The sequence below is a fragment of the Planococcus sp. MB-3u-03 genome (genome assembly GCF_002833405.1).
Classification (GTDB): Bacteria; Bacillota; Bacilli; order Bacillales_A; family Planococcaceae; genus Planococcus.
This window is the reverse complement of record NZ_CP025135.1, coordinates 624,193-681,863: the sequence shown is the minus strand read 5'-3', so window position 1 is coordinate 681,863 and position 57,671 is coordinate 624,193. Positions and strand designations below refer to the sequence as shown.

At 43.1% G+C, this 57,671-nt stretch carries 50 protein-coding genes and 1 pseudogene (2 of these 51 only partly in view); 8 read left to right on the top strand and 43 right to left on the bottom strand.

Going from position 1 to position 57,671, the window contains the following annotated elements; all coding sequences use genetic code 11:
* From CW734_RS04705 to CW734_RS04660, 10 genes and pseudogenes are all read right to left on the bottom strand, one after another.
* Positions 1 to 850 carry the 5' portion of a LacI family DNA-binding transcriptional regulator gene (locus tag CW734_RS04705; protein ID WP_101189642.1) on the bottom strand. 155 nt of this gene lie to the left of the window's left edge, so 850 of the gene's 1,005 nt are visible here — the first part of the coding sequence; the start codon lies at positions 848 to 850; the stop codon falls past the left edge of the window.
* A gap of 28 nt (positions 851 to 878) precedes the next feature.
* Positions 879 to 1,960, bottom strand: a pseudogene (gene uxuA / locus CW734_RS04700) (mannonate dehydratase).
* A 16-nt stretch (positions 1,961 to 1,976) separates the two neighbouring features.
* Entirely contained in the window at positions 1,977 to 2,594 is a 618-nt protein-coding gene (locus CW734_RS04695; protein WP_101189641.1) for a bifunctional 2-keto-4-hydroxyglutarate aldolase/2-keto-3-deoxy-6-phosphogluconate aldolase, read from the bottom strand.
* A gap of 15 nt (positions 2,595 to 2,609) precedes the next feature.
* On the bottom strand, positions 2,610 to 3,566 hold the full coding sequence (locus tag CW734_RS04690) for a sugar kinase (protein WP_101189640.1): 957 nt from the start codon (positions 3,564 to 3,566) through the stop codon (positions 2,610 to 2,612).
* 217 nt (positions 3,567 to 3,783) lie between these two features.
* Positions 3,784 to 5,010 (bottom strand): DUF1572 domain-containing protein, encoded by a 1,227-nt coding sequence (locus CW734_RS04685; protein ID WP_101189639.1) that lies wholly within the window; start codon positions 5,008 to 5,010, stop codon positions 3,784 to 3,786.
* A 141-nt stretch (positions 5,011 to 5,151) separates the two neighbouring features.
* Entirely contained in the window at positions 5,152 to 6,492 is a 1,341-nt protein-coding gene (locus CW734_RS04680) for a uracil-xanthine permease family protein (protein WP_101189638.1), read from the bottom strand.
* 414 nt (positions 6,493 to 6,906) lie between these two features.
* Positions 6,907 to 8,208, bottom strand: a complete 1,302-nt coding sequence (locus tag CW734_RS04675; protein ID WP_101189637.1) for a glycosyltransferase — start codon at positions 8,206 to 8,208, stop codon at positions 6,907 to 6,909.
* Positions 8,198 to 9,925 carry a glycosyltransferase family 4 protein gene (locus tag CW734_RS04670; protein WP_157824119.1) on the bottom strand — a complete coding sequence of 576 codons (1,728 nt, stop codon included), beginning with the start codon at positions 9,923 to 9,925 and terminating at the stop codon, positions 8,198 to 8,200. Before CW734_RS04670 ends, CW734_RS04675 begins: the two co-directional genes overlap by 11 nt.
* Entirely contained in the window at positions 9,906 to 10,235 is a 330-nt protein-coding gene (locus CW734_RS04665; RefSeq protein WP_101189635.1) for a hypothetical protein, read from the bottom strand. The genes CW734_RS04670 and CW734_RS04665 overlap by 20 nt, the downstream gene beginning before the upstream one ends.
* Before the next feature lie 360 nt (positions 10,236 to 10,595).
* Complete coding sequence (locus CW734_RS04660) at positions 10,596 to 11,054, bottom strand: hypothetical protein (protein ID WP_101192137.1); 459 nt, start codon at positions 11,052 to 11,054, stop codon at positions 10,596 to 10,598.
* Positions 11,055 to 11,379: 325 nt separating this feature from the next.
* Between CW734_RS04660 and CW734_RS04655 the strand changes: the two genes are divergently transcribed.
* The 3 genes from CW734_RS04655 (at position 11,380) to CW734_RS04645 (ending at position 15,259) form a co-directional block, all read left to right on the top strand.
* The gene (locus CW734_RS04655; protein WP_101189634.1) at positions 11,380 to 12,336 is read left to right on the top strand and encodes a calcium/sodium antiporter; all 957 of its coding nucleotides are present in this window, start codon (positions 11,380 to 11,382) and stop codon (positions 12,334 to 12,336) included.
* Between the two features lie 258 nt (positions 12,337 to 12,594).
* On the top strand, positions 12,595 to 13,479 hold the full coding sequence (locus tag CW734_RS04650) for an oxidoreductase (RefSeq protein WP_101192136.1): 885 nt from the start codon (positions 12,595 to 12,597) through the stop codon (positions 13,477 to 13,479).
* Positions 13,480 to 13,729: 250 nt separating this feature from the next.
* Positions 13,730 to 15,259, top strand: a complete 1,530-nt coding sequence (locus CW734_RS04645) for an FAD-dependent monooxygenase (RefSeq protein WP_101189633.1) — start codon at positions 13,730 to 13,732, stop codon at positions 15,257 to 15,259.
* An 83-nt stretch (positions 15,260 to 15,342) separates the two neighbouring features.
* On the opposite strand, the gene CW734_RS04640 is transcribed toward CW734_RS04645, so the two are convergent.
* The 4 genes from CW734_RS04640 to CW734_RS04625 all read right to left on the bottom strand — a co-directional run bounded on the left by CW734_RS04640 (position 15,343) and on the right by CW734_RS04625 (position 18,862).
* A complete protein-coding gene (locus tag CW734_RS04640; RefSeq protein WP_101189632.1) occupies positions 15,343 to 15,642 on the bottom strand; it encodes an AtuA-related protein in 300 nt (99 codons plus the stop codon).
* Positions 15,643 to 16,986 carry an acyclic terpene utilization AtuA family protein gene (locus CW734_RS04635; protein WP_101189631.1) on the bottom strand — a complete coding sequence of 448 codons (1,344 nt, stop codon included), beginning with the start codon at positions 16,984 to 16,986 and terminating at the stop codon, positions 15,643 to 15,645.
* Between the two features lie 28 nt (positions 16,987 to 17,014).
* Positions 17,015 to 18,304, bottom strand: coding sequence for a CitMHS family transporter (locus CW734_RS04630; protein WP_101189630.1), 1,290 nt, complete (start codon positions 18,302 to 18,304; stop codon positions 17,015 to 17,017).
* 231 nt (positions 18,305 to 18,535) lie between these two features.
* On the bottom strand, positions 18,536 to 18,862 hold the full coding sequence (locus CW734_RS04625) for a hypothetical protein (protein ID WP_101189629.1): 327 nt from the start codon (positions 18,860 to 18,862) through the stop codon (positions 18,536 to 18,538).
* Between the two features lie 222 nt (positions 18,863 to 19,084).
* On the opposite strand from CW734_RS04625, the gene yfkAB reads away from it, so the two are divergent.
* Positions 19,085 to 20,215, top strand: a complete 1,131-nt coding sequence (gene yfkAB / locus CW734_RS04620) for a radical SAM/CxCxxxxC motif protein YfkAB (protein ID WP_101189628.1) — start codon at positions 19,085 to 19,087, stop codon at positions 20,213 to 20,215.
* 135 nt (positions 20,216 to 20,350) lie between these two features.
* On the opposite strand, the gene CW734_RS04615 is transcribed toward yfkAB, so the two are convergent.
* The 11 genes from CW734_RS04615 to CW734_RS19565 form a co-directional block, all read right to left on the bottom strand.
* The gene (locus tag CW734_RS04615) at positions 20,351 to 21,049 is read right to left on the bottom strand and encodes a DUF4085 family protein (RefSeq protein WP_101189627.1); all 699 of its coding nucleotides are present in this window, start codon (positions 21,047 to 21,049) and stop codon (positions 20,351 to 20,353) included.
* An 83-nt stretch (positions 21,050 to 21,132) separates the two neighbouring features.
* Entirely contained in the window at positions 21,133 to 21,549 is a 417-nt protein-coding gene (locus CW734_RS04610; RefSeq protein ID WP_157824118.1) for a hypothetical protein, read from the bottom strand.
* A 152-nt stretch (positions 21,550 to 21,701) separates the two neighbouring features.
* Complete coding sequence (locus CW734_RS04605; RefSeq protein WP_101189625.1) at positions 21,702 to 22,034, bottom strand: AlbA family DNA-binding domain-containing protein; 333 nt, start codon at positions 22,032 to 22,034, stop codon at positions 21,702 to 21,704.
* Between the two features lie 1,103 nt (positions 22,035 to 23,137).
* Positions 23,138 to 24,913, bottom strand: coding sequence for a GmrSD restriction endonuclease domain-containing protein (locus tag CW734_RS04595; protein WP_101189623.1), 1,776 nt, complete (start codon positions 24,911 to 24,913; stop codon positions 23,138 to 23,140).
* Positions 24,914 to 24,981: 68 nt separating this feature from the next.
* Positions 24,982 to 26,208 carry a DUF1572 domain-containing protein gene (locus CW734_RS04590; RefSeq protein WP_101189622.1) on the bottom strand — a complete coding sequence of 409 codons (1,227 nt, stop codon included), beginning with the start codon at positions 26,206 to 26,208 and terminating at the stop codon, positions 24,982 to 24,984.
* Positions 26,209 to 26,316: 108 nt separating this feature from the next.
* Positions 26,317 to 29,640 carry an AAA domain-containing protein gene (locus CW734_RS04585; protein WP_232787154.1) on the bottom strand — a complete coding sequence of 1,108 codons (3,324 nt, stop codon included), beginning with the start codon at positions 29,638 to 29,640 and terminating at the stop codon, positions 26,317 to 26,319.
* Between the two features lie 144 nt (positions 29,641 to 29,784).
* Positions 29,785 to 30,060 (bottom strand): hypothetical protein, encoded by a 276-nt coding sequence (locus CW734_RS18625; RefSeq protein WP_232787153.1) that lies wholly within the window; start codon positions 30,058 to 30,060, stop codon positions 29,785 to 29,787.
* Between the two features lie 459 nt (positions 30,061 to 30,519).
* A complete protein-coding gene (locus CW734_RS04580) occupies positions 30,520 to 31,104 on the bottom strand; it encodes a hypothetical protein (RefSeq protein ID WP_101189621.1) in 585 nt (194 codons plus the stop codon).
* Positions 31,105 to 31,128: 24 nt separating this feature from the next.
* On the bottom strand, positions 31,129 to 31,806 hold the full coding sequence (locus CW734_RS04575; RefSeq protein ID WP_101189620.1) for a DUF6998 domain-containing protein: 678 nt from the start codon (positions 31,804 to 31,806) through the stop codon (positions 31,129 to 31,131).
* A complete protein-coding gene (locus CW734_RS04570) occupies positions 31,797 to 33,689 on the bottom strand; it encodes a PDDEXK-like family protein (protein WP_101189619.1) in 1,893 nt (630 codons plus the stop codon). Before CW734_RS04570 ends, CW734_RS04575 begins: the two co-directional genes overlap by 10 nt.
* A 136-nt stretch (positions 33,690 to 33,825) precedes the next feature.
* The gene (locus tag CW734_RS19565; RefSeq protein WP_332871015.1) at positions 33,826 to 34,065 is read right to left on the bottom strand and encodes a hypothetical protein; all 240 of its coding nucleotides are present in this window, start codon (positions 34,063 to 34,065) and stop codon (positions 33,826 to 33,828) included.
* A 69-nt stretch (positions 34,066 to 34,134) separates the two neighbouring features.
* On the opposite strand from CW734_RS19565, the gene CW734_RS18205 reads away from it, so the two are divergent.
* Entirely contained in the window at positions 34,135 to 34,371 is a 237-nt protein-coding gene (locus CW734_RS18205; protein WP_157824117.1) for a hypothetical protein, read from the top strand.
* A 1,744-nt stretch (positions 34,372 to 36,115) separates the two neighbouring features.
* On the opposite strand, the gene CW734_RS04555 is transcribed toward CW734_RS18205, so the two are convergent.
* The 14 genes from CW734_RS04555 to CW734_RS18200 form a co-directional block, all read right to left on the bottom strand.
* Positions 36,116 to 36,448 (bottom strand): hypothetical protein, encoded by a 333-nt coding sequence (locus CW734_RS04555; RefSeq protein WP_157824116.1) that lies wholly within the window; start codon positions 36,446 to 36,448, stop codon positions 36,116 to 36,118.
* A 1,230-nt stretch (positions 36,449 to 37,678) separates the two neighbouring features.
* On the bottom strand, positions 37,679 to 37,924 hold the full coding sequence (locus CW734_RS04550) for a hypothetical protein (RefSeq protein ID WP_157824115.1): 246 nt from the start codon (positions 37,922 to 37,924) through the stop codon (positions 37,679 to 37,681).
* A gap of 243 nt (positions 37,925 to 38,167) precedes the next feature.
* Entirely contained in the window at positions 38,168 to 38,245 is a 78-nt protein-coding gene (locus tag CW734_RS19870) for a TOPRIM nucleotidyl transferase/hydrolase domain-containing protein (RefSeq protein WP_442956963.1), read from the bottom strand.
* Positions 38,246 to 39,879: 1,634 nt separating this feature from the next.
* Positions 39,880 to 40,191 (bottom strand): hypothetical protein, encoded by a 312-nt coding sequence (locus tag CW734_RS04540; protein ID WP_101189613.1) that lies wholly within the window; start codon positions 40,189 to 40,191, stop codon positions 39,880 to 39,882.
* Between the two features lie 81 nt (positions 40,192 to 40,272).
* Entirely contained in the window at positions 40,273 to 40,776 is a 504-nt protein-coding gene (locus CW734_RS04535) for a hypothetical protein (RefSeq protein WP_101189612.1), read from the bottom strand.
* A 32-nt stretch (positions 40,777 to 40,808) separates the two neighbouring features.
* The gene (locus tag CW734_RS04530; RefSeq protein ID WP_101189611.1) at positions 40,809 to 42,335 is read right to left on the bottom strand and encodes a hypothetical protein; all 1,527 of its coding nucleotides are present in this window, start codon (positions 42,333 to 42,335) and stop codon (positions 40,809 to 40,811) included.
* A 188-nt stretch (positions 42,336 to 42,523) separates the two neighbouring features.
* Positions 42,524 to 45,739 (bottom strand): type I restriction endonuclease subunit R, encoded by a 3,216-nt coding sequence (locus CW734_RS04525; RefSeq protein ID WP_101189610.1) that lies wholly within the window; start codon positions 45,737 to 45,739, stop codon positions 42,524 to 42,526.
* A gap of 16 nt (positions 45,740 to 45,755) precedes the next feature.
* Positions 45,756 to 47,033, bottom strand: coding sequence for a restriction endonuclease subunit S (locus CW734_RS04520; protein WP_101189609.1), 1,278 nt, complete (start codon positions 47,031 to 47,033; stop codon positions 45,756 to 45,758).
* A complete protein-coding gene (locus CW734_RS04515) occupies positions 47,023 to 48,546 on the bottom strand; it encodes a class I SAM-dependent DNA methyltransferase (protein ID WP_101189608.1) in 1,524 nt (507 codons plus the stop codon). The genes CW734_RS04520 and CW734_RS04515 overlap by 11 nt, the downstream gene beginning before the upstream one ends.
* A gap of 11 nt (positions 48,547 to 48,557) precedes the next feature.
* Positions 48,558 to 49,148, bottom strand: a complete 591-nt coding sequence (locus CW734_RS04510; protein WP_101189607.1) for a helix-turn-helix domain-containing protein — start codon at positions 49,146 to 49,148, stop codon at positions 48,558 to 48,560.
* A gap of 100 nt (positions 49,149 to 49,248) precedes the next feature.
* Positions 49,249 to 49,920 (bottom strand): DUF4352 domain-containing protein, encoded by a 672-nt coding sequence (locus CW734_RS04505; protein ID WP_101189606.1) that lies wholly within the window; start codon positions 49,918 to 49,920, stop codon positions 49,249 to 49,251.
* Between the two features lie 155 nt (positions 49,921 to 50,075).
* Positions 50,076 to 50,732 (bottom strand): hypothetical protein, encoded by a 657-nt coding sequence (locus CW734_RS04500; protein WP_101189605.1) that lies wholly within the window; start codon positions 50,730 to 50,732, stop codon positions 50,076 to 50,078.
* A gap of 33 nt (positions 50,733 to 50,765) precedes the next feature.
* Complete coding sequence (locus CW734_RS04495; RefSeq protein ID WP_101189604.1) at positions 50,766 to 51,434, bottom strand: hypothetical protein; 669 nt, start codon at positions 51,432 to 51,434, stop codon at positions 50,766 to 50,768.
* Positions 51,435 to 51,730: 296 nt separating this feature from the next.
* Entirely contained in the window at positions 51,731 to 51,886 is a 156-nt protein-coding gene (locus CW734_RS18200; RefSeq protein ID WP_157073443.1) for a hypothetical protein, read from the bottom strand.
* A gap of 215 nt (positions 51,887 to 52,101) precedes the next feature.
* On the opposite strand from CW734_RS18200, the gene CW734_RS04490 reads away from it, so the two are divergent.
* Complete coding sequence (locus CW734_RS04490; RefSeq protein WP_101189603.1) at positions 52,102 to 52,368, top strand: hypothetical protein; 267 nt, start codon at positions 52,102 to 52,104, stop codon at positions 52,366 to 52,368.
* 27 nt (positions 52,369 to 52,395) lie between these two features.
* On the opposite strand, the gene CW734_RS04485 is transcribed toward CW734_RS04490, so the two are convergent.
* From CW734_RS04485 to CW734_RS04470, 3 genes are all read right to left on the bottom strand, one after another.
* On the bottom strand, positions 52,396 to 53,688 hold the full coding sequence (locus CW734_RS04485; protein ID WP_308304251.1) for a M48 family metallopeptidase: 1,293 nt from the start codon (positions 53,686 to 53,688) through the stop codon (positions 52,396 to 52,398).
* A 426-nt stretch (positions 53,689 to 54,114) separates the two neighbouring features.
* On the bottom strand, positions 54,115 to 54,321 hold the full coding sequence (locus CW734_RS04475) for a hypothetical protein (RefSeq protein ID WP_101189600.1): 207 nt from the start codon (positions 54,319 to 54,321) through the stop codon (positions 54,115 to 54,117).
* Between the two features lies 1 nt (position 54,322).
* The gene (locus CW734_RS04470) at positions 54,323 to 54,538 is read right to left on the bottom strand and encodes a hypothetical protein (RefSeq protein WP_101189599.1); all 216 of its coding nucleotides are present in this window, start codon (positions 54,536 to 54,538) and stop codon (positions 54,323 to 54,325) included.
* Positions 54,539 to 54,717: 179 nt separating this feature from the next.
* On the opposite strand from CW734_RS04470, the gene CW734_RS04465 reads away from it, so the two are divergent.
* Both CW734_RS04465 and CW734_RS04460 read left to right on the top strand, forming a co-directional pair.
* The gene (locus CW734_RS04465; protein WP_101189598.1) at positions 54,718 to 55,008 is read left to right on the top strand and encodes a hypothetical protein; all 291 of its coding nucleotides are present in this window, start codon (positions 54,718 to 54,720) and stop codon (positions 55,006 to 55,008) included.
* Positions 55,009 to 55,081: 73 nt separating this feature from the next.
* Positions 55,082 to 55,378, top strand: a complete 297-nt coding sequence (locus CW734_RS04460; RefSeq protein WP_101189597.1) for a TIGR04104 family putative zinc finger protein — start codon at positions 55,082 to 55,084, stop codon at positions 55,376 to 55,378.
* A 59-nt stretch (positions 55,379 to 55,437) separates the two neighbouring features.
* Here the strand turns inward: CW734_RS04460 and CW734_RS04455 are convergent, their stop codons facing one another.
* Positions 55,438 to 57,671 carry the 3' portion of an ABC transporter permease gene (locus CW734_RS04455; protein WP_101189596.1) on the bottom strand. It continues 352 nt past the right edge of the window, so 2,234 of the gene's 2,586 nt are visible here — the last part of the coding sequence; the start codon falls outside the window, past its right edge; it ends in the stop codon at positions 55,438 to 55,440.

Below are 57,671 nucleotides of genomic sequence, written 5' to 3'. Positions count from 1 at the left end.
AGAAGCTCGCAAAGGCGACTTCATCGACGCCGATAACTGCCACATCCCCCGGAATCGAGAGTTGATGGTGTTTGATATACTTCAGCACTTCGGTCAGTACAATGTCGTTGCCAGCCACAATGGCTCCTGGCCTTGGCTCGAGCTGAAACAAGCCATGCAGCGTCTCTTGAAGCAACTCAGCATCCGCAGTTTTGACGTATTCCGGTCGCACTGGAATGCCGTGCTTTTCCAATGCGCTCTTGTAGCCATCGATGCGCTCAACGCGCGGGCTGATGTTGCGGATGACTGAGGTAGTGATCATCGCAATTTTTGTGTAATCGAGCGATACGAGCTTATCGACAGCAAGTTCCGCTGCCCGCCGATTATCAAGCATCACCGTGTCGATGGCATACCCTTCCACTTGGCGGTCCATAAAGACAATCGGAAAATTCCTTTTTGTCATTTGTTCATACAAATCCAGGTTTTCACCGGTCGGAAAAACGATCAGGCCGTCGACTTGTTTGGCCAGCAGCATTTCAATGTAATTGCGTTCTTTTTCCGGGTCGTCGTCTGCGTTGCAAATAATGGTGTGAAAACCTTGCTTGTTGAACTCGGTTTCCAGCGTCCTGATAATGTGCGTGGAAAAAGAATGGAGAATATTGGCGACGATTACCCCAACCGTATAAGTGTTCTTTTGCGACAGACTTCTCGCCACAATGTTCGGATGATAGTTCAGTTCTTGGATCGCCTGTTCAATGCGCTCTCTCGTTTTTTCGCTCATGTATTCATAACGTTTGTTCAAATACTGTGAAACCGTGCTTTTCGACGTGTTTGCATGCTTCGCTACGTCGGCCATTGTTACATTTTTCATCGTCACTCAAACTCCCGGATAAAACAGATTAGCGTTGTTCAGCAAGGGCGCTGCGTTTTGTCTCGTACGCATCCCATAAGCCGTGCAAATACATAATTCCCAGTGCTCGGTCATATAAACCATAGCCCGGTCGGCATACTTCACCAAAAATATGGCGGCCATGATCTGGACGCACGTAGCCCGTAAAGTTCTGCTCATGCAATTCCTTCACAACCCCTTTAATATCGATCGAGCCATCTTGCGTGTAATGAGAGGTTTCGGTAAAGTCGCCATTATCGTAAATCTTTACGTTGCGGATATGCGCAAACGGCGAACGATTGGCATATTTCTTCGCAATCGCTACCATATCATTCGATTTGCTGGCGCCCATGGAACCGGTGCACATCGTAAATGCATTTGATGGCGAATCGGAAATTTCGATGAGTTTTTCATAGCTGGCTTCACCTGTAATGATGCGCGGTAAGCCGAAAATGGAGAACGGGGGATCGTCCGGATGGATAGCCATTTTGATGCCTGCTTGTTCTGCAACCGGTAAGATCTCTTTCAGGAAAATCTCCAGTTCGCCCATAGCTTCGCCTCGTCAATTTCTTTATACGCTTCGAACAATTCGGTGATGCGATCCAATTTCTCGGGTTCCCAGCCTGGCAAAGTCAAATCCGATGCTTCGCTGACAGTGCGGATCAATTCTTTCGGATCGGCATCTTTTACTTTGGCATTCTCAAAGAACAACGCCGTCGAGCCGTCTTCCAGCGGATGGAACATTTCCGTACGCGTCCAGTCGAAAATCGGCATGAAGTTGTAGCAAATCACTTTGACGCCCGCTTCTGCTAAATTGCGGATCGACTCTTTGTAGTTTTCGATATACTGCGCACTTTCGCTATTGCCCAGCTTAATGGATTCATGGACGTTGACGCTTTCCACAACATCCGCATGAAAACCGTGCGATTCGATATACGCAACTTCTTTCGCAATGTCTTCTTTTGACCAGACTTCTCCAGCCGGTTTATCGTGAAGTGCCCAAACGATGCCTTTGACGCCTGGAATTTGTTTAATGTGTTCGAGTGTGACCGTATCATTGCCTTGACCATACCAGCGAAATGTCATATTCATGAGTTATGCTCCTTTATTATTCGATTTTTTCTGCGTATTTCCGGCTCAATTCCACGGCCGCTTCGTAACCACCAGCGGCATATGCTTTGTTCAAGTCACTGCCAATTCCCGCTGCGACGGCTCCTGCAGCTAACCAGTCCTGAATATTATCCAAGTTAATGCCGCCTGTCGGCATGATGCGCACGTGAGGCAGCGGCCCGTTAACGGATTTAATAAATGACGGCGTAAAGTTATTCGCCGGGAATAGTTTGATGACCTCACATCCTGCTTCCAATGCTTTGACCATCTCGCGGATCGTCATGCACCCTGGCAAATAAGGAATCCCATAACGGTTGCAGACTGGCGCTATGGTTTCGTCGAAATGAGGACTAACGATAAATTTCGCTCCAGACAGAATGGCATGGCGAGCAGTCTCGGCATCCAACACGGATCCAGCTCCAAGTAAGACGTCTGTTCCGTGTAAGGCGTCAAATGCTTTTTGCACTTGCGGCGTTGTGTAAGTTAATTCGATGGCACGGATGCCGCCTTCCACCGCTGCTTTTGACAGTTCCACAGCTTCTTCGGCGCTGCTGCCGCGAATGACCGCAACCACTTTCGTATCGGTAATACTTGCTAGAATTTCATGCTTCAACATTTTGTATTTCCCCCTTTAACGTTCGACCAATTTTTCTTTGCGCACCAACGCCAGCACTTCCTGCAAATACGGCAGCCCCTCGTTGTCTCCGGACACTGTCGTCACTAAAGCACCGACGCCATTGGCAAACTCGAGCGCATCTTCCGGGCCATACCCGTGAAGCACTGCGTAAATATAACCCGCATCAAAGCCGTCCCCAGCCCCTACTGTATCCACTACGGTCACATTGAACGCCTCTTTCGTATGCCACGTACCTTTTTGATAGACTCTAGAGCCGTTGCCGCCGTCTTTGATGACCAGTTGGCAAATATCGTATTGTTGTGCGAAACCTTCTAATGCTTGTTCTGTTGCAATGCCATTCAGCATTTCAATCTCATCCAAGCCTGTCAATAAAATATCGACTGAAGGGAGGATTTCCCGATATGCTGCTTGCGCTTCTTCCAAGGTCCATAACTTTAAGCGGATGTTCGGATCGAACGACACACGGATATTTTGCTCGCCGGCAATTTTCAATACTTGCTTAACGATTGCCAAGTTTTTTGGATCGATTGCCAAGAACACGCCCGTCAAATGCACAAGATTCACACCTTCGAACATCTCATTCGTGATATCTTCCGCTTCCATCGTCAGTATTGGCGATTGATAACGGTAGTAGAAGGTTTTTCCTGAACCGTCTTCACGGATTTCTTTAAAGTTCAGCGAGGTCGGATAATTTTCAACAAACTGCACGTCCGACATATCGATGCCCTCTCCTCGTGCAAAGTTGTAAATGACACGTCCAAACTCATCTCCACCGAGACGGCTAACCCACTTTGTCTCCATACCCAGACGCGCACTGCCGATCGCAAAGTTCAACTCCGCACCGCCGACTTTCCGCGTAAAAGCTGGAACATAGCGAAGCGGTCCTGTTTCTGATGGGTTAAATGTAATCAATGCATCTCCCAATGTTAAAATTTTATAAGTGTCTGCCATAATCAGTACCTCTCCCAACCTACTTTTCATCATTTAATAAACCGGTTTAGTAAAAGTATAGTTGATAGCGTTTTCAAAATCAACTTCGCTTGCGCATTATTCTGAAAATGAAATGATGGCTTGTCTGATATAAAACAAGAGCTGCTCATCTTTTTAGATGGACAGCTCTTGTTGGACATTTCAATAGGAACTCAATTCTCGAACAAACTTCTCCTCTTTAACGCGGCACATACGCATAAGCCTGATCGTCTTCTGTCACTTCCACCAACACTTCAGACGGAACCTCTTGCTCCATAGCTTGTTGCTCATTAATCTTCACAGGCGCCAGTTCTTTCAAGCTCTCCAAATTGCGGTACTTCAAGGCTTTCAGGCCGAAGTTGATCTTCACTTTATAATTTTCCTCGATGCTTTTCACTTTCTCTTCGATGCTTTGAATCAACGCATGATTCTCCACAACGATCTCGGCCAAAGTCTGCGATTTCACATCGGCTTCTTCGTAATTTCGGATGGTCCGGAGATACGGCTCGTAGCATTCCTGGATGAATTGCACATTCAATAGCAATAATTCCTGTTTGGCGTTGAAGCGCCCGATGAGTTGCTCGTACTCTTTTTTCACCGGGGCCTCTCCCCATTTGCGCAGCGTTTCGTGCTCTTTCAAACTTTCGACACTCGCGACGATTGCTTTCAAGTCTTTCGTCAGAACTTTCAAGTCCTGCAGCGTCGCCGTGTAAAAGCCTTCGATTTCCGCGTCTTCCACGCCGCCAAGTGTGATGCCGTTTCTGCGGAAGCGTTCGATGACTTCCTTGAAATAGCCGAAACGCGCATCGATCCTCCCGGCGAAATCGTGTTCACGGTGTTGGATCAGCGTGTTCAATTTCTGTTCCATGCTCTTCAAGGAACTTTGGATTTCCATGAGTTGCTGCTGGCCGACCACCGTCGTCAACAAGCTCATGCTCGCATGGGCCACGAGCCCAGGGTTCACCCGTTTCACCAACACCGCCTGCTCGTATATCCCTTTCACGCCGTCTTTTTTCACCGCCGGCATATAGCCCTTGCCATTCACCCGCTCGATCAAGCTCATGCTCTTATCCTTCAATCCCTTGACCACTTCCGGGCTGAACTCGACGCGGAACGTCCGGCTTTGCTGGAAAATCACCGCTCCGTCTTTCAAGGTCTCGGCAATGACCGGAATCATATTCGCCGGGATCTCGATCCGCTTGTAGCCGCTCTTGACGAGTTCCGCATCCTCCACTTCCGTCACGACCGGGTTCAAATAGCTATCGTCCTCTTCCGGCTCAGGCTCCTCAATTTCAACCGCTTCTTCCACGCTTTCGCTAGGCGTTTCTTCTATTTGAACAGCTGCGTCTTGATTCTTTCTGAAATAAATAAAGGCACCAACTAATACAACTAAAACTGCCGCAATCAAGAGATAAATATATTCCATTAGCTACGCCTCATTTCTTTGGTAGTTCATAGTTTACTAAAGAAATATTGATTAATAAAATACTTAAGCCGCATCCGGTAAGCTTTGAGCTTGCCGAATACGGCTTTTTCTTCGTGTTATTGTTGCCGAGCGGGATTTCGCCTATGCGTTTTCTTTTTCCACTCGCTCTTCCGGAATGATCTGGTTCAAAGCAATCGCCATAAAGCAGGCGATGGTGATGCCAGATCCGCCGAACAATAGCTTGATAACTTCCGGAAACGCATTCATCGCATCGGGCACTTGGCTTAATCCGAGACCGAATACTAAAGACAAGCCAATGATGATCTTGGCTCTTTCATTCAAAGGTTCTGATGTCAGGATGTCTATGCCGGTTAACGTAATCTGAGAAAAGATGATGACGGTCGCGCCGCCAATAACTGCTGGGGGCATTGTGGAGATTAAAGCCCCAATCTTAGGGATAAGGCCTGCTAATATTAAAAACCCAGCGCCAACAGCAACGACATATCTGCTCATGACTTTGGTAAATGCGATCATCCCTACATTTTGGCTAAACGATGTATTCGGCAAGGAATTAAAGATCGCACCTAAAGAAGAGGTGAACCCATTAGCTATGACTGAGCCCGAAAGCTCTTTTTCCGTGGGTTCCCTGCCCGCTCCCCCGGTCGTCATGGCCGTCACATCGCCAACGGTCTCAACCGATGTCACGATAAACATGATCATCATTGGGAGGATAGCTCCCCAGTAAAATTCCATCGGGAAGTAAAATGGCTGCGGAACGGAAAACCATGAAGCTTCTCTGATGGGGCCAAATTCGACCATCCCGAGCGGCAGCGCCACCATATAACCAATGACAATGCCGATTAAAATGGAGGACGTTTTAGCCATTCCTTTTGCATATCGATTTAAAAACAGCACGATTGCAAGTACGAGTAAAGCTACCAACCAGTTTTTAGCCGATCCGAAGTTTGCAGATCCACTGCCTCCAGCCATCGAGACAATCCCTGTAGGCAACAGTGACAAACCGATCGTCAGCACGACTGTACCGGTGACGATTTTTGGAAAGAATCTTCTTATTTTCCTTATGAAAAACCCTAAGGCGCCGCCGAACAAACCGCCGATAAGGCTGGCACCCAATAATCCGCCGATGCCATAGGAGCCGGCGATAACGAGATTAGTCGGCAAAAATCCGAAGCTCGTTCCCATCACGACCGGGAGCCGCGCCCCGACCAGCCATATTGGGTAACATTGGATGATCGTTGCAATTCCAGCCATGACCATGGCGCTTTGAATCAAAATCGTCAAATCCGCTCCGGTGATGCCGACCGCACCTGCAATGATGATCGGGACAGCAACATTCCCTAAAAACATCGCGAAAATATGCTGCAATCCTAATGGTATGGCTTCTCTTAATGGAGGTACGCCATCCACATCGTATTTGTTTGTATTCCTAGCCTTTGTATCAGCTCCAACTACTTCCTTCATACAACACCTCTTTTCAATTTTATTCAGTTATTATTCGATCCACCGTGTCATCTTCGATATATAGGACTCTGCGCTCCATGCGGACGCTTTCCGCGGACGAAGCGCTGAGCCTCCTCGGCGCGAGCGTCTGTGGGGTCTCATCACTCCGTTCTTCCGCAGGAGTCGCCGCATTGCGCTCCGAGTCCTTGAGATATTGTTTACGAAAAGTGTAGTAGTTCGTGACTCTCCTTGATTTGATCCACCCACTAACTTACTAACAGATATGGAGCAAAACAGCTGCGACTCCTGCGGTAAAGCGAGACGACCGAGACCCCGCAGGGAGCGCAGAGACCGAGGAGGCTTGGGCGCGAGCCCGCGGAAAGCGCAGCTGTTTTGCGGAATATCGACTTATTAGTCAACCTCTATACTTGGATGTCATTCAATCTCCAATATTTTCTTCACTGCATAATCCGCGCCTCGTTCTCTTGAGACGTTGCGCCAATACAGCAACTTGTCTTTAGAACTCTCTTCTAGCTCGGTAAATGCCTGTGCCAATTGTTCTGTGCTGAAATTATTCGGGTCCAGCACTCTTCCCAAATTATTCTTCTCAATATCATAGGCAATATTGAACTGATCGCTGGAGAACGGTAAGATGACCATCTTTTTCCCATGGTACATCGCTTCAGTCAAGGTGTTGCAGCCGCCGTGAAAGACCACGGTGTCGACATACTGCATAAGCGCGACTTGAGGAATAAAACCTTCGATGATCGTATTGGGCGAGCTGTACTTCTTGAGTTCCTCCGCATGGCTGCCTGCCGAGACGATTAACAGCGCATCAGGATGACTTTCCCTTGCCGACAGGATGAGTTTTTCCAGCACGTCTTTTCTATTCGATAAAAAAGTCCCTAAGCTGATCATGATTTTCTGTTCTTTCGTCTCTAACTTTTCCATCCAGTCTTCATCTAACGCAACCGCTTCGAATGAATTCCCTATGAATAATTCTTTCGGGCTTTCTTCGTTTTTTTCGATATTGTTGAAATCAAAATAATTGTAGATCACCGCGATTTCAGAGACTAAGCTGAACGCATTGTTGATTTTTTTAATCGACTTATTTTCACTGATAATATTGTTGAAGACTTCCGTAAACTCCTGTTGCGTTTGGGTGGAAACTTGCTTTAACTTCTTCAGATCTTCTTCCTCGACCGTTATCGCCTCTGGCCAGCTTTTCGGCACATTGAAATACCGTCCATCTCTTGGAATCGTGTTCGGATGAGGCGGGCAAAACGTCACGAAAGGCAGCCCTAAGAAATACAAGCTCAGCGTAATCGAGTACGATAAGATGTCCACCACATAAAGATCAACATCCATGGAATCGTCTATCGTCTTGATCTTATCAATCAGCTCTTGCGGATTATAAAGCATATCCGCCTTCCGGTGGCGGGACTGGGTGATCAGTGTTTCCACTGCGCCTTTTTTTGTCGACTCGAAGAATTCTTCTAACCTCATTCTCTCCGTATCCGGCTGCACGGTGTCTTCACTGGTCCCTGTATTTTTATTGGAACTGATGTCGATTTCATAAAAAGCCAAATTCTCTTTCAGGATTTGTTCCTTGAATTCGATGCTGCAGCCAACTGTCACTTGTGCACCCTGTTCCTGAAAGCTTTTGGCTAACACGAGCAAGGGGTTAAAATGCGAATAGAATGGCGGACTGACGACAAAGATCTTTTTATACTTCATTTTCGTTTTCTCCTTCTAAAGACAAATAAAATGACACGAACTCGTGTGAGATCTTTTGAATGGAAAAGTTTTCATCTACTGTTTTCTGTCCTGCAGCTTGAATTTGTTGCACGGCGTCTTTATCCATTTTAGGATCATACAGATGGCTTTCCGTTTCTTTGGCAATCGTTTCGCCGTTGCTGGTGTCGATCAAAAATCCATTTTCTCCGTTCTTCATATAACTCTTAACTCCGCCTTTGATCGGGCCGAGAGTCAGGAAGCCGATCGACATTGCTTCTAAAATAGCGATGCCAAACTCTTCTTTTACACTGGAGCACAGGTAGATATGGGGAAAGTCAAAGTCTCTTTTGATGATGTCCCTTTCCAGCAATCTGATATCCACATTCGACATGGCCCCTTTATGGATGAACCTGTCTTTGAACTCAGGATGCTGTTGTAGGAAATCCTCGAAAAACTCCATCACCATTTCTTCTTCTTTACTCGGTTTCTCCAAGTCTCCGCCGATGATGAGCAGATTATGGGTTTCCGAAAGCTTGGAGTTTGACCACGCTTTTAACAGTTCCATCTGCCCTTTTAACACAGCCAATCTCCCGACGTTTAAGATGACAGGCTTCTCAAAAAAGCCTTTATTGGTTTCATTCCATTCGATGTGGCGGTTGGAATAGGAAGCGATCGCTTCTTCATCAATGGTTTGGCCTGTTTGTATCCCTTCACCGATCATTTTAATTTTTCCATTTACATCTTCATCTTTGAATTGAGGGAAGTAAACCGCAAGTTCTGTTTTCACATCTCCATTCCCAATCCCAACGATTCCATTACTTGTACGAATTAATTCATCACCTATTTTGATCTTGTTCAGTTTTTCAATAAGATCATTAAATTCGAGTTCTTTTAACTGCCCCGATCCTTCAAACATGTTCCGGTGCGGGTCTGGCGTTAGCGTAAAGACCAGTTTGCCATTCAATTCCTCACTTAAATGAGCCACCGCTTTAGACGCGTTGTCTAAAAACCGGATATGAAAGACATCAGGCTTTATTGCTGACTGTTTTAAATAACTGGCTATCTGCCGTTTGATAAACAACTCTCTTTTGATGAACTTGTCTGATCTAGACTGGTCCAAATAGATCGGCAATCTGATAAAGACGTGTTTATCTCCATGAGAGCTGATAAAGGGCTTGTTCAATTCTTGGGTGATCGTAATCGTAAACACATGGGCTATGCGGCTGTCTTTCGAGATCTCTTCACCCAAGCCTTTTAATAATACGGCTAAGCCGCCATTGTTCCCTTTTCCGCTATCTTCAAAATCCCCGTAGAACATCGACTGCAAAATGGAAACGCCTGGCTTTTCAAATGTAAAATCTGTCTTGAGAAAGTCCATATAGCTATCGAAAAACATCTTGTTTTTCTTGTTTCTTACATGCTTCTCCATAAAGGATGGATCGATAGTTTCCGTTGGATACAAATTCATTAATGCATTGATTCCCTGAATTTTAATGCCATCTGGGTAATCCATGGCTAATAATTTGTAGATCGCGTCTTTAAATTCCTGTCTGTTAAAGCGATCGATATAGTCCAGCAAGATGGAAACGATCTCTACATCCAGTTCGTATTTCTGGAGCATAGATAAGATATCGTTATCACTTAAAATATCCATATCACATTCAATACAAAGGTCTAAAACATGATAGAGCTTTTGGCTATCGTACTGTTGGTTCACGAATAAGTCTTTTATTTTTTTCTATTATTTGCTTGTTGGCATCATGGAATAAATGTAAAATCGCATCTACGATAAAACGGTCTGTCGTTGGATGCTCTCCCAAAAACGACAGCAATTCGTCTACTTCTTGTTCACCTAGCTGCTCGTTCAGCTCTAATTGCTTGATTGTTCGAATTTGCTTGACCACTCTTTGTTCATCGGAGTTTATCGCCTTGCTGTTATTTATGTACTCATCTAAAAATTGAAGAGGATAACTATAGTTACTTTCCTTGTCATAAACACGATTTCTGAACTCAATAAATCCGTTCATTTTTCATCCCCCGATGCTTTCAGCAGATTAGTTTCTTCCTATTCTATACCACAGGAGGTGCTACTATATACGCATACATCTGTTCATTCTTTTTAATAAAACGAACGATGCCAATTAATCCCAAAAATATTGAAGCAATTAGGTGCAAATATACTTTATTCCTTATACATCATTTCTTCGTACTGCATAGTTAACTAAACCATTAGATATAAAGGATACAATATACTTTCCTCACTCCTTCAGGCCACTTACTGAGTGCGGGACAATAAAAAAACACTTGCCAAGTTGATTCAGCAAGTGTGGAAATCTATTATGTGTTTGAAGAAAAGCTTTTCTAGCTCGGCCATATGACTAGCTTGCTCATCCCTTATGAACAGCCGTGATCTCTTCCATCAAGCCGACCCAGTCGTCTCTCGTAAAATCATACAGCTCCAGCTCGGTTTTTCTCAGAACCATATGGACACTGTCGAATTTTTCGTCCGACCGGAACCGCCACCAACTTTTCGCGGTCGAGGTCTTGGTTCCTGGCTCGAAGTAAGTCAAGGTGATTTCAGGGTCAACGATGTCCTCCACCCGGTCGATATCCAACAAATCATGCGGGAAATCAATATAGAGACCGAGCGCCGCTTTATGAGGCGTGATGGACCCGATTTTATATTCTGAGTGCGCGTCACGCTTCTCAATCGTGTCACTCCAAGGAACCGGGCTATCACTCAAGATCAAAATCTTGCCGTCCTCACTCGTTTCAACCCGGCAATTCGGCAGGCTGTTGAACACGTCTGTCATCTCGTTCATTTTCTGTTCGACCATTTTGTTCATTTTGCTATCCATCCTTTCAACTCATCTATCATTTATGGTTGCTGCACTTCCAATTAGACAAGGCAACGCCGTTTGTTTTCTGTTTCACTCTCTGTTATTCTATCACGCTGTTCTGCTTGCTCCTTGTTTAAATTTTATTTCTCCGGAACGGCTCAATCCTCCCATCCATTTAAACTAATAAAAGACAGCGGATTGGATCCTTTATTTTCAACATCATCCCGCTAAACCCTGTCGGTTTTTATTGGTTTTGAACTGGTTTAAAGGGTATGGTCATAGAAAGGAGCAAGTCATATAAACAGAAAAACCGGAAGGAAGTGATCGCCTGATGACTTACGTTTTATTGTTAGTCGGATTCGCGCTGTTAATCAAAGGCGCCGACTTTTTTGTAGAAGGGGCTTCAAAAATAGCGCAAAGTTTGAGAGTATCGCCTTTATTGATCGGCTTGACCGTCGTCGCGTTCGGCACCAGCGCGCCGGAAGCGTCCGTCAGTTTTATTGCCGCCTTGGAAGGAAGCAGTGAAGTCGCGATCGGGAACGTCGTCGGCAGTAATATCTTCAACATCACGTTCATCTTAGGAGCCACTGCTCTGGTTTTCCCGTTGCTCGTCCAGAGCGACACAATCCGTAAAGAAATACCGTTCGCCTTGCTCAGTGCCGTGGCATTGCTCGTGTTGATCAGCGATCAGCAGCTCCAATCTTTGGACAGCAACCTCATCACGAGAACGGAAGGCATTGTACTGCTATTGTTCTTCGCCATCTTTCTCTATTATATCTTCGAAGTGGCACGGAAAGACCGCCGGAGTAATGAAGACACGCACGCTGACACCGCGAACAAATCCAGGCTAAAAAATTCGCTGTTAACCATCGGTGGGCTGGCCGGCATCATCTTCGGCGGCAGCCTCGTCGTCGATAACAGCGTTCAGATTGCCCTTTCACTCGGAATGAGCGAAACCTTGGTCGGCTTGACGATCGTCGCGGTCGGCACGTCCCTTCCCGAGCTGGTCACTTCGATAACGGCCGCTTTGAAAAAACAAGTCGATATCGCTTTAGGGAATATCATTGGCAGTAATATCTTCAACATCTTCTTTGTATTGGGCACTTCAGCCGTGATTCACCCGTTAACCGTCGACTCGAAAATCTTTACGGACATCTTTTTGATGATCGCCGTGACCATTTTGCTGATGGTTCTCTCCAGAACCAAGTACACCGTTTCGAGGATTGAAGGCGGACTATTGGCCGCCATCTACATTGTTTATTTAGTCTTTATCATTGTGCGGAATTAAACGGGTCACACAAAAAGGAGCAGCGCCTAAAAAAAACTAGGTGCTGCTCTTTCTTCTGTGACTTCACCAATCAGGAATACAAAAAGCTCCATCTTGAATGCTTCATGCATAAAGGATAAATTGTAGCGTATTGTCAGAATCGTTTAGAATTGTGTCGTGCACAGGGAGATTTTCTCACCCCGATTATCAAAAGCCACATGAGGGTACATGTTAGTAGAATCTATCTGACTAGGAGCTGAGCTTGTGGAATTCCATACAATGACAGGAAAAACGGCCATTATTACAGGGGCCAATAGCGGACTCGGACTGGAAACGGCTAAAACGTTCACCCGTCTTGGTGCACGAGTCATCTTGGCTGTTCGCGATCTCGAAAAAGGGAAAGTAGCTGAACAAGAAATTAGAGAAGAATCTCCCAAGGCACCTATCGAGGTCATGAAACTCGACTTGTCCGATTTGGATAGCGTACGGGATTTTGCCGAAACCTTCAGCAATCGCTTCGATTCACTCGATTTGCTGATCAATAATGCTGGCGTCATGACGCCGCCTTATGCAAAGACGAAAGACGGTTTTGAGCTGCAGTTCGGTAGCAACCATCTTGGGCATTTTGCTTTGACGGGCCTGCTCCTGCCTTTGCTCCTCCACACCGAGAATTCGCGGGTGGTGACACTCAGCAGTCTCGCCCACCGAAATGCCGCCATTGACTTCGATAACCTGGACGGCTCAAAAGGCTATAAAGCCATGAAATTTTATGGCCAAAGCAAGCTGGCGAATTTAATGTTTGCCACAGAGCTCGATAAGCGACTCAAGCAACATGGTTTATCGACGCTGAGCATCGCATGCCATCCCGGCATTTCTTCGACCAATCTGTTTAAGCTCGGCAGCCGGGAAATGCCCCGTATTTTCAAAGGGCTCATGAACCGCTACTTGCAGCCTGCCGCTATGGGCGCCCTTCCTACTGTCTATGCAGCAACGGACCTTAGCATAACAGGCGGCGAATACATCGGGCCGGATGGCAAAGGCCAACGGAGAGGCTATCCCGTTTTAGAGAAACCCGATCCGGCAGTGAATGATGAGGCAAGCCGCCAGAAACTCTGGGAAGTATCGGAAAAACTGACCGGCGTCACTTTTAATTTCAATAAATAACGCGTTCGAACTGGACATGTTCAAGACACGAAAAACGAGCGTATGCGGTCTCCTTCCGGAGAAACCGCATACGCTTTTCTGGCATTTCGTTTATTGCACACGCTGATGCTTGAAACCCCTCGATTAAGGTTATAGTACCTGTACAAGATTTTTTCGTTCGGTATCACGTACTTTGAAGTTTTCTCATCCTCAATTTTATAGTTTTACATGACATATCAACAGGCGTGATACTCACTAGGAGGTCTATATCATGAACCCACAAATCTTAATCGTCGGAGCGGGCCCCACTGGCCTGGCTCTGGCCTATAGCCTGGCGCGTCAAGGCGTGCCGTTTCGCATCATCGATCGAAATTCAGGAACCGGCACCGCGTCACGTGCACTCGCTGTGCATGCGCGCATCTTGGAGCATTACGAGCAATTCGGCCTCGCTGATCGCAATATCGAGCGCGGACATCCGATTTTATCGCTCGATGTCAGCGATGGCAAAAAAGTACGGGCCCAAGTGAAATTCCATGAGCTCGGCAAAGGGCAGAGCCCGTTTCCGTTTATCTTGAGTTTGCCGCAAGACGATCACGAAGAAATTCTCGTCGACGAATTAAGCAAGATCGGCGTCAAAGTGGAATGGAACACCGAGCTGATTTCATTTGAAAACACTGAAGATGGCGTGAACACCGTCATGCAGCAGCTTGGAGAGCCGGTGGAAATAGCGGAATTCGCCTATGTATGCGGATGCGACGGCGCCGGCAGCATGGTCCGAAAAGGATTAGATCTCGACTTCCCTGGCGGCACGTACAAGCAATTGTTCTTTGTCGCTGATATCGAAACCGAGACGCCGGTCGACGACATGGAAAAGATGGACATGTACATGGACAATGACGGCTTTATGCTCTATATGAACGTCCGCAACGCCCACACGAAACGCATACTCGGCATCGTGCCAGAGGAATTTAACGAACGCACCGATGTCCAGTACAGCGAAATCACCGATTATGTTGAAAATAAAATCGGTGTGCGTGCGTCCAAGGTCAATTGGTTTTCGACTTACCGCGTCCATAACCGCGTCAGTGAACGATTCCAAAAAGGGAGCATCTTCATCCTGGGCGACGCCGGCCATTTGCACAGCCCGACCGGCGGGCAAGGCATGAACACCGGCATCGGCGACGCCATCAATCTCGGGTGGAAACTCGCAGCGGTCGTTCAAGGAAAAGCCGCTCCTATGATATTGGGCACCTACGAACAAGAGCGCATCGCCTTTGCGCGCCGCTTGATCGCGACGACCGACAAAGCGTTCCAGACGATCGTCAACCAAAAACTGCCCGGGACCTTACTCCGGGAGTATGCCGTCCCTTACGTCTTGCCGTCCGTCTTCACATTTCCGTTCGCTTCAAAAAATGCATTTCGGATCTTGTCTCAAATCCACATCAATTACCGCCACAGCCTCCTGAGCAAAGGTAAAGCCGGCAAAGTCTACGCCGGCATGCGCTTACCTTGGATCGAAACCACAAACGGCGATAATTTTGCACCGCTGCGCTCTGTCGATTGGCAAATTCATATCTACGGCAAAGCGACTCCTGAACTCATCGACTTTGCCCGCTCGCACTCGATCGAACTCCATGAGTTTCCTTGGGAAGCTAAAATGAAAGACGCGGGATTCAAGCAAGACGCGCTATACCTGATCCGGCCAGATGGCCACGTGGCGCTTGCGACTGACAAGCAATGGCTGCGTGTGCTGAACATGTATTTGGAGTCTTTTGGGATTGTGGCTTTTGGAGCGAAGTGAGATCGAAATAATAAAGGAGGCTAGAGGAGTGATCCGTGATGGGATCATTCTTCTAGCCTTTTTTTACTTATACGTACGTACAGTTAAATTTCTAAATCCAATAACTTCGAACTCAAGCTCTTGCCGTGCATATCCTGAGCGAGTGATTTAGTTACTCCGCCTCCTAAGGCATCGTTCATGACAAAATTGAAGGCACCGAGTTTGGGTAAATCATATCGAATGACTTCACCGTGGACAGTTTCACTAAACCATTCTTTAACGATATCGGCTGTGACTTTCTCTTCAACCAAAGCGTAGTCTTCTTGTTGATAGACGATCAGGGAGATATTTGAAATATTGCCTTTGTCCCCTGTCCGTGAATGAGCAATTTCCCTTAATTTCATTTAAAGCACCTCACTGTAAAAAACTTTAACAGAAACCTGAGATTCAGGAATCAGGATCGAGCCGATTGAGACAATATCTTTAATACTGGTGCGGATACCACCGCCGCCAGCGGGCCCATTCGTATACAGTGCTTCCACTTCCCTTATAACCACTTTGGCATCTTCAGGTTCCACAGTTCTGGCAGCAACCCGCAATCGAACTTCTTTAGCAGAACTTCTGTCTGACAACGCACCTTTATATAATGAGTTTTGGCCAATGAAATCGTAACGGATTTCATCAATTTGAACATTTGCCAGTTCCAGTCGCTTAGATATAATTTCCCGCGCCAGCTCCGCTCTTTCAATTGAACCAGCTCCGCCGTAACTGATTTCCCCTTCTGCTAAATAGCCTTCTTTATAGCCGATGCTGGTTTTTAAATATCCGCTCTTGGCTTTGCCGGAACCGCCACTGACTTTCACCACGTCTTTTTCTACTTGATAAACTTCCGCCTGAGAAAAATCTGCGATGACGTCTGGGGTCAAATAATTGGCAGGATCATGTATTTCATACAGCAACTGCTCTTTGACTGTAGATTCCGAAACCATGCCACCCGCAGTTTTCAATTTGGAAATAAGAAGTTCTCCTTCTTCATCGATTTCTAGAATTGGGAAACCTACGTTCCACAATTCCGGGACATCTTTATATCCTGGATCCGCAAAATAACCGCCTGTCACTTGAGCACCACATTCCATCAAGTGGCCCGCCATTGTTCCAATCCCCATCAAATTAGCGTCATCCATCGACCAGCCGAATTCATGGATTAGTGGCCCCAAAAATAGGGATGGATCTGACGCACGGCCGGTGATCACGATATCCGCACCATTATCAAGCGCTTCTGCAATACCCGCAGCCCCAATATATGCATTTGCAGAGACGATAGACGATCTAATCTCATTTATTTTCCGGCCGTTTTCCAATAAACTTGCATCACTGTAATAATCGATTTCCGAAAAGACATCGTCTCCGACTACTGCTGCAATTTTTAATCCACTCATATTTTGCGCTTCAGCCATTTCCTTCACTAGTTTTGCTGCAGCTACTGGATTCGCTGCCCCCATGTTGGTTACGACTTTCACTTTCTTTGAACTGCATAGCGGCAATACTCGTTCCATTCTATAAGCCAGTAATTTATCATAACCTTCATCCGGATTTTTCATCTTCCGCTGTTGGGCAATGGCGATTGTGCGTTCAGCCAAGCACTCAAAAACGATATAGTCCACATTCCCTTTTTCCATAATTTCCAGCGCAGGCTCAAGCCGGTCGTCTGAATAGCCGGCGCCCGAACCTATTCTGATAGTCTTCATGTATTAACCCCCATATTTATTTATTTCTTTAAATAATTACCCCTGTAATGGCAGCGACAATCGTCATGACAATCGTTGTGCCAAATGCCCATTTAAATACAAACTTCTGATGATCTGCAAGCTCCACGCCGGCAAGTCCGATCAATAAGAATGTCGAAGCAGTCAAGGGACTTAAAGGAAAACCTGTTGTCATCTGTCCAAGTATCGAAGCCTGCCCGATTTGAACAGGATCGAGTCCATAAGCACTGGCTGTTTCTGCTAAGATCGGCATGACACCAAAATAATAAGCGTCTGGCGTGAAAATCAAGCTTAGCGGCATTCCAATGATAGCTACTAAAACTCCCATGAATCCGCCTACATTTTCCGGAATGATATCAACTAGGGCTGTGGCCATTGCTGTAATCATTCCCGTACCCGACAGAATGCCAGTAAATATGCCGGCTGCAAAAATAATCGTAACTACTGTGATCATCCCAACAGACTGGGTACGAATCTGTTCCATTTGATCATTCGGTTTTGGATAATTGACGAGCACTGCAATTGCAAACGCTACCATAAATACGATAGGCAATGGCAACCATACTTGAACCAGCGCTACTATGGTCAAAACCGTTAAAGCTAAGTTGAACCAAAACAACTTCGGACGTCTCATGTCGAGTTGTTCTTCTGTCAATTCATCATCATGATTATGTTCTACATCTTGCACCCCTAAACGTTTCCGTTCACGTTTACCTACTATGTACGCAACAAATATAATCCAAATAACTCCAGCTAAAAAAGCGGGTATAACCGGATTGAACAATTCAGCCGCACTAACATCCAAAGCGCTGGCTGCTCTGGCAGTCGGTCCACCCCACGGCGTTAAGTTCATAGTGCCAGCGCCTAAAGCGACCATCCCTGCCAAAATAATTCGGCTTATGCCTAACTTATCGTACAAAGGAAGTAGAGCAGGAATAGTAATTAAAAAAGTGGATGCCCCCGAACCATCTAAATGGGCTACCATAGCGATGACTACTGTCCCAATCACGATCTTTACAGGATCCCCTTTCACCAATTTCAAAACCCGGGATATTAGCGGGTCAAAGAGACCTGCATTGTTCATGACACCAAAGAATAGAATCGCAAAGCCAAGCATAATTCCTGTAGGAGCTACACTTACAATACCATCGGACATGAATGTACCCAGCTCGCTTGTAAATCCTCCTACAAGCGCAAATACAATAGGCACGAGAATTAATGAGACAATTACCGATACCTTTTTAGTCAAAATTAATGTAAGAAATACAAAAATAGTTAGGAAACCAAGTAATGCTAACAACTAAACTCCTCCTTTTCAATTATCTTATTATTCTAACATTCTTATTCAGAAATAATAAGAATTTTTCATATAATTCTTTATTTGGAAAATTTATATTCTCATACAATTGCCACGTTCCAATACAAAAGCCGCATCCATTAACCATTGAGGTTTCTGGATACGGCTTATTTTGCATGCAATTGCAGCCCATACACTGAATCGATTTTGACACCGGGCGATGATTTATTTGAATCAAGCGTTTAATTTGAAGCGCTTGGCCTTGCCATACATACTTTTTCTCGCTGATAGGTCCTTTAAGTCGGCAATAATGACCTTCGGGCTTGAAGGACCCAGTATGGTCGATATATAACTGACTTTAAATGTATAAGTAGCTTTTAACCGGAAGTTTCGATATTCGGGCGACCCTTCCGTAGTCGTCCAGTAAAAAACATTGCCCTCTGTATCTATTAAAGAGACGACCCGATGCTCGTCGTTTGTAAAGCATGACAAAAACTCAAGATCCCTCGTATATTCCATACCTTTTTCGAATCCGTTCACTTCTTTGATCGCTAGCACCATCGAAACGCACCTCATTCCATAGTGATATGCTTTTAATATACCAGAACAAACGTTTGATTACTAGTAAAAAGCTCAAAAAAATAGAATATTTAGTTAAAAAATGATAAAAGCATAAATTAAAGTAGTTCACTTACTTTACTTCACATTAAAACAAGCTCTTGCGTGAGCCACAGGAAAAGCGCATACTTAAGAGTCGAAAAAATGATTAGGAGTTCGGTACATATGGAAAACCAAGCAACAACACTTAAACAAATTAACCCTCAATATGATCCATGGGAAGCGTATATGGATATCGAAGACCACGGGAAACTGACACTATCCAGCATCGAATTCACCACGACTTATTTATGCAATATGCGCTGTGAACATTGTGCGGTCGGCTATATGCTTGAGCACAAAGATCCGGACGCGTTGCCAATCGAGCTGCTCGTTTCGCGCCTCGATGAAATCCCTCATTTGCGGACCATCAGTTTAACGGGCGGAGAGCCGATGTTTTCGAAAAAATCGGTCGCCAATTATGTCTTGCCCCTCCTGAAATACGCTCATGCACGCGGCATCCGCACCCAGATGAATTCAAACCTGACGATGCCGCTGGACCGCTATATGGAAATCGCCCCTTATTTGGACGTCCTGCACATTTCCCATAACTGGGGCACCATCGATGATTTTGTCGATGGCGGATTTGCCAATATGGAACGCAAGCCTTCACGTGAGCGGCGGGCTGAGCAGTTCCAGCGCATGATCGACAACAGCCGCGCACTTGCAGAAGCAGGCGTTATGGTCTCCGCAGAAACGATGCTGAACAAGCGGACCCTGCCTCACCTGAAGAGCATACATAAGCAAATCATTGAAGAAATGAAATGTGCGCGCCACGAAGTGCATCCGATGTATCCAAGCGATTTCGCCAGCCAATTGGAAGTGCTGTCGCTAGATGAAACGAGAACAGCAATCCACGACTTACTGGATGCCCGCGATGAAGATGTCTGGATGCTCTTTGGTACATTGCCGTTTTACCCGTGCAGCCAAAACGACGAAGACATTCAACTCCTGAACCGCATCCACTCAAGCAAAAACGTCACAGTCCGCAATGACCCGGACGGCCGCTCACGGCTTAATGTGAATATCTTCACCGGCGAAGTCATCGTCACCGATTTCGGCGATACACCGGCGATGGGCAATATCCAGCACGATTCCCTGCCCGCGATGCTTGACCGCTGGCTGGAGCGGCCATTAGCCAAAACAATCGCCTGCCACTGCCCAGCGGCCAAATGCCTCGGACCGAATTTATTGGTGAAAGACGCCTACTACCCGGACATCGATTTCACCGTCCAAAAATCAAAAATTACCGTTTAAATGAAAAGCCCGATTCCGTGTGGAAACTTCCCACCGGATCGGGCTTTTGCGTTTTAAGAATGAGAAGAAATACTAAAAGAGGCTAGAGGCATGTACCCATGTGGGATTATGCTTCTAGCCTCCTAATGTTATCAACTATCTATTTTTATACCACATCTTCATCCGGCGCATCAGCGGCAATTTCAAAGACTCGATTTTCACATCGCGCGCACGGATTACCGTCTCGGTCATCGGGCAGTCGAACAAAGTATGAAGCTCGAAACCATCTTCTGTTTTATAAATCTCGTCATACAACCACCAGGCACCTTTGAATTCAGCTGGGATATCTGAATAAGTCACCCCTTTAAAAGTGAACCGGACATCGGTGAAATAATGGAACCCTCCACTGCAATCAAGCGTCAGGACAAGCTGATCTTCAGACGGTCTTTCAACAGAAATCACCACCGCATCATGCAGTCCATTCTCCACCAGTTCGACTGCATTTGGCGGAAGCTCTGCTTTGATCGAATCGAAATGCTGCCGATACCGGTCACTCAACTCTTCCATCCGCCGCTCGTAATCCCGTTCCCATCGGTTAACGAGCATGCGCAATTCTGGCGTCGGGTATTCTGTCACCAGTGTGCCATCGTGGATATATGGATGAAACGTCTCTGGCAAGTAGCGCATCAAACTTTCTCGCATATCATCCAGATTGCGCAAGTTCACCTCCCGCAAATCTTTTCCTTCCTCACGGTAATAATCCAATTCCTCTTGCCAATCCTCTTCTGTCTCCGGTAATACGAGAAAACCGGCAACCTGCATTTCTTCATACCAATCCCTCGTGAAGTATTTCATTTATTAAGTCTCCTTACTGTTTCACTTCTCTTGGAGCGGCACAATTCCAAACAACTTATATAAATGAATAAGTAGACTTTATATCACTTATTTTTCAGCGCTACTTTCCATAGAAAGTCTCCTCTTGCGAATACGATGCCGTCCGTCACTGCTACACTGTACTCATTGTTCCAGGAGTCCATGAATTGCAAAGTGAATTTAAACCTTTCATCGGTGGATCCATACTCATCTAAATCTAAAAGTAACGCATCATTTGAACCAAAACCTATATGTAAATCTCCAGTGATTTCTTTTTTAGGAGCAATCTCTAAACGGAATTCAGATTCCGCCTCTTTTTCAAAACCATATACACTATGAGTTGACCTGATTTTATTTCCAGAATCCGTTAACAATAGTCTGCCTGCAATTAATGTAACTGGATTAGTGGTACTATTCCTAAATGATACATCCAACAAGGCCGTTCCATCATCCGGCCTTACTGCTCTCAACTGGTTATCCAAGATTCTCACTTCGAATACGCCACTCTTACGTTCATAAATTTTATCAAAATCGTATTTATTCGCTATAGAGTTGATACTTCCTTTTCTAATTAAGCAAAGACCTTGATTTATCCCTTTATATTGTTTTTGTAAGGTAGGGCTTCTCAGTAGTATCATCCATCACAATTACAGCAATTTTTATTTTGAAAATCAATATAATTTAAATCAAAGTGAATATCAGGTTCTATATTATTCAGAATGAACTGCTGATAACTTGCTGCATCAATAACCTCATCTTGAGAAATACCAGATATGATTCGTTCCTCTCCAACTCTATCTTTGACTCCCATAATAATGTATCTCTTACCTAAATAATTCGAGTTGGCCATTGCTAAAATATCTTTAAGTAAGTCAGGAGTTCCGCTTTTAGGATACATCTTTTCTTTAAAATCCAAGCTCGACGATTCTATTCCATTTTCGATTAGATCCGTAATTATCTCTTCCATTAAATTATTCATACCTCCTATTTCGTCGGAAATCTCTGAATCAAATAAACTTTATTTTACTTTTATACTCTCTTATAAATTTATCACTGAGTTCCCTTGTGTTGAGTGGGCTCTTTCTATTTTCAGGAGCATACTTAATTTTGAATTTATATTCATCATTCAATTTCTTTAATTCTCCGTACACATTCTGAACAGCGATTTCTTTTCACCTGATAACTTGTATAACTCGATTTGTGGCAAAGAATTTCCATCACGAAATTGATAGAAGCGATACACTCCATTTACTGACGTGACATCTACAGTGCTCATCAATTTTTCATTTTCCCAACCCTTTTAAATTTTATTATATGGGAAGTAAAATTTAATGTAAGTAAGCTTTTAGATTGTGATGACCTGTTGTGCTCAAGTATAGTTTTAAGAATTTCTCAAAGAGAGCGAGAGCTTTCCAGTTTCCTGCCCCTACCGCAGCAGCCTGTTGAGCAAGGATAAAGCCGGCAAAATTTAAACTAGCGTGCGCTTGTCACGGATCGAAACCACAAATGGCGATAACTTCGCACCGCTACGCCCGTCGATTGCAAATTAATATTTATGGCAAAGCGACTCTTGAGCTCATCTATTTTGCCCGATTCCAGTCGCTTAAGCTTTGAGAGTTTTCTTGGGAAGCATAAATGCACGACGCAAGATTCAAGCAAGATGCTATATACCTAATCCGACCAGTTGGACATGTGGCACTTGCGCCTGTCAAGCAATGGCTGCGTTTGCTGAACATGTATTTGGAGACCTTTAGCATTGTGGCTTTTGAGTGGAGTGAGATAGAAATAATAAAGGAGACTAGAGAAATGAATCCGTGATGGAATCATTCCCTAGTCTCCTGATACTTTATTAAAGAAACTCGCTAATTTAAATCTTTATTTATTTTATAATCTGCCATCATGGACGCTTTTAATTAATAATTTTCGAACATGAGATATATTGCTAATATTGGTCGGAGCTCTCCTATACTAGAGCAATACTTAGACTTACACATACACATACACATACACATACACATACATACACATACACATACACATACACATACACATACACATCGATTATAAACTTTAAAAACCCTCAATCTTAGCTGCCATTAACTTTCTTCTTTCTAGTAAGAACTCTTGATAGTCTATAGCTTCCATATTATAAAGAGAGTTTGGAATCGCATTCATTTTAAAATTCTTATCAAGTTCTTCTTGTGTTGCAATTTCACTTATATAATCTGCTTCTTTAGGCAAAACTTTGGATAAATATACTTTCGGCGGCTTATTTTTTACAGCCAAATTGACAACTTGTTCTGTATACACGTAATTTGCAATTTGGTTGTATGTTCCACGATTTGTAAAACCATTTTTCTTTAAATAATCTTTGGGGAAAACGTGATGAACATCCCCTCGCTCTTCAATCAAATGTTGAACTGTTACAGACTTTGATAAGAAAGCAAAATCTTTTTCATAAATTTGCGCCATAATGAATAAATTAAAAAACGGACTGCTTGTAACTGAAGTATCAAGACTTGCAACAAGTACGTTATTCCAAAATGCTTCTGATAACTCTCCTTCTTCAATGTCATTTAAATACTTCAATGGATCATCGGCATCGGCAAACCTTTTCACATCATACTCAAATTGTGATTCTGGAGAAGATGAATAACGCTGTGTCAAAATAGATAAGACCAGCCACCTTCTGACGATGTGATTAATTTTCGTCCCTTCAAGACCTCGTTCACGTAAAAGTAAGAAAAGAATATAAGCGAAATTTAAGGCATTCTGTGAACGAATTAACTTTTTATCAATTATGCCTGCAGACTTAACAATCATCACAAACCGTTTAAAGTTAGTTTCGTCCACAAATTGCAGTACTGCTTGCTCCAAATCGTTGAAAGAAGACTCAATAATTTCCGTTCTATTTTCACGGGTTTCAAAATCTCGTCCGGATAATAAACTAACCAGATTCGCTAGCTTCCCTCTCCGGAACTTAAAAGTAAAGGCAACTCTTAATAAGTCCGAATAGCTCGGTTCATAAATATTTGTGTTGTAGCCCTTCACCCAAGCTATTTTACGGAAGTTTAAGCTTTCTGCGAAATCACTATCATTTGTTTTAATATTTGCAAAGACTTCAGGATTCCGTATTAAATTACTGAAATAATCAATGGTTTTTCTAATCGTTGGACCATTGAAATCTTCATTTGAAGTGATTTTAGAAATCGCAAAATCTGCTTGGCTTAATACGACACCCGCTGAATTAATTCGTATAAAAATCTCAGTTACTCTTTCAATATCTAGATTATGTGAAAGATCTATTATACCTATCGAACTGTTGCGGATATTAACTAGATTTTGCAAAACTTTATGGATACTATCAGGATCAGCTTCATTATTTTTCGCGCAATATTCATTAACAAAAGCAAAAGTACTGAATGAAGGTTCGAAGAGTTTTGCTATGTTTGAAATCCAACGATTATTTTTTTCAATGGCTGGATTGGAGACTTCAAACTTCTCCTCAAGAGGATGGAAAGCAATTTTAATGTTTTTGCGTTTATAATCTTTGTCCACCACTTCTAATCCTGCAAGTGCAGCCATAAGCGCAGTTACACGTTGCTGTCCATCTATCAGAATTTTTTTACCATTAGATATTGATCCATCTTTCAGTCTAACACTGGGATTCTGCCACGTAATAATATACCCAACCGGATAATCTTTATATAAAGAGTCGATTAAATCTCTTACCTTGGAAGCGTCCCATACAAATGGACGTTGTATTTCTGGAATAGCTATTATCTCTTGATCGATCCAACTAATTAATGCATTTATTGTTGTATTACTTACTGTATAATTTGTCACTATACCCCTCCTTTAACGTTTCATATTATCACTTGTAAGATCAAGAATATTATTGATTATTTCCTGGTTCATCGAGGCACGTACGCATAAGCTTTATCATCTCCTGTAATCTCCACCAATATCTCCGACGGAATTTCTTGAGCGGCAGCTTTTTGTTGGCTTATCTTTAATGGAACAGTTTCTTTTAAACTCTCGAAATCCCGATATTTCAATGCTTTTATCCCAAAGTTGACCTTTACTTTGTAGTTCTCTTCTATACTTTTAACTTTGTCTTCAATACTATTGATAATTGAATTGTTTTCTGTAATAACTTCAGTTAAACCTTGAGATTTCACATTGGCTTCATTTTGATTTCTAATTATTCTTAGATAAGGCTCATAGCATTCTTCAATGAACTGTATGTTCAATAAAACCATCTCCTGTTTGGCGTTGAACTGCTCAATGAGTTTTACATACTCCTTTTGCACTGGGGCTTCGCCCCATTTGCGAATATTTTCATACTCCTTCAGTTCTTCTACACTTGTTCCAGTCGTTTTAAGATCCTTCATCAACGTTTTCAAATCTTGGAGGGTACCCGCATAAAAATCTTCTATTTTGTGGTCTTCTACTCCCCCGAGCGTAATACCATTTCTCCGAAAACGTTCTATTACTTCTTTAAAATAACTAAATCTCGCCTCAATTCTCCCAGCAAAGTCATTGTCTCTGTTTTGAATAATGATGTCTAATTTTCTTTCAATATTTTTTAATGAACTTTGAATTTCGACCAGTTGTTGTTGTCCTACAACTGCTGTTAATAGTCCAAAACTCGCATTGGCTACCATTCCTGGATTAATTTTTTTAACTAATACACCTTGTTTATAGATTCCTTTTACCCCTTGTTTGTTTACTGCGGGAAGATGTCCTTTCCCATCTACTTTCTTTATAAGACTCATGCTTCCATCTTTCAACCCTTTAACTACTTCTGGACTGAATTCCACTTTATAAGTGTTGTAATCTTCTATGATCATCGCTCCCGCTGCAAGAGTTTGCCGGATATCAGTCTTTAAAATTGGAGGGATTTCAATTTTCTTATATTCTCTTTTTACTATTTCTTCATTTTGTACATTAGTAACTTGAGGCATGAATTGCTCGTAAGGATCTTTTAGCACATCTGATTCAACATCTTGCATTTTCGTTTTACTTGTTTGTTTAGATTGTTCTTCATCATGTTTAGTCACTTTCTTTCTACTTAAAAACATGTAAAGAACAATAGCTATGATTCCTATAACTGCTGGCACTAGCCAAATATTATCCACTATATTAACGCCTCATTTCTTTTCAGCTTTTGCACCAAATACTTGTAATGTTGTATTATTCATCGAGATTTAGAAAGAGCTTTCCAGTCTCCTGAAAAGCTCTTTTTTTCATTTTTCTTCTCTAACTGCACCTATACCTTCCTTAACCTCATCCTTCTTAACCAAAGCTTTAATCACTTGGTCGATCCGTTCAATCTCTGCACTCTGGTTCTTCCACCAGTTACGGCTCCAGATGCGTTCGATGGTCCAACCTCGGCTTTCGAGGAACTTTTGACGGTAGATATCACGTTCTTTGGCATTTTTGGAGCTATGGTACATTGCGCCATCGCATTCGATACCTAAAATATATTGCGAGGAATCATTTGGGTGAATGACAGCCAAGTCAATCCGATACCCGGACATGCCGACTTGCGTCTCGACTTTATATCCTAGGTTCTGCAATTGCTGATAGACCTGTTCTTCGAATGGAGAATCGAATTGCAACGCTGACGTGGAAACGCTAGTACTTCCAAGCTCGTTGACGTCTAGGATAACTTCTTCTACTCTTTCAATCTGGCCGTTTGAAACGGCTCTTGCATATTTCAAGTAATCTTTGAACAAGCGTGGTCCATTACTCTTTGAGTTCGCTACTTCCAGTTCTTCAGGCTCGATGCTGCTTACCACTATGGTTTCTTCTTTAGCACGCGTCACCGCCACATTCAAACGATTCTCCCCGCCTTCTTGGTTCAATGAACCGAAGCGGTTATAGACACGGCCTTCTTCGTTTTTACCGTAGCCTACAGAGAACAGGATAATGTCACGCTCATCCCCTTGAACATTCTCGATGTTCTTTACAAAAATCCTTTCATCTAAATCCCTGCTCATGACTTCCCCGTACAGAGTGCCGAACTCTCCATCGTCTATAGCTACTTTTTCGATCATGTCGAGTATCTTCGTCTGCTGGGTGCTGTTGAAGGTGATGATTCCGACTGACTTCTCCTGTTTTGTTAACAACAGGTTCTTTAGTACTTCCACCACTTTGATGGCTTCCACTTCATTCGCTCTATCGATCCAGCGCCCATTCTCTACTTTGATCCACTGAATCGCTGGCGGCTCTTTATAAGGCTGGACATTCGGCGATATTTGGATGGATCCGTTGTAAAATGCATGGTTCGAGTAATTGATTAACTCTTCGTACTTGGAGCGGTAATGCCACTGCAAAGTTCTTTCATCAAAACGGCGCTTAGCCAAATTCAACAGGCTTGGCGAATCATTGGAAGAAAAATCTTCTTCGTCATCATCATTTTCAATGGTAGACATGAACATATTGGATGGGGGCAATTGCATTTCATCACCCGCCACAATGACTTGCTTCGCCCGGTAAATAGAAGGCAGTCCGTTCTCGACTGTACATTGTGAAGCCTCATCAAAAATGACCAAGTCAAAAAGCTCTTCTGTTAACGGGAAAATCGAGGAGACAATTTCTGGCGAAGCAAGCCAAACCGGTGCTACGTCCATCAGTCCCTCATCCGCATATTGGTTCACTAGCTTTCGCAATGGCCAGACTTGGCGCTTCTTGCCTGTCTGATGCTTGAGATCTTTGAAAGTCTTATTGGAAGTTTCTTGAGCACTTTCCAATGAAAGCTGCAATTCGTTAACTAAGTACTGCCGTGCCAATTCTTTTTTCTTTTCTACCAGCTCTTCAAATGAAGAACGAAGCCGGCGGTACTCGGAGTTCGAAACTTTCTTGACTGAAGGGTGTTTTCTTTCTGCTTTATCTATCCAATAGAGAAAGATTGATTGCCTTGCAGCTTCTGTCCATTTTTCTGGAAGATTATCGAACCCGATTTGATTTCTTTTCTCCGCCAATAACTTGATAAGTCGCTGTTCCAGATCCGTACGTTCTTTTCCAAACTGATCCATGTGCTGCAAGTCTTCAAAATCACTATGAAGATATTCTCGAATCAGCTCCAGCTCTTTTAAGGGCAATGCCCCTTCTGAGACCATCTCTTTGTACTTTTCCACTTTTGACGTCTCAAGGAAGTACTTCAACACTTCCATTTCTTGATTGATTTCTTCAGTAACTTGAGCCAAATCATTCATGAGCAATAAGCTCTTCTTAATCTTCGGCCATTCCTGAGATTTAACACCAGGGAATTTCTCGCCTTTATTTAAGTCCTCAAGGATTTTCTTGCCGGGGAAACTGGTCCAATACCATAAGCGCAAGCCCTGCAATGTCCGTGTCTCCCCTTCAGAAATGTCTGGCTGTATTTTCGAGAGCTCTTGTTGAACTCCTAATGTGTAGCCGGGGGTTATATCTTCAACATTCAAAAGGCTCAAATACTCTTCCGCTTTTTTCGTTTTCTCGATTAAATGGTTCATTTTTTGAATGAACTCAGTTTTATCCTTCATGCCGAAATTAGCAAAAGAAAGTCTATCTTTTAATGGATACGAGTCTTTTCCAAAACGTTCGTACCACTCAGCATAGGTATAAACATTTGCCAAAACCTCTTCCAAATTATCAGCATTCAGTTCATTAGCGACAGTCTCCACACTGATGAACACTTCCATTTCTTCGGTGCTATTGGTTCTGTTATACAAGTCGAAAAGTGAATAGCCATAGTCCCCTTTCGAGTGCAGGCCAATTGCGATGCTGTTCAGTTCCTTTTCTTGTTGTTCGAGTTTTTGAGAAACAGTTTTCAAGCTTTGGGCCCAGTCGCCTGATTGGCCCAACGAATAGGATAGCGTATCGTTTATTTTGCTATACAAAGATTTTCTATCTTGATTTTCATCATGAATCAATGCGGTATAACCACTCAACCCAAGACTTTGCAAGCGCTGATAGACAACATCCAACGCTGCCCGTTTTTGGCATACTACCAGAACTTTCTTCTTTTGATGAAGGGCATCCGTGATCAAGTTAACAATCACTTGTGACTTCCCGGTACCCGGAGGCCCATGGACCGCTAAGCCCTTCTTATAGCGCGCTTCCTTCAAAATTTCTTCCTGGGAACCGTCTGTATTCAATAGATAAAGACGGTCAAACTCCCGCACTCTCTCCGCTTCTTCTTTTTGGACTCCCCAGTCACTATCTATCACTGACTCATCTTCAGGATTTAATAAATCTCCAACTAAGGATAGCTTGCTGTTTTGACTTAAATCGATTAATTGGTCGTAATCTCTGACTAAAGCAGAACTCCCTTGAGGAAAATGGCCAATGACAGCGTTTTTTATCAGCTTCAATTGACTCTTCGGTGGAATCTCATCTGCTTTATATTCTTTTAATGGCTCATAAGAGTCCGGTATCTCTTTCAAGGCTAATTGAAATTTCGCTAAAAATGATTCGATTTCCGCATCGCCTTTTAAGGCCACTTCCTGCGCATCTTCCATCCATTCTTCTGAGAAATGCAATTGGTCGATTTTCTTGAATGCTAAAAACAAAGTCCGATTCAAAATCGGCTCTCCTTCATCTTTTTAAAACGTACGTCTGCCTATTGACGGCATCCTTTTCCAACCGAACTGGATAGAGGAATAAAGGGCCTGAAAGAATGTTCCATCAGAAAACTTCCTGAAACAAAAGGTGTCCCTAAGTAAAAGTCATGAACCCCGTTTCATCTTCAATTCCTTTATATTTCTGTATAAATTGGTTAGCTTTCGGTTAATCATCACATCTGTTTCTTCGTCTTTGGTGAGTAAAGAAAAGGACTTAGTCGATTTCTTCTTCAAACCTTCCACAATCGATTCGGCTGTTTCGACTGAGCTCCGCGTCAAATCAAAACTCCATTTATCATAGAGCTTCAACAAACGAATTGATCGGTTGCGCTTGCTGATATTATTCAATTTGTCCCGCATATGGACCAATTCTTGTTTCATGATATTCACCTCTAGATGTTTTGAATTTATTAATAATGAGATCAATAGTTACTATTATTACATAATTTTACCACAGTTCTTTATCAAGATTCCTTGAATAGCCCTAGAGAATGAGGAAAGAGCCTCCCCAAGAAAATTTTCATTTCTTAGACAGACTCTTTTAAACACCAGGATTTTATTTTTCAAAAGCTGCATACTTCCTCAAATCATTTCCCAACTTGCTAAACATAGGCTAAATGCAGACTAGCATGGTCAACCATTTCGGGAATATTCATTTTATGGTTAGCTTTATAAAAACAGATATACATGCCCTCATGATCGACAGCGCTGGTGTTCGTCATTTTTAACTGGAGAGTAATAGTCATTATTGATTTTTTCAATCATCGATTTGTACCTTCCTGGTTATTTTCTTGCAACGCACGAATAATAACTACCCCAAGCTGCCGGGTATTATAAGGGTTATTGTTCCCATTCACAAATGCTTTTCCACACTTCTCTAACTCCATCATATAGCCCATCATAATCTGTACATAGCGGATTCATCTTCAGTAAGCTGTTGAGTCCGATCGTTTTCTGCTTTCCTTTTTCCCGATTCAATTGTTCAGTTGATAAAATGAAGAAGTCCCACTGATTCAAGTTCATAGGATCAATTGTTTCTCGATTCTTTTCCTTTAACAGGCAAAACACATAAACATCCGCACTTCGGCCATATTCCGCCAAGTAAGTGGCGGTAGATGCATCCCATCCTAAGGCTTCATGAATACCGTAAGAAATCACGGAGTCTTTTTTCTGTACCCATGATTGGATATAGGCAGCAGACTTCACTTCGATTTTAATTCCTTCTTCTGTAATGAGATCATATGCATCCCATTCGACGCGGACCGGATTTACAGCTTTTACGGCACGAGCAACAAGAAATTCTGCTAGTGTACCGCGGAGTGTATTGCTTAATAAATCCGACTGGCTCCATTGCCAAAACTCGAGAAGTTTCAAATCCATTTCCTGATCATCTTTTTGGAATGCTTCAAGTCCTGTTTTCTTCATTCCAGTCCTCCACTCTTACTTTGGTTAACCATCTTGCAATGCCCGAATAATAACCGCCCCAAGCTGCCGCGTATTATAAGGATTGCCGTTCCCATTCACAATCGGAATCGACAGTCCTTCTGCAACTTTCCTTAGAATCGGCTTCACGACTTGATGCTTCCGGTCCCCTTCGTACACTTCGATACTGCCACTTTCGAGTTCTTTGATCAGGTAGTCATGATAGCGGGCTTCCTTAGACACTTTAATCTGCTCGTCGCTGCGGACTTTCTCATCGACGTTAAAGAGCTTCGACATAGCGATGGAAAGTTTTCCATCTGGCCGTTCCGTCATCAGTCGCTTCGCTTCGTCAATCGGAGCATCGAGTAAAATCTCGAGTTCCATTTCTTCCTGATTGAACCGCAAGATGATGACGCGGTCCGCTAGATCCAACGTATTCGGATTGAACGCGACAAACCCAGTGCTGCCAATCCGTGCGGTGGTCTTCACCGAAATACGCTCATTGTCTTTCGTCACTACGTCATAGCCACGTTCGTTCACTGCATCCGCCATATTGCCGTTTGTGTACATGGCGACATACAGTTCACCCATGCGGCCGATCAAATGGCGCAACTCACGCGGGTCTGCCCCCCAGCTAATTTCCCGCTCGAGCCAACTCATCGCTTCACCGAGTGATTGAATGATCTGCATTTGTGTCAGCGCCATTTCGATTCCTCCTGAATACCCGATTTCTCCAAGCTAATCATCTCAATAATCCGCAGCACTTCCTGCAGCTTCGGATCTTCATACAATCTCGTCATCATATCAGCCACTCGACTATCGTCCTGCCAGTCATCAATTACTTTCGTATTCGTGAAAAGCCGTGTGTATTTTGCAGTCTTTTGCTTGGAAGCCGGTTTGAATTCCAGGCCATATGCTTCCAATTCATCAATCAATGCGACGCGTTTATCCCCGTATAAAGGACCGAGCTCCAACACCAGCTTCAGGCGGCCATCGCGCAATTGTTCGAACCAGATCAGGAACGGCCCGTTTTGCCACCACCACTTGATGCGGGTCTCGCCAAAGCGTTCTTTCAAGCGGGAGAATGACGGCAAGATAAAGGAAGGGCTCCTGAAATGGTATTTGCGTTCATCTTCATCGACGCCTTGTGCTTCGCAAAATTGGCGGAATGCTTGCGGAGAGAAAGTGGCGCGTTCTCTTTTGTATGACACCACTTCTTTCTCAAGCAATACAGCTTCTTCTTCGTCTGCCATCGCCTCCACGGACTCCGCAATCTTCCGGAACAAGTCATTCAGCTCCGGTGCATCATACAACACGAACATGCTCTTGAGCACTTCCTGCTTGGATGCCCAGTCGCCGACATCTGTCCATGCCGTATAGATCTTCGTATATTTCTTTCCTTCTTCTTTACCGCTCTTCTGGAAGCTGACATCGCGATTTTCCAGCTCCGTAAGTAAGCGATATCTCTCCGCATACGGGATCGGTCCGACTTCCACGGTGATCTTCAAACGTTCGCCGACTTGCCGTTCGAACCAAATGATGAACGCCTCGCCGAGCCAATACGCAGACTCCGGCTTCCCTAGCGTCTCCTGGAAATCAAACCAATCCGGCAAGACGAAGTTCGGGAAACGGATATTGGCCGAATAGGCTTCTTCCGGCATGTCCGCTTCTTTTACGAAGTCGAGAAACGCTTCCCGGATGACGTTGCCACCGATATTGAAGACAAAGTCGATTGTCTTTTTCTTGGCACTATAGATCTTCCGTAATGCCGTTTTCTCCGAATCATCCAACTTGGCAAGTTGCTTATAAATGCCTTTATAGACCGCTTGTTTCTTGAAATTATCATTCTGGCTCAAGAACAGGAAATCGATGGCATTTTTATTTTCCTCATACACTGTCAGTGCCAGTTCCACCGATTCCGCATCATGGACCAATTGCTCTTTCAGAACTTCTATGTAAAACGATAAAAAATCATAAATCGCATCGGCGGTCGTTTCTTTCGAGAACTCGAGCTGCTGTTCAATGATTTCGAGCACGTCCTCATAGCCCAGCAGTAGATAGCTATCATCCGACGGTTCCTCATTTGCCAAGGTCAAAAAAATCGGCAACACCGTGTAGCCAGGTTCCTGGAACTCAGCTTTCGCATAAGCCAAATAATCCACAAGCTGTCCGTCCGACTCGCCGGCATGGAATTTGTTTTCGATAACGAGCACCAGTTTCTGCGAAGGCACATGTACAAGCAAATCGATCATCCGATTCGTATGCGTCTTTACTTCCCGCGACACTTCTGCATCATGGAATGAACTATAAAGAAACGACAAAAAGTCGATGCCGTCCCCTTTCCCTTCGTTCTCCGCACGCATCACAAGACGCGTCAGCAACTTCTTCAAAAAGAAACTGCCGAGCTGATGCGTCTCATTCGGATCGAGCAGCCACGCTAAGATGTTCGAGTGACGGATTTCAAACTGATCCACCCGTAATACTTTCAGCGGATTGAATTGATGAAATTTTTGGTGCAGGCGGGCGAATTCTTTTGAGTGTTCGAGTTGTGCGATTTGTTCTAGTGAGTGGGTCATCATTTCCTCCATACCATGCTCATTCTGAGCGTTATCTTTCTTTTCAGTTTATCATTAACAGGAAGTATCTAGCAGGAGATTTTTGGGAGTAGGATTATATTTGTTGTGAATAAAATCATTAGAAAGAGAAGAAGTGAACATCTTCACTCTAGACAACGCCGGCTAGCTGCACAGCCCGGCCGGTAGATAAGGCATGAACACCGGCGTCGTGGATGCCATCAATCTCGGATGGAAACTCGCAGCGGTGGTTTAAGTGAAAGCCGATTCCCGTATATTGAGCACTTAAGAACAAGAGCGTATCGTCTTTGCGCGCCGCTTGATCGCGACGACCGACAAAACGTTCCAAACGATCGTTAATCAAAAACTGCCCAGGACTTTGCTTCGGCAATATTTCGTCCCGTACGTCTTCCCTAAGCTATTCAAATTTTCCTTCTCGTCCAAAAATGCCTTCAAAATCTTGTCTCAAACCTATATCAATTACTGCAACATCCATTTAAGCAAAGGCAATGCCGGTAAAGTCTGCGGCGGCATGCGCTTGCGATGGATCGAAACCGTAAACGGCGATAATTTCGTACCGTTGCGCTCCGACGATTGGCAAATCCATATCTACGGTAAAGCGAATCCCAAGCTCATCGACTTTGCCCATTCGCAGTCGCTTGAACTCTACGATTTTCCTTTGGAAGCTAAATTGTAAGAGGCGGGATTCAAGCAAGACACGCTATATCTGATCCGGCCGGATGGCCACGTAGCTCTTGCGACTGGTAAGCAATGACTGCGTGTGTTGAATATGTATTTGGAGGCTTTTGGGATTGTGACTTTTGGATCAGAATGAGGGAGAAATGGTAAAGGAGGCTAGGGGTGAACGGAGCCCCATATAGTGGATAGTTATAAAATACACCCTGTCGCTAAGCTGTCCCAGATGATTTAAATATTGTGCCAGAGCCATCTTTTTTAATTTCCATTGTTTACGCCTTCCGTTATCTTGCTCAATGTAATTATCGACTATTACTTTCAACTGACAATAGTCAATTGAATTGATTGACAATAGTTAGTGCAATTGTTTACACTGTATTCAGATAGAAAAATGTTGTACCCCATACGCAGAAGCAGGAAAACAACTGTTTTCTACACTGGTTTATAATCAGTTAATCATTGGTAATAAAAAAGTATTATTCTAAGTACAAGTGCTAAAAATAATGATATAAATAGTCAAATACTAAATTATTCGAATTAAAAAAGACACTCCGTCGCCACAACGGAATGTCTCAAGTCAAGTATTACAAATTACCTGCATATAGAACAAGAGTTAACAAGGCTATTACAAATAATCCCAAGTTACACATTAGGGATAACAAAGACATTAAGTCATTTGAGTTCATGTGATCACCTTTTTTCTTTTTTATAAGCCCAAATTCGTTATCCGTTTAATTTGATTTTTTAACCTCCTATTTCCTATTCAGGCTTTACTATGTCAGAATAGGTCAATTATTTAAAGAAATCAAGAAAAACGGCTTATTTGCGTATGCAAAATTGAAATAGTAACCTCACGTTCTATAGGACGTGAGGTTTTTGTATATAATTTTTAAATTCGCAATAGTTTTAAAGAACACTGACAAAGGACACAATTTTTCTATCTACAAATATCTGACGAAGAAATTCATAGGAATGGCTCGAAAATCATTGACTAATCGTAAGAAAAGAGACCTTCCGAAGTGCACGCCCTAGAAAAGCAACACTTGCGAAAAATCTCCACTACTTATCTGTTTGAGAATACTCTCACGTCCAGTATAACAAGAAAGGTTCACAATGAAGAAAGACAAGCTCGAGAACCACTCGTGCCATAAAACAGAACCACTTCGGACATCTGAGAACCACTCATAAGAATAAGAAGGCCGCATTCATTTTGACGTCGAACAACGGACAGCATCCGCATGAAGTACCGGAAAACTTTGTTTTCCGAAACAAATGGTCTGTCTTAAATGGTGAAAATTGATCTATCTTATTTGTGGAAAATTGATCTATTCTACTTGACGGTTACACTTGACCATCGCTTCTACATGTCCCTTTTCATTGCCATTCGTTGGATTGTAGAATTCTAGGGTGAAACCGTAATGAAAGACAAAGCGTTGAAATTCGTCCGTTAAGATTCTTTCACCATGAGGCAAGACTTTCTTTACTGCCGGCGCCAAATTATCAAAACGTATAGCTTTAGGAACGCCTCTTATGTAATAGAAGATTCTTTTCAGGCCTTCGAGGAAACACTCCCGTTTTTGGAATAAAAACACTTGAAAATAAAAGGTATTGCTATAGGGAAAATTAAAGTACGAGAAAGGAGAGGTCAATGACCTTCTCTTTATGTATGAAGCGTGCTTCCCCAAAGTCCACTTGTGCATTTTCTGGCTAAGCCTCCAACGGCAATGCAGCTTCCACAGTTTCCCCTAGCTCCTTTTACGTCGGCTTACATACTCACATAATGCACGGTACGACCCTTGAAAATTATGTTCCTTCACCAGTTGATCAAACATTCGCTTGGCAGTGCGTTGGAATTTCTTCTTTTTCTTTGAATCATCCAACAGCCACTGGTCGATAATCGGTTTCACTGCCCCCAATACTCTTGCTTTAAGACGCTGTATTTGCTTTGGTTCATTCCAATCTTTTTTAGCCGCATATTTCTTAATCGTTTGGAAATCTAGTCCCATCTGATTCACCACTTCTGAATATGGACGCCTTTTCAGATTTACTTCTTGTCTAATATAATTTACGTCAGTCACTATTAACACTCCTTATCCCCCTGTAATTGTTAGCCCAATCACAGAGAATTTAAATGTATGATGTACTGTTGACAAATGACTTTTTATTCAAATAGTCTTGAGAAAGACTACATAAATTAACTGTCAAAGACTACATTTTAGAATGTCATAAACAAATAATCCAAAATTTCGATTCTGATGCGCCTAATGCAAACATTCCGTAAAGGATATTAGTATCTTTCAATCACCTGTGCCACCAATGGCTAGGCCGGAGTTTCAAGCACTGCTACTTCTTCCGGTAATTCATAATCCAGCCAAGAAATAACATAAAACTAAACTGATGGTTAGAAAACACTTTGCTATTGAATGCTGGCAATTCTCACCTGCTCATTATTCTTCAAATGACTTATAACTTCCCAAGTCTCTTCCGCCATCGTTGAGAGATCTTTGCAACTAAGCTGTTAATCAGATATATTATTCTTCTTTTATGTGTCTACAACTCAATTCTTTAAATTTTCTAGTAGCGTAAGCATGTTCTTTTAGCCTCCTCAGCGATTCCTTCGTCTCAACTAATGTTGAATCTACTTCCTCCTTATCATAAAATGTGCTAACTGAATTTTTATAAAGACTTTCTGATTTTCTCAATAATTTTTCTTTTTCAAAATATACTGCTCTCTTGCATTTTAAGTTATCTTCGATATCTATTCTGCATTTGCATTTACAATTATCTGTAATACAAATCTCAGCTGCTTTAACTATTTTTCAGATGCTTAGCACCTTCAAAGCTATCAAAAACTGGCTTTGACTTCTACTTTTTATAAGATCTTTCATTTAAAAACAATCCATATTCTCACACCTCGATTCAACAGGAATTGTTTGTCATATTATTAAATTTAATAATATGACATATTTACTTGAAAATCATTAAAGTTTTTCAATTTATAAATACGTGCAAATTACTTTGCATGGTTCTTCGTATACTTACGGAAAACTTCGACGATGTGTTCTTTTACCAAATCTCGCATAGTATCTGTTGCAAACTGAGTCATAGGGAAGGCCTCTTTTCTATTAATTGGTTGTAGTGACTTAATTCTACAAGAAAAGGTCTTCCTTTTCTATTTATTCATTTACACAAGATGTTTTACGCTCTCTTAGTAACATTTAAGGTCACTAAATATGGTTTCTTTTAGATTTAATTATGACTATTAAAATAAATTGCTATTGACATAAGAATGTAATTTAGAAATCCGATCATAGTAAACCCTTAAACTGAAGTTGAAGCTTGCCCTGGCGGAGAAGTGCTTCTTGATGTAACCCATGCTTCATCAAAACATCAAGGCTAGCATCATATTCTAAACAAAACATTAAAGCTTCAATTGCTTTAATATTAGTATCATCTATATCCCATCCCTGTACTAAGCGATACGCTGATAAAGGCTTACCTAATGAGGAACTATGACTGTATCCATGTGCATCTTCAAAGTTTCTTTCCATCACATATCTTCTCGCCTTCAGACAATCATTCACACTGTCAATTTCATCATGTATTGTTTGATTTAATGTCCAAGCACTATTTCGACTTCCATTTTCTTTATACGTATAATCGAGATCATGGATGACATTGTAGCATATGTCAAAATGCCCCAAAACCTTTTGGAATGATGGAATATTATTTTTGTACCACAATTAACTATAAGCGGCACATTGCTCAAATTTATTTTCCATGTTCAACAAATTTATTTAAAAGCTCTCTAAGATAATAGCTTCTGTATCACCTTCAACCAAAATTACATTATCGTTAAAAAGCTTCACAAACATATGGGTTAAATGTATTTAGCATTTTAGTCTCTTTTTCTTCATCATCAAAATTGAAGATTTAACTTGGTTTAAGCAAACTGCACCTTGATTGTCTATATGTGTTTTCAATAGAGTAGTATGATCTTTGCTCAGATCAATCAAGATTGGAGAATGAGTAGCTGCTATAATTTGAAATTCTGGATTTCCGCCTTCTCGATTAACTAAATCATGTAATGTTTTAGAAAACATTCTTACTGATTGTGGATGTAAAATAACTCTGGTTCTTCGATTAAGAGCATTTTTCTAAAATGAATGGCACCTTGCTCTATGTTATCTATTACCTCTGAGTTTCTTTGTGCTTTTGTCTTATCTAACTCATTGAAAACATGATTTAACCCTCGCAAGGAATTAAATAAAATTGTCTTCTAATTCCATGTCCATGATTATTCATGTCAACAGCAAATCCGTCCCCGTTAGAAAATTAATATCAGTTTGTATAAAAGTATATAACTTCTTGGCAATATCTTCTTTCTGATCACCGAACAATGATACTGAGAGATCAGGAAAGTTTCTTGCATCATATCATTTAATCTTGTTTCTAGTTTTCTTGAATAATCTGCTTGAATAATTTCTGTACGGAGTGCCTCTAATTCATCTTTAATGGTTATAAATCTTTGCATTTCAGAAGCTTGGTCAATTACTTTTCTTTGATAAGTTTTGTACTTTTCAAGTATAATATCAACACCGTCTAATCCTCTTAACCACATTGGTTCAGGACAAGCATTTTGTAATAGTGAGTCAAATCCCCTGCTCCCCGGTCTCCATTCTGCTGTCTCTACATTATATGTATATTTTGAGCTCCCTCACCAATGTTACCCCAAATCTTCCTGAATCTAGCAACCCCTTCATCGTCTACTGATTTAACTAATGCTAGATGCTCTCTATCTTCATCACTTTCAGTCTGTATCCACCCTTCAATTGTGATTGGATTAAGATTTCTCTTATGAAAATCACTAAATTTCGATTCTATTTTGACAATACGAAATACTCGTATGCATGTAAAATCGAAGATTTCCCTGTTTATTTTGACCTATCAAAAACTAGATCGATATCTTCAAAATCTATTTCAATTCCCGGATTATCTGCATCCCTCCAATTCCTCTAAAGTTTGATACGCGTAACTTTTTAACTTCATAAACTTAACCTCCTTTTGTATTTATATCGCCAAATTTATTATTAGCTAATTGAATCAATTTCATAAATTGCACTTTTACAAATAACTTTATCGATCATCTTCTCTTTTTAAAACTGAGACAGCTGCTGAATCTGTATGCTTACCAGCTTTGAGGAGATACGTTATAAACCTATGTGAGAGACTCTATTTTTGCGCTGTTCGATACTTAGAGCCACAAGGCTTGAAATTATGAATGCAGCTCATTTAGTTTGAAAATTTCACACTTTGAATTGTAGTTTTTACATATAATTGTGATGTTTTCGTTTTCTATTAATTCTCTTCGTTTTCAGTATCAAAGACTCTTGAAAAGTTTCAAAAATCAGCACAACTATAGTTATAAAGAATAAAATAAGCAAACCTATACCTATAATTCTTCATATAGATATTAAGAGTTTCAAAGTCCTTTCTTATTCCTCTATGATCATTTTCCCTTTACTTCAATTATTATTTCATTACTTTCAAATTCTCCGTATTTATGAAAGATTAAATCTGGATTTCTCTGTTCAGATGTTCTAATCTCTTGATGTCCTCTTTTATCAATTTCAGCCGACAAAGATAGTTCATCTAAACTAAATCTTTTCTGTAAAAGCCTTAATTGGTGATAGAATTCATAACAGAAGACTCTTTCTCTAACGATTTCACCATACGTCGTTTTGATTTTGTAATATTCATTTCCTACTCTAGATACAGCTTCAGATAAATATGCATTGTATTTCGATTGAAGTTTATCCATATCAATTCTCCCCGCGTATTTTGCTATTCCTTAAGTTCGCATTAACTTTAAAATCACCCTAGGGCGTTTATTTAAATTTGATTAACGTTTGGTTACTTTGTCCTTTACAACAATCCCCACTAATGAAAATATCCCCGTAATCACCAATAGCAGTACTTTCATCCAATCTTTATGAATTTGTTGGATTTTTTTAGTAAGATCAGCAATTTGGTTGTAAATCATCTTTATTTCGAATTCATCTTTCTCTCCACTTAATTTATCTAGTCTATCTAATAATCTTTCAATAGTACTTTGATGACTCAGTACAATTTGCTCATCTAATCTATGGTTCAAGGTGATGATTGAATCTAAAATATTCAACATATCTGTAGCAAACGCTATTGAGTCTGTTCTATTTACAAGCTCGGTTACATATTCTTCTTTCTTTTCTCCTTTTAATTTCCCGATTTTGTTTAAAGCTTGGGTTAACTCTTTTTCGTTTGCTTCTGAAGTAATTTCTAATTTATCAACAGTTTTCAATCGAGCTGCATTTCCCACTTTGCGATTCTTAAACTCTCTACCTTTGTATTCTTTATTACTGGTCATTTAAACTCCTCCATTCATTCTAATTAAATAATTCATTCTGCATATAAAACGCTGTGCCAAATATCTTCATTAACTTCTCTTTTCGAGTTTATTAAATGTATTTTCAAATTATAAACACTGTCTATTCGCAGTTTATCTTTATACATACGTTGCAAAGTAGTTAATGAAATATTCTCTTCTGCGTAATGGAATATGTGAACTTCTTTATTATCTTCTTCAATCAAACTTCTAAACATGCCGTTGATATGACCATCATCGCCATTAAAGTTATAACCGATGATACAAATACAGTCTGATGCCTTGTACTGTTCATACAACTCCACATATCTTTGAGACATTGTGATGGAGGTTAAAGGCTTTACTCCGCTCTGTGTGAAAATGAAAGGTACTAAGATTTGTTTACTGTCATCCACATCTTCTTTACTTACAATTCTATTTTTATAAGGATCGTAGTAATCAAGGATATTACCATTTAAATGATGCACACTTACTGCTTCTGTATCGTTCCGGTCAAAGACATCTGCAATGAAGTTGTTATAGTTTGTGGTTCCTATTGAAGTAATCGTAACTCTTTGTTTTAACTCCAATAGGTCATGGTAAAACCCTGGTCCATTTTGAATTTTTTCTGTATCTATTTTGATATATTCTAAGATATAACGTTGCACTGTATATAAAAATACAGAGATTTTAGTGAACTTTGCCCATTGTGATTTCGGATTGTATAGATATCTAAAATGGCTATCGATTAAGGATTGATAGTCTAATGTTTGAGAATAAATTTGTTCTAATATCGTTTTTCCAAGCTCTCTAAAAATCAAAAGTATTTCTGAGTCCGAATTTACTGCTTCTCTAGATTCTTCAATTACAATTTCCATTCCTGTTTGACCAATTGATGCATAATTCAAATGGAAAATCCCACTCAAGTCATCGAATACATTTACTGAATTAGGTGCTTTTTCGAACAGCTCGTCATTTAATTGCGATACTAAATTTTGGCCAAGCGCTCCAATCAAAAGTTCCAGAAAAGCTGTTACAATTCTTTTCATCATGTTATCTGGTGTTTTTTCAAGCACTTTTAGGAAAGCTGAAAAATATTGAGAGTCAAATAAGTTAACTTGTTCAGCTAATTTTTTGTTCAGCAAAATTTCTTGTGAGTAAAGCTTATCTCCAATTGCTTCCCCCATGAAAGCAGCATAACTATCATGTAATTGCTGCTCACTAATATCCCAGCTTGTTAAGATTTTTGAAACATTGTCATCGAACTTCTCCAAATAGCTTAAAGTATCCGCTCTTCTGTGTTCTAAACTCGATGAGATAATTTCTTCAAAGTTGCCCTTGCCGAAAACATTAATACGCTTAGATTGAAAATTTGCTGGCAGCCACTGTGTTGCTATTTGTGACTGCAAATCAATTTCAGATAATTGACTCCTGAACTTTTCTCTATCTTCCTCTTTAGAGCCCTTAAAAATTTCTAAAGCAAATTTACCGCCAGATGGTAGACCATAGCCTATTTCTGCTCCAGCTCCAAAAAAGAAACCAACTTTCTTTTGCTTACTCATAAACGAGTCCCCTTAAAAAATGTAATTTTAAATTGGATAGTATTGACTCATTCTATAAATAAATTCCCAATTAATTCTGACAAATTATTTTAAAGAAAAGACGATTTAAAAATCATTTAGATTCTCAAAATCGTCTCTTTTCTAATCTATCGTTATCTACATAGCTACAACTTTAAGCGCAACTAATACTAATCAATATATGAACCTTGTGGATCCGAAACCCGCTGCTTCGATTTCCAATCACTAACATTCGTACTCATCAATTCAGCCTGACGCAGAACAGTCTCCACTGCCACTTTCTGTTGGAACGGTGGATAACCATGTTCTTTCAACAAGCGTTTGACAAGTCGGCGCATGGCGGCTTGGGCGTCTTTGCGGACAGTCCAGTCGACTGATACGTTCGCGCGAATTTTGGACGTCAATTCTTGGGCGATTTTGATAAGCGTTTCGTCGCCCATCATTTCATTTACTTTTTCGTTATCAGTCAAAGCCGTATAGAAAGCGACTTCGTCTTTGTTCAAACCAAGTTCGTTTTCAGCGTCATCTTCTTTTTTAATGTCATATGCAAGACGAATCAATTCTTCAATGACCTCAACATTCGTAATACCCTGGTTGCGGTATTTCTGAAGTGCCCGCTGCAGCTTTTCGGAATAGCGTTCGGATTTCACGAGGTTTGAACGCTCCATGACTTTCAGTTTGCCGTCGAGCAATTTTTTGAGCATTTCCACTGCAACGTTTTTGTGCTGCAAGTGGCGGATTTCTTCAAGGAATTGTTCGGACAGAATCGAGACGTCCGGCTGTTCGATGCCGAGTGAATCGAATACGTCGACCACGTCTTGTGAAATGATCGACTTCTCGAGAAGCTGATCGACGCGCGCTTCGATTTCCGTACGCGAACGCTTCGTTCCATTTCCTGTGCCGAGCTTCTGTAAAGTGGCGCGCACTGATTTGAAATAATCAACGTGCGGCTTGACTTCGATGCCTTCCGGCGTTGCTGAGACCAGTACATGGGCTTTTGCAAGTTCCATCGCCACTTGCTTAAAGTCTTTTTGTTCTTCTTCTGGCATACCAAGGACATAGTTCATGCCGCCGATGATTGCCATGGCGCGATCTTTATTGGCAGTTCCCATATACGCCGAGTAATCGAAACGATGGAACATGCCTTGCAGCACTTCCAGCTTTTCCTGCAAGACCCTGATGGCCGCATCGGTATCGATGCCGGTTGTCTGCCGGTCTTTGTCGGTATACTGGCGCAAGGCTTTTTTCAGGCTTTCGAAAATACCGAGGTAATCGACGATCGCCCCGCCCGGCTTGTCTTTAAAGACCCGGTTAACACGCGTGATCGCTTGCATGAGGTTATGACCTTTCATCGGCTTATCGATATACATCGTATGCATCGACGGTACATCAAAACCAGTCAGCCACATATCCCGCACGATCACCAGCTGCAATTCATCAGCCGGATCTTTCATGCGGTTCGCCAGAGTATCGCGCCGCTGTTTGCCGCCGGTATGCTTTTGAAGATTTTCCTCGTCAGAAGCGGAGCCTGTCATGACGACTTTAATGACGCCTTTATCGACATCGTCACTATGCCACTCAGGGCGCAACCCGATGATTTCATCGTATAAACGTACCGCGATTTTGCGGCTCATCGTGACGATCATCGCTTTTCCGGCCATCGATTTCGACTTGGTCTCGTAATGCTCGACAATGTCTTTGGCAAGCATCTTCAAGCGGTTCGGGGAGCCGACGACCGCTTCGAGCCTGGACCATTGCGACTTATATTTTTCCCGCGCCGTGTCTTCATGGCCTTCAACGATTTCTTCGAACGCTTCATCGATTTTGTCCCATTCCGCATCATCGACATCCAGCCGGATAATCCGGTTTTCATAATAGATTTTAACCGTTGCTTCGTCTTCCACCGCTTGGGTCATATCGTAGATGTCGATGTAATTGCCGAAAACGGCAGGTGTCGACTTGTCTTCGAATTCGATCGGTGTGCCGGTAAATCCGATGAATGAAGCATTCGGTAGCGCATCGCGCAAATACTTCGCATAGCCGAATTTTTGCTCTCCTGTGTCGAGATTCGTCTTGGCGTCGAAACCGTATTGGCTACGGTGCGCTTCATCAACGATAACGATGACGTTCCGCCGGTCGGTCAGTGCAGGCATCTCGCCTTCAATTGGGGCGAACTTCTGGATCGTCGTGAAAATGATGCCCCCCGCTTCCCGCTCATTGAGGAGATCGTATAAGCCGTTCTGACCGGCTTGCCCGCCGGCATCAGCTAACTTCCGCACGTCCGCCTGTTTTGGTTCCTGGCGCAATAAATCGGCGGATTTCGCAAACGTATTGAACAATTGATCGTCCAAATCATTCCGGTCCGTGACGACGACAATCGTCGGGTTGTTCAATTCGGTGACAAGCGCCCCGGTATAGAACACCATCGAGAAGCTTTTCCCGCTCCCCTGGGTATGCCAGATGACGCCGATTTTCCGGTCGCCTTCCGCAGATACCGCTTGCTTCGTGTTTTCCACCGCTTTTTTCACCGCATAGTACTGGTGATAAGCCGCCATGATTTTGATGATGGATTTACGTTCGCCGATTTTCCGGCCATTTGCGTCCAATTCCGCGTCCCGCGTTTCCTGGAAAAGCGTGAAGTTCCGCACTACATCGAGAAAGCGCGATGGTTCGAGCAAGCCGCGAAGCATCACTTCGTATTGAGGTGTATCAAGAGGCTCGACCGTATCTCCGTCAATCGTGCGCCAGTTCATGAACCGCTCTAAATTAGATGTCACCGTTCCCGCTTTCGCATGAAGGCCATCCGAAATGATCGAGAACGCGTTATAGCGGAACAAGGAAGGAATTTCTGTTTTATACGTTTGGATTTGGTTATATGCCTGTTCAACACCGACAGCTTCATCGGACAAGTTCTTCAATTCGATGACCACCAGCGGCAAACCGTTGACGAAAACAAGCAAATCCGGCCGGCGGTTCTCATGCTCGATCACTGTAAATTGATTGACCACCAGAAAGTCATTCCGTGTAATATTTTCAAAATCGACGATGAATACTTTTTCCGTCCGGATTTCTCCGTCGCGCCGGAAGGTTACATCAATCCCATCGACAAGCAATTCATGGAACTCCCGGTTATTTTCAATCAATGCCGGACTAGGAAATGCGACGATCCGCCGGTAAGCTTCTTCAATCGCTTCTCCCGGGATACCGGGATTCAAAAACCCGAGCGCATCCCGCAATTTCGATTCGATGATTACTTCCCGGTAGTCTTTGCGCATCCCTGACTCGTGCAGTTCAGGTCCGTGTATATAGTCATATCCCAACTCCTGCAGCACCTCGATCGCCGCAAGCTCCAAAAACTCTTCGTTAAACGCTTCGACCCCTTCCATCATCATCCCCCTTTTCTTACACGCTCTCTGGTTCTTTCACTGGCACTTCGATTTCTCCTGAAAGTAGTTTTGGTAGAAGAGTATCACGTAAGTTTGATAATTGTATATTCTCTTCCTGCAAATTTAGTATTGTTTCAAATAATGGCGAAACTAAATTCTCAAATTTCTCTACTATCTCTTGAGAGACCTCAGGAATCTTGTAGTAATTAAAATCTCTCACAGTAATGGCATTGAAAACTGCCCCATTAGAACTCTGAATAATATTCCTCATTAAACTTTTCAGTTGCAGATAGAGGTAATATTGATAATTTTCATTATGCGCTAAAGCATAGCAAGATTGATTCATCGCCATACTTCTACCTGCTAAAGCTAACTTCCCAACGGTGCCCCGAGCCGTAATAAAGATTGTATTCTTAGGATAATACTTACTAGCGCACTTATCTAACCCTGCCTCAGTAATATATTTTTCAGTCTTTAATGAATAATATGAATTGTTAACATCTTTAGGCGTGAAGAATGGAATATCACCATTCCAGTATTCTTCAACACTTGTTTTAGGAGTGCCACCACTCATAATTTTAGAGATACTTGAAACAGGTTTTACTTCCCATCCTTCCGGTATCATCCCCAACTCACTCTCAACCATTTTCCCGCCGCTTGATTTGTACGGCTGGCCTTCTTCGTTCGGGAATTCGAAATCGATGAACCAGTTTCTAAATAAAATATCAGAAATTCCCTCTAATTTATTTATAATTTTCATATTCAAAAAAATCTTATTTTCAATGTCTAATAGGATTTTTGATATCTTCTTTTGAATCGTCAGTGGAGGCAACTCAATTTCATGTGATAGAATTTTCGTTGGAGAAGTATGTTTAACCGTAGTCCCCGAAGCGCTTCCAATAATCTCGTGTCGGAAGAATCTAGTTTTACTATAAAAATAAAAGAACTCCTTAGAGATTAAATCTGGCCTTTCTATATTCACTCTACCTACCCGCTGATTATGTAGATAAAGCATTTTACCATTGTCTGGTATAAGAGCAGTTGCTCCTAAAGAGTCAGATTGCTTACTAAGATCAGTCATATTTATAATTAAGTCACCGGAATTAAAGACATAATCTCGATTAATTGGACCATCAGTTTGATAATATTTAAATTTATTATTATTAAAACCACCACTTGTTTTAAAATTCCCTGGTGTTACAAGAATTTTATTAGTAGGACTTTCTGAAAAAAATTCTCCCTTAAACGCAAACCCATGTTTTATACTCATTAATTCATTTAATTTAAATCTCATATCCTATCACCCTTAAGTTTTCACGGATTTGGTCTTCTAATTCAGATGATTTTGTAAATAGCTCTCCTAGTTCAGTAGTTAAGCTTACCATCTTCTCTTCAAAAGGAACCCCATCATCTTCAATATCCGCAAGCCCCACATAACGCCCTGGTGTCAAAATATGGTCATGGCTGCGCACTTCTTCAATAGTGGCTGACTTAACAAATCCTGGTACATCTTCGTAGTCACCATCTTTATTGCGCCATGCGTGGTAAACTGAGGCGATTTTATTGATATCTTCCGCTTCCAATTCACGCAGTTTGCGGTCAACCATTTTTCCTTCATTGCGTGCATCGATAAAGAGGATTTCGTTTTTCCGCTCGCGGAATCTTCCGCTTTTCTCTTTGTTGCGTCTTAAAATCCAAAGAGACACGGGAATGGCTGTCGAGTAGAACAAGTTTCCTGGCAAGGATACGATGCAGTCAACAAGGTCTTCTTCAATCAAGTTCTTACGGATAACCCCTTCATTTGAAGTGTTCGAAGAAAGCGATCCGTTAGCCAGCACAATCCCTGCCGAACCGTGCGGCGCCAAATGATGAAGCATATGCTGTACCCATGCGAAGTTGGCGTTTCCTTTTGGCGGAATGCCGAATTTCCAGCGCACGTCGTCGGTCAGTTGTTCGCCGCCCCAGTCGCTGATGTTGAACGGCGGATTCGCAAGGATGAAATCCGCTTTTAAGTTCTTATGCAAGTCATCGTGAAACGTATCCGCGTGGTGCGGTCCTAAGTTGCCGTCCAAGCCGCGAATCGCCAAGTTCATTCGGCACAGTTTCCATGTTGTCGAGTTTAATTCCTGCCCATAGATAGATAGATCTTGTACACGACCTTTATGTTCTTCAACGAATTTCTCGCTTTGGATAAACATCCCTCCTGAACCGCAAGCCGGGTCATAGATACGGCCTTGATAAGGCTCCAGCATTTCAACCAATACTTTTACGACACTTGTCGGCGTATAGAATTCTCCGCCGCCTTTTCCTTCTGCGGAAGCGAACTTGCCGAGGAAGTATTCATACACGCGGCCAAGCAAATCTTTCTCGCTTTTCGAATGCAGTTTGATTGTCGAGATCAAATCGATCAATTCACCGAGCCGGCGCTTATCGATTTCCGGACGGGCATAGCGCTTCTCAAGCACGCCTTTTAATGAAGCATTTTCTTTTTCAATCGCGAGCATCGCGTCATCGATGATCTGCCCAATTTTCACGTCTTTTGCGTGGTCTTTGATGAAATCCCAGCGCGCTTCAGCTGGCACCCAGAAAATATTCTCGGCTGCGTATTCATCGATGTCTTCTTCAAAACCTGAGCCTTCTTCGACGAGCTCTTGGTATTTCGTTTCGAATTTATCGGAAATGTACTTCAGGAAAATCAACCCGAGTACGACGTGTTTGTATTCCCCTGAATCCATACTGCCGCGCAGTTTATCCGCAGCTTTCCAGAGCGTTTCTTCAAAGCCGACATTGGCTGTGGTGTTGTTCATGATGAGTCCTCCTAATAATTATGGTCATCGAAAACCTCAAACAGGTCTTCTTCGAATTCTTCTTGTTCCGGTTCCGTTGAAATTTCTGGCGGCAGCACGTCCAAATAATGCGCCAAGCCTTCCAGGGTCTTATGGAATAACGGCTCGGCCGGGGCGTCTTCCAGCAATTTTAGAAACAGCGAAACTGTATCTTTATTGGATAAAGGTTCAGCTACCAACTCACTGAATTTATCGATGAGTTTTTGCTGATCGATTTCAGCGATGAGTTCGTTTAGTTCCGGTTTATCGTAGAGCTTTTTTTCAATTAATAAAGATTCTGGTTCAAAAATAGAAAATTCTTCTATTTCTTTAATATTAACAGGTTGAAGTTCCCGTTCCAATTTTTCTTTTTGGATCTGCAGTTTGTCGAGATCGGTCAGTTCCTTTTGGAAGTAGGCGGCATCTAAGTGAAACATATCAGCAAGAACCGGCAAGTATTTCTTCGGGATGTTCTGCTTTTTCTTGATCCATAAATTGATGTTCTGTTTTCGGATGCCCAATTTTTCAGCGAGCTCCATATGGGGCATTTCGTATAAATGCAGGATGAACTCCAAGCCGATCAAGCCGCCACCTCCTTATTGTCTTAGTCAATACTATTGTAAAGTCCAGTATTGCAGAAAACAATAAGGGGGATCGGCTATTTCTAGTACAGTGCATTTTCCATTACTCTGTCGCGAAAAAAATATTGTCCCAATTGCTATCTTCGTAGACAAGTAGGATCGGGTCATCTTTTTTCACCATATTGACGACTTTTCCCTCTACAGTTCCCCCTTCATAAATTTCTCCTCTTAGTTCTGGATCTACGACTACCGAAGTCCATTCATAAGGCGAACCATCGCTACCGATAAAGCTGAAGTCCATATCGCTCAGACGCCAGGCATAGTCTTCCGTTTCCGCTTCTACTAATTTCGCTGTGACATCAGCCATTAAAAACTCATGGCCTTCTGCCGGTTCTTCATTAAATTGGTTGACGCCTTGGACATACTCCCACACTTCTTGCCCGCGCTGAATCGAATTAATCGTGATTTCTGCTTTTCCTTCATGAGTATTGTAATCATTGTCGTAAATGGCTACATCTACAATATGTGTTTCGCCAACCGCTACAGGGTTCGACCGTTTGCCTGCTTGTGTTTCTTCAGCTGGATTTTCATCTTTTTCCTGCTCAATCACTTCTTCGTCTTCGTTTTGTCCACTGTCACTCTCCGTCGAAACTTGTTCAGCTTGTGTAACTGCTTCCGTTTCTTCAGTTGCCGAATTGTTCGTGCTGCTTTCTTCCGCCCCGCATCCTACCAATAAGAAAACCAATCCTGTAGTTAAGATCATTCCTTTTTTCATTTTTAACGCCTCCATTATTTATTGTCTAAGACAATAATAAAACAATTAATTGTCTCAGTCAATAAAAATGTTTCTAATGTTTTCCAAGATAGTCTATTCTTTATTTCTACACATAAAAAAACCTGCATTGCTGCAGGCTTTTTCTAAACTTTATTCTATTCCTCACCCATCTCTTCCAACGCTTCCGGATAAGTAATCGTATTGAACACTTCCCCGCTCTCCACGTCTTCCATCTCGATAGTAACTTCGTAACTGTCAGGATCTTCCCCATTAAATAGCTGATACAAGGAACCGACGACGCCAAGTGTCATCGTCGCAAAGCCGTCGAAGCTGTTTTCGTATGCTTCGCGGTCGACTTGGACGATGAAATGGTCATAGTTATCAGAGGTTTCGATTGCCTGGATGGACGGGTAGTCACCGGATTCGGTGATGGTGGCGGTCGCTTCTTCGACGCTTGTGGCGACTTCTTCCATCATTTCTTCATGCTGGGCTTTCGACATTTTGTAGGTAATCGAGCCGTCTTCATTGACGATCGCTTCCTCTGCATTGTCGACGTTCGCTGCGACTTGTTCCGGGTCTTCGCCTTCGAAGAACGAGGACGGAATGGTCACTTCGACATTGAAGAGTCCTTCATCGACACTGACGCCCCCGCCTTCTTCATCTGATTCCGTCTCTTCTGCATCCTGCGTGTCGGTCATCGTATCGGCCGCTCCGTCAGTTTCTTCAACCGGTTCCGTTTCAGGTTCGCTGTCGCTCGAGCAAGCGGCGAGTGCCAAACCGCTCGCTGCGATGATTGCTGCAAATTTCTTCATAAAATATCCTTCTCCCTTTGTGGTTTCTCCGTTTTATTCCTCTGTGCTGAAGAACACATTGTCCCAATTTCCGTCTTCAAAGACCAAGAGGATCGGATCATCTTGTTTCACCATATTGACCACTTTGCCATCCAATGTGCCGCCTTCATAGACTTCCCCGTTCAATTCGGGCTCCACGACGACCGATGTCCAGTCATACGGCGAGCCGTCGCTGCCGATAAAGTTGAAGTTCATGGCATCCAAATACCAGGCATAATCTTCCGTCTCAGCTTCGATGAGTGTCGCCGTTACATCAGCCATCAAGTATTCACTGCCGTCTGCAGGTTCTTCGTTGAATTCGTTCGTGCTTTGGATTTCTTCCCACGCTTCTTCGCCGCGCGTAATGGAATTGACGGTGATTTCCGCTTTCCCTTCGTAAGAATTGGAATCATTGTCGAAGATCGTGATGTCGACCACTTTCGTCTCGCCGACCGCTACCGGGTTCGAGCGCTTGCCGCTTTCCGACTCTTCCGTTTCTTCTTCCGGTGCCGCTTCCTCCTCAGCAGGCTCTTCTTCTGCTTCGCCGACTTCTTCTTCCGTTTCTTCTACACTTTCGGAAGCTGTCGTATCTTGCTCCTCATTGACCTCGGTCGTATCCGAACCGCAGGCGCTAAGTGTTAATGCTGCACCGATCGTTCCTGCTGCAAACCATTTTTTAATCATTCTCCTCGTCCTCCTCATTTCTTTGGTGTCCGGTGAATCAAGATGTCATCTTGTGTCATCTATCGTTCATCGGAATGACTAATAAATGTTAAGTTGTTAATGCCAAATTATACTAGATGAAATATATGATTACCAATTAAATGGGTTATTTCACTAACATTACCTATTCATCACAAAAAGATAACAAACTCAGTGAAAGGGATGTTTTAAAGCACCAAAAAGCCTGTGATTACACAGGCTCTCATTTCAAATCATATTTTATTATCTGCAGATCCTTCACCAACGATGGTGTCCTCTCAATCCTCTTCTTCCTCTTCACCATCATCCGTATCCGTCATCGTATCATCGGCGCCGTCGTTTTCTTCGAGTGGTTCCGTTTCCGGTTCGCTGTCGCCTGAACATGCGGACAATGCCAATCCGCTTGCGAAGATAATTGCTGCGAATTTTTTCATTTCAACCATTCCTCTCTAGTAAGGATTTTGAGGTTTCTTCCTCCGTGCTAACTATCCGGGCCATTTGCGGTCATTCACCAAGTTGTTCCCAGTTGCCAAATAAATGGGTGTTACTCCCTGCCTACCCGCCTATCGCAAGCACATAACATATTCAGCCGAAATTCCAGTAACTTTTGTTGGCTCCTTTCCGTCTAGCTTTCAAAGGGGGTGAAGCTATGAAACGCTTGAGTTTGCTCGTATTGTTCTTAAGCTCTCTATTATTCGGCTGTAGGCAAGAACCGCAGATTAGTGAATCCGAAGCGATCACGATCATCGAAGATCTTCACACCAATTCATTTGGGACAGCCGAAGTGATTTCCATCGACTATGGCTGGGGGCGCTATGAAGTGGAGTGGGAAAACGAAGGGAATTGCGAATGGGGCATCGATCATGTCGATGGGGATGATGGCAGCGTAGAAATGAAACAAGCGTCGATCTGTTAGCGATCGGCGCTTGTTTGGTGAAGTCTATTAATAGCCTTGTTTCAGCATTTCCATGAACTCTTCCTCGGAATCTACGCCCATTTCATCAATAGCGCTTAAACCGTCGGGTCCTTCAAATGTTGGATCGGCACCATTTTCGATAAGCAGTTTGGCGCTCTCGTAGTCTTCGTACATGACGGCAACTGCTAAGGCCGTTGTGTAATAATCGGATGTGTTCACCTTGGCCCCTGCGTCTACCAATGCTTGGATCACCTCAGGGTCGCCCCAGTGGACGGCGTACATCAAGGCATCAGAGCCTTCCGAGTCTTTCGCATGAATGTCCTCACCGTCAGCGAGTGCTTGTTCGACACCAGCGACATCACCTGCTGCTGCGGCTGCCATGAGCGGAGTCTCACCTTCGATGCTATACATTTCATCGTAGAACGCATCGTCAAATTCGGGTAAGAACGAATTGGCAATAGCTGAGGTGGTGGCGAACACGCCAACAACTCCAGCGTACGCCAAGCTCAAGACAAGAGCGATGGCGACTGCCCCAAGAGCAATCCGGCCGTGTTTCGGCTGGTAGAATTTGACGTCGGCCTTACTGAACCAGTCGATCGATTGGATGCGTTTTGGCAAACGCGGATGCGTCGACAATACTTCGGCCAGCCAAACGAATGCATTCGATTCCGTCGTGATTTGTTCGCGGTACGCATCTTCGTTTACTTCGATGTAGGCTTTCTTGCCAATGCCCAGCAGTGTCAATGCACGTTTCGCAGCGGCAGCATCTTGGATCTCGTAGGCGGCGTGGCGATCGCATGTGTATTCACACGAGCGACTATACGCCGTACTGAGGAACGGGATGAACCCAGCCGGCATGATCAACAGGTTTTTCCAGACGTGGCGGCGTTTTACGTGAGCCAGTTCGTGGGCGATAATAAAATCCAGTTCCGCCTGCCCTTGCTCGCGCGCCAGTTCAAAGACTTCTGAATATAACACGACCATGTCGCGACCGAAGAAGCGTGTCGCAAAAGCGTTGAGCGCGCCTTCTGATTGGATGACGAAGACGTCAGGGACTTTCTTTAATTCCATTTGCGCAGACAAAGTCTGCACGCGTTCGTAGACATCCGGAAATTGGCGCTCGTGGATGCGCACGCCGTTTCCGCGAATCGTGCCGAGCATGACCGCATTGGTGAACAGCAAAAATGCGAAAATCGCCAAGGCAATGCCGATACCAACAATGGAGATGGCTACCAATACATAAATCAACACACTGAAAATTACGCTAAGAATAAAATAAATGCTCTCTCTATCTGATTGAATGTTTGTCTTGCTCATCATTTTCTCCCTCTCGATTTGGAATATCTTACATATAATAGCACTTACTGCTCATTTGGAGAATAGAATTTTGGGGTGTAGGATAAATTATTTTTATGGCGGGAGTGAACTGCTCCCTCAAGCTTTCGGGTAGAGATAAATGCATATTAAAAAACGCCGATCTCCAGTAGATTGGCGTTTTTTGGATGGATTATTTTTTATTTTGTGCTCTTTTCTTTTTTAGCCAGGCAATCAGTAAAATGTACAAGGCAGAAAGAACGAGGGCGATCGGAATCAGCCATAATATGTATTCAACATAAGAAATGCCGGTTCTTTGGTATACGACTGTCCCAAGCCAAGTGACGAGAAATACTAAGGGAAAAAAGAGTATCGGATCTTTCTTCTTTGAAAAGATCGGCTCTGTCAGATGTTCTTTGATTTCAGGCCAGCTCAAATGCGTTCACCTACTCTCTGTTGTTTCTTGTGGCGCTTGTTCTGGACGATGGGCCGCAGCACACCGAATAGAATGAATCCGGCAATCAAGGAGCCGATAAAGAAGACCCAACCCGGTTCGCCACCGAGTAGGTAGCTCACCAAAAATGCGATGGCGCCGTATGCCACTGCCCATGAAATAGCTTTTACTGCATAGTTAGTCATTTCAGTTATCCTCCAAGCTGTTTTGTCTCTTCTTTTCTTTTTCTAGCCGCTTCTTCTCCATGCGCGGCAAAATGAATACAACAAGAAGAAATCCAGCAATGACGGAACTGAGCACCAGATTCCAAACCGGCTTTCCTTCTATGATGTAACCCATAATAAAGGCGACTACGCCATAAGTGGGTATCACCAATAAAGCATTTTTCAATCGGTTACTCATTTTTTCTCCTCCTAGCTCTACTCCCCTGTTACCCTCAGGGAATACCTGGAAACCTTTCCAATAAGATAGCTGAATGTTATTCAAGCAGAACTTCAAAAATTGGGAATTTGTGTTAAAATGAAACCACTTAAACAGAAACTCACCTTGGATTGGCATCCACCACAAGGAGGCTATTCGATATGGAATACCTTGCAGCCAGTGGCATTTTGCTCGTCTCGTTGCTGCTCGCCTATCACCTCAGTAAGGGCTACTCGCGAAAAGGCAAATACGTCATTTGGGGCATTACGACAATGTTTGTGATTTGCCCGTTGTTTTCCTGGCTCGTCAGTATGGGCTATGCCCATTATGAGCGAAGTGGTTGGGCAGCTGTGGCGATGCTCGCCATACTTTACCCCAGCACGTTTATTATCGGCTTGGTTTTATTGCTGATGGGGATCTTCCGCAAGAAAGACGCCGTTCGCAGAATCTAATAAATTGGTTTTAACTAAAATATGTAATGAACTTACTGGACACCTTTGTCTTTCATTCGAGGAGGATGTTGAAATGCCAGAATGCCAAAACTGTGGGTTTCAATGGGCATGGAAAGATTCATTGATAATCAGTATTAAAAACACAAAAAAATGCCCGAACTGCGGCCAACGGCAATATGTGACACCGAATACCAAAAAGAGTCACTTGCTCTTCTACTATCTCCCTTGCATGATTCTCATCACCGCCAACCCGCTTTTCCACTTAAACGATGCCGTTTTCTTTATGTTATTGCTTTCTTTAGCGCTTGTGATGACCGTGACTATCCCTTATACAATTAAGTTAGCTAATGAACAAAAACCACTTTGGTGACCATTCACTGGATGCCCATTCAAAAAACGCGCTCCGCCAACCGGCAGAGCGCGTTTTCGTTATGCGTTTTCTTGCTTCAAACTTTCAATGATGTTGTCGTTCTTGATCTTGGCGATCGAGTAAAGCATGGCTGCACCGACGATCAGGAAAATGACGACGATGACAAAGGCGACGCTGCCCCACGGGACGATGAATCCGTAATCGAAGGTCTGGCCGAGTGCAAAATGCATGGCAACCATCGCCGCGAAACTTATCGGCAAACCGTAAGCGAGTGCTTTGACGCCGTAGAACAGGCTTTCGTAGCGGATCATTTTGTTGAAGCCTTTTGGTGTCATGCCGACCGAGCGCAACATGGCGAATTCGCGTTTTCTGAGTTGAACGCTCGTCGAGATGGTGTTGAAAATGTTCGCGATGGAAATAAGCGAAATCAAGGTGATGAACCCATATGTGAATATCTGCATAAGCAAGACAAGCTGTTCTTGCTGCTGGCGCCGCTGGAAGACATTCGAGATGTCGATGCCAGCTTCGTTGATTTCCAGAATCTCGGCTTCTGTTTTCATCGGGTCGCTCGATGCAAGCGTGATGGACGGATAGGTGTCGCCAGCGATAAAGCCGAGTTCATCAAGCGCATCCATTGGCACGATCAAATCCAAATTACCTAGATAGGAAGCGGACACACCCGCTGGCGTTTCGTCTGTCAGCGCGGCGATTTCGACATTGGCGAGCACTTCCGGTACGATTTCCTCGCCCATTTCATTGATGGAACTGCCGAGAAGTTCTAAACTCTCGCCTTCCTCCACTTTGACAGTCTCTGTTTCTTTCAACGTGCCGGACATGCCGTCTTGGTAGACCACCTTGTCAATGAGGATGGCACGTGGCGTTTCCTGTCCGAAATCGGCTGGATCGACGCTGATTTGTTCTGCGTATTGCTCGAAGTTTTCACTATCCATCGCATAGACCGAGACGTAATAACGGTAGCGGCCGTCGACGAGCTCCGTTTCGCCCCGTTCAATTTCTTCAAGCAATGCTTCTGGCAATCGGTCTTGCGGGATATGCGTTTCGCCCTCTGCCTGGCGCATCAAGCCGGCCTCCGTAACATCCGGCAGGTTTGCGTATTGTGCGAGACTGTTTTCGTTCAGTTCGCCGCCATACAATTGGATATCGTATCGCAGTTCGCTTTGCGTCATTTCAAGCGATGTTTTCAAGTTATTGGTGAAATAGGTCACCGACAAGAACAACACGATCGAAATGACCAGTGAGAACACCGTCGCCAAATAGCGCTTGCGGTTGCGCTTCAAGTTCTTCAGGCCGATTTCCGCTTCCAGGCCGAACAGCTTGCGCACCCATTTCGAGGTCTTTACGGCTTTATTGGTCAATTTGATGTCTTGCGTCTGGCGGATGGCGTCGATCGCGGAGATCTTCGACGCTTTTTGCGCCGGAATGTACGTTGAAATCAAAATCGTCAGTGCCGAGACGCCAATCGCCACGACGAGCATCCTCGGCGTGACAACGACTTCGAGCTCCTGCTCGACATTGAGCGCGCCTTGCAAGAAGGTGTTGACGAACTGGAAGGTCACCCAAATGCCCGCGAGCCCTGCGAGTATGCCGAGTGGGATGCTGATGGCGCCGATGATGGCCCCTTCGAAAAATACCGAGTTGCGTTTCTGGCGTTTCGTCGCCCCGACGCTTGCGAGCATGCCAAGATGACGCGCGCGTTCAGAGACGCTGATGGCGAACGCGTTGTAGATAAGCGCCACCGAACCGATGACGACGATGCCCATCATGATGCCGGCGAGCGAGAACAAAGTCGACCGCAAATTATCGTTTTGTGTCGCGCCGTAAAAGCGCAGGAGGTCCGAATTGAAATCGACCGATGGAATGCCTTGTGCTTCGGCGAACGCCTTGGCGTCATCGAATAAATCGTTGTTGATTTTTGAAGCGACGACGTAGCCGTCAAAAGTCTCACCTGCTGCAGCAGTGCCCCTATCGGTAAACCCGACGACGCTCACTACCGGAAGCCAAGACACTTCCCAGCCCGGCTGCTCGATGATGCCGACGATGTCGAACGTTTTCTCTTCTACATCAACCAGTTCTTCATTGAATGTGTCGCCTTCACCGAATTGCATGGCATCGAACTCTGAGAGCTTGCGGTTTTCCAAGCTGTGCATGCGTTCGCCGATGCCGGCGGTCAAGATGTCGCCGACTTGGTACGTTTCGTCGGAATTGGTATTCAAAGTTTCCGAGATGACGACTTCATTGGCGTTTTCAGGCAAGCGCCCTTCTGTGAGCGCAA

Excerpts from the sequence above, each read along its gene's own strand:
- CW734_RS04475 (WP_101189600.1), bottom strand. The coding sequence starts at position 54,321 with ATGACTAACTATGCAGTAAAAGCTATTTCATGGGCAGTGGCATACGGC.
- CW734_RS04470 (WP_101189599.1), bottom strand. The coding sequence starts at position 54,538 with ATGAGTAACCGATTGAAAAATGCTTTATTGGTGATACCCACTTATGGC.
- CW734_RS04575 (WP_101189620.1), bottom strand. The coding sequence starts at position 31,806 with ATGGCGCTGACACAAATGCAGATCATTCAATCACTCGGTGAAGCGATG.
- CW734_RS04580 (WP_101189621.1), bottom strand. The coding sequence starts at position 31,104 with ATGAAGAAAACAGGACTTGAAGCATTCCAAAAAGATGATCAGGAAATG.
- CW734_RS04655 (WP_101189634.1), top strand. The coding sequence starts at position 11,380 with ATGACTTACGTTTTATTGTTAGTCGGATTCGCGCTGTTAATCAAAGGC.
- CW734_RS04525 (WP_101189610.1), bottom strand. The coding sequence starts at position 45,739 with ATGGAAGGGGTCGAAGCGTTTAACGAAGAGTTTTTGGAGCTTGCGGCG.
- CW734_RS18200 (WP_157073443.1), bottom strand. The coding sequence starts at position 51,886 with ATGAAAAAATTCGCAGCAATTATCTTCGCAAGCGGATTGGCATTGTCC.
- CW734_RS04605 (WP_101189625.1), bottom strand. The coding sequence starts at position 22,034 with ATGGAAGAGATAATTACGGATCTAATCGAAAATGGAATAGAATCGTCG.
- CW734_RS04660 (WP_101192137.1), bottom strand. The coding sequence starts at position 11,054 with ATGAACAAAATGGTCGAACAGAAAATGAACGAGATGACAGACGTGTTC.
- CW734_RS04535 (WP_101189612.1), bottom strand. The coding sequence starts at position 40,776 with ATGACCAGTAATAAAGAATACAAAGGTAGAGAGTTTAAGAATCGCAAA.
- CW734_RS04635 (WP_101189631.1), bottom strand. The coding sequence starts at position 16,986 with ATGAAGACTATCAGAATAGGTTCGGGCGCCGGCTATTCAGACGACCGG.
- yfkAB (WP_101189628.1), top strand. The coding sequence starts at position 19,085 with ATGGAAAACCAAGCAACAACACTTAAACAAATTAACCCTCAATATGAT.
- CW734_RS04640 (WP_101189632.1), bottom strand. The coding sequence starts at position 15,642 with ATGAAATTAAGGGAAATTGCTCATTCACGGACAGGGGACAAAGGCAAT.
- CW734_RS04500 (WP_101189605.1), bottom strand. The coding sequence starts at position 50,732 with ATGAAGAAATTTGCAGCAATCATCGCAGCGAGCGGTTTGGCACTCGCC.
- CW734_RS04690 (WP_101189640.1), bottom strand. The coding sequence starts at position 3,566 with ATGGCAGACACTTATAAAATTTTAACATTGGGAGATGCATTGATTACA.
- CW734_RS04680 (WP_101189638.1), bottom strand. The coding sequence starts at position 6,492 with ATGAAGGAAGTAGTTGGAGCTGATACAAAGGCTAGGAATACAAACAAA.
- CW734_RS18625 (WP_232787153.1), bottom strand. The coding sequence starts at position 30,060 with ATGAAACAAGAATTGGTCCATATGCGGGACAAATTGAATAATATCAGC.
- CW734_RS04505 (WP_101189606.1), bottom strand. The coding sequence starts at position 49,920 with ATGAAAAAAGGAATGATCTTAACTACAGGATTGGTTTTCTTATTGGTA.
- CW734_RS04695 (WP_101189641.1), bottom strand. The coding sequence starts at position 2,594 with ATGTTGAAGCATGAAATTCTAGCAAGTATTACCGATACGAAAGTGGTT.
- CW734_RS04675 (WP_101189637.1), bottom strand. The coding sequence starts at position 8,208 with ATGAAGTATAAAAAGATCTTTGTCGTCAGTCCGCCATTCTATTCGCAT.
- CW734_RS04485 (WP_308304251.1), bottom strand. The coding sequence starts at position 53,688 with ATGATGAGCAAGACAAACATTCAATCAGATAGAGAGAGCATTTATTTT.
- CW734_RS04650 (WP_101192136.1), top strand. The coding sequence starts at position 12,595 with ATGACAGGAAAAACGGCCATTATTACAGGGGCCAATAGCGGACTCGGA.
- CW734_RS04530 (WP_101189611.1), bottom strand. The coding sequence starts at position 42,335 with ATGAGTAAGCAAAAGAAAGTTGGTTTCTTTTTTGGAGCTGGAGCAGAA.
- CW734_RS04645 (WP_101189633.1), top strand. The coding sequence starts at position 13,730 with ATGAACCCACAAATCTTAATCGTCGGAGCGGGCCCCACTGGCCTGGCT.
- CW734_RS04460 (WP_101189597.1), top strand. The coding sequence starts at position 55,082 with ATGCCAGAATGCCAAAACTGTGGGTTTCAATGGGCATGGAAAGATTCA.
- CW734_RS04570 (WP_101189619.1), bottom strand. The coding sequence starts at position 33,689 with ATGGAGGAAATGATGACCCACTCACTAGAACAAATCGCACAACTCGAA.
- CW734_RS04490 (WP_101189603.1), top strand. The coding sequence starts at position 52,102 with ATGAAACGCTTGAGTTTGCTCGTATTGTTCTTAAGCTCTCTATTATTC.
- CW734_RS04540 (WP_101189613.1), bottom strand. The coding sequence starts at position 40,191 with ATGGATAAACTTCAATCGAAATACAATGCATATTTATCTGAAGCTGTA.
- CW734_RS04615 (WP_101189627.1), bottom strand. The coding sequence starts at position 21,049 with ATGAAATACTTCACGAGGGATTGGTATGAAGAAATGCAGGTTGCCGGT.
- CW734_RS04465 (WP_101189598.1), top strand. The coding sequence starts at position 54,718 with ATGGAATACCTTGCAGCCAGTGGCATTTTGCTCGTCTCGTTGCTGCTC.
- CW734_RS04520 (WP_101189609.1), bottom strand. The coding sequence starts at position 47,033 with ATGAGATTTAAATTAAATGAATTAATGAGTATAAAACATGGGTTTGCG.
- CW734_RS04495 (WP_101189604.1), bottom strand. The coding sequence starts at position 51,434 with ATGATTAAAAAATGGTTTGCAGCAGGAACGATCGGTGCAGCATTAACA.
- CW734_RS04665 (WP_101189635.1), bottom strand. The coding sequence starts at position 10,235 with ATGAACGGATTTATTGAGTTCAGAAATCGTGTTTATGACAAGGAAAGT.
- CW734_RS04625 (WP_101189629.1), bottom strand. The coding sequence starts at position 18,862 with ATGGTGCTAGCGATCAAAGAAGTGAACGGATTCGAAAAAGGTATGGAA.
- CW734_RS19870 (WP_442956963.1), bottom strand. The coding sequence starts at position 38,245 with ATGTTTGTGAAGCTTTTTAACGATAATGTAATTTTGGTTGAAGGTGAT.
- CW734_RS04685 (WP_101189639.1), bottom strand. The coding sequence starts at position 5,010 with ATGGAATATATTTATCTCTTGATTGCGGCAGTTTTAGTTGTATTAGTT.
- CW734_RS04515 (WP_101189608.1), bottom strand. The coding sequence starts at position 48,546 with ATGAACAACACCACAGCCAATGTCGGCTTTGAAGAAACGCTCTGGAAA.